54 protein-coding genes (2 of these 54 running past the window's edge) are annotated in these 55,812 nt (G+C 68.4%); 25 read left to right on the top strand and 29 right to left on the bottom strand.

Annotation, left to right across the window (positions count from 1 at the left end):
- On the top strand, positions 1-881 hold the 3' portion of the coding sequence (locus AU195_RS24260; protein WP_059161551.1) for an NAD(P)-dependent alcohol dehydrogenase. It extends 172 nt beyond the left edge of the window; only the last 881 of its 1,053 coding nucleotides appear in the window; its start codon lies off the left edge, out of view; its stop codon occupies positions 879-881.
- 57 nt (positions 882-938) lie between these two features.
- Here the strand turns inward: AU195_RS24260 and AU195_RS24255 are convergent, their stop codons facing one another.
- Positions 939-1,898 (bottom strand): esterase family protein, encoded by a 960-nt coding sequence (locus AU195_RS24255; protein WP_059161550.1) that lies wholly within the window; start codon positions 1,896-1,898, stop codon positions 939-941.
- 349 nt (positions 1,899-2,247) lie between these two features.
- Between AU195_RS24255 and AU195_RS24250 the strand changes: the two genes are divergently transcribed.
- On the top strand, positions 2,248-2,607 hold the full coding sequence (locus AU195_RS24250; RefSeq protein WP_059161549.1) for a hypothetical protein: 360 nt from the start codon (positions 2,248-2,250) through the stop codon (positions 2,605-2,607).
- A complete protein-coding gene (locus tag AU195_RS24245; protein WP_286149471.1) occupies positions 2,604-3,110 on the top strand; it encodes a hypothetical protein in 507 nt (168 codons plus the stop codon). The genes AU195_RS24250 and AU195_RS24245 overlap by 4 nt, the downstream gene beginning before the upstream one ends.
- On the opposite strand, the gene AU195_RS24240 is transcribed toward AU195_RS24245, so the two are convergent.
- From AU195_RS24240 to AU195_RS24225, 4 genes are all read right to left on the bottom strand, one after another.
- Entirely contained in the window at positions 3,094-4,023 is a 930-nt protein-coding gene (locus tag AU195_RS24240; RefSeq protein WP_059161548.1) for an SAM-dependent methyltransferase, read from the bottom strand. The genes AU195_RS24245 and AU195_RS24240 overlap by 17 nt on opposite strands.
- A 102-nt stretch (positions 4,024-4,125) precedes the next feature.
- On the bottom strand, positions 4,126-5,511 hold the full coding sequence (locus AU195_RS24235) for an MFS transporter (protein ID WP_059161547.1): 1,386 nt from the start codon (positions 5,509-5,511) through the stop codon (positions 4,126-4,128).
- A gap of 66 nt (positions 5,512-5,577) precedes the next feature.
- Positions 5,578-5,907 (bottom strand): hypothetical protein, encoded by a 330-nt coding sequence (locus AU195_RS24230; protein ID WP_059161571.1) that lies wholly within the window; start codon positions 5,905-5,907, stop codon positions 5,578-5,580.
- 97 nt (positions 5,908-6,004) lie between these two features.
- Positions 6,005-6,763: an IclR family transcriptional regulator gene (locus AU195_RS24225; RefSeq protein ID WP_059161546.1), complete on the bottom strand. Its 759-nt coding sequence runs from the start codon at positions 6,761-6,763 to the stop codon at positions 6,005-6,007.
- 189 nt (positions 6,764-6,952) lie between these two features.
- Here AU195_RS24225 and AU195_RS24220 point away from each other — a divergent pair, with 189 nt between their 5' ends.
- Both AU195_RS24220 and AU195_RS24215 read left to right on the top strand, forming a co-directional pair.
- A complete protein-coding gene (locus tag AU195_RS24220; RefSeq protein WP_286149470.1) occupies positions 6,953-8,320 on the top strand; it encodes an MFS transporter in 1,368 nt (455 codons plus the stop codon).
- Positions 8,317-9,093: a 1,6-dihydroxycyclohexa-2,4-diene-1-carboxylate dehydrogenase gene (locus tag AU195_RS24215; RefSeq protein WP_059161545.1), complete on the top strand. Its 777-nt coding sequence runs from the start codon at positions 8,317-8,319 to the stop codon at positions 9,091-9,093. Before AU195_RS24220 ends, AU195_RS24215 begins: the two co-directional genes overlap by 4 nt.
- Before the next feature lie 3 nt (positions 9,094-9,096).
- Here the strand turns inward: AU195_RS24215 and nrdF are convergent, their stop codons facing one another.
- The gene (nrdF, locus tag AU195_RS24210) at positions 9,097-10,059 is read right to left on the bottom strand and encodes a class 1b ribonucleoside-diphosphate reductase subunit beta (protein ID WP_059161544.1); all 963 of its coding nucleotides are present in this window, start codon (positions 10,057-10,059) and stop codon (positions 9,097-9,099) included.
- 138 nt (positions 10,060-10,197) lie between these two features.
- Positions 10,198-10,938: a TetR/AcrR family transcriptional regulator gene (locus AU195_RS24205; protein WP_059161543.1), complete on the bottom strand. Its 741-nt coding sequence runs from the start codon at positions 10,936-10,938 to the stop codon at positions 10,198-10,200.
- A gap of 152 nt (positions 10,939-11,090) precedes the next feature.
- Here AU195_RS24205 and AU195_RS24200 point away from each other — a divergent pair, with 152 nt between their 5' ends.
- Both AU195_RS24200 and AU195_RS24195 read left to right on the top strand, forming a co-directional pair.
- A complete protein-coding gene (locus AU195_RS24200; protein ID WP_059161542.1) occupies positions 11,091-12,272 on the top strand; it encodes an NAD(P)/FAD-dependent oxidoreductase in 1,182 nt (393 codons plus the stop codon).
- A gap of 123 nt (positions 12,273-12,395) precedes the next feature.
- Positions 12,396-12,941 carry a hypothetical protein gene (locus AU195_RS24195; RefSeq protein WP_059161541.1) on the top strand — a complete coding sequence of 182 codons (546 nt, stop codon included), beginning with the start codon at positions 12,396-12,398 and terminating at the stop codon, positions 12,939-12,941.
- A gap of 16 nt (positions 12,942-12,957) precedes the next feature.
- On the opposite strand, the gene AU195_RS24190 is transcribed toward AU195_RS24195, so the two are convergent.
- Complete coding sequence (locus AU195_RS24190) at positions 12,958-13,680, bottom strand: LysR family substrate-binding domain-containing protein (RefSeq protein ID WP_059161540.1); 723 nt, start codon at positions 13,678-13,680, stop codon at positions 12,958-12,960.
- 28 nt (positions 13,681-13,708) lie between these two features.
- Between AU195_RS24190 and AU195_RS24185 the strand changes: the two genes are divergently transcribed.
- On the top strand, positions 13,709-14,095 hold the full coding sequence (locus AU195_RS24185) for a DUF5997 family protein (RefSeq protein WP_059161539.1): 387 nt from the start codon (positions 13,709-13,711) through the stop codon (positions 14,093-14,095).
- A gap of 21 nt (positions 14,096-14,116) precedes the next feature.
- On the opposite strand, the gene nrdE is transcribed toward AU195_RS24185, so the two are convergent.
- From nrdE to AU195_RS24165, 4 genes are all read right to left on the bottom strand, one after another.
- Complete coding sequence (gene nrdE / locus AU195_RS24180; protein ID WP_082703192.1) at positions 14,117-16,285, bottom strand: class 1b ribonucleoside-diphosphate reductase subunit alpha; 2,169 nt, start codon at positions 16,283-16,285, stop codon at positions 14,117-14,119.
- Complete coding sequence (gene nrdI, locus AU195_RS24175; RefSeq protein WP_059161537.1) at positions 16,252-16,716, bottom strand: class Ib ribonucleoside-diphosphate reductase assembly flavoprotein NrdI; 465 nt, start codon at positions 16,714-16,716, stop codon at positions 16,252-16,254. Before nrdI ends, nrdE begins: the two co-directional genes overlap by 34 nt.
- 40 nt (positions 16,717-16,756) lie before the next feature.
- On the bottom strand, positions 16,757-16,999 hold the full coding sequence (locus AU195_RS24170) for a redoxin NrdH (RefSeq protein WP_059161536.1): 243 nt from the start codon (positions 16,997-16,999) through the stop codon (positions 16,757-16,759).
- 449 nt (positions 17,000-17,448) lie between these two features.
- Positions 17,449-17,991: an NAD(P)H-dependent oxidoreductase gene (locus AU195_RS24165; RefSeq protein WP_059161535.1), complete on the bottom strand. Its 543-nt coding sequence runs from the start codon at positions 17,989-17,991 to the stop codon at positions 17,449-17,451.
- Positions 17,992-18,074: 83 nt separating this feature from the next.
- Here AU195_RS24165 and AU195_RS24160 point away from each other — a divergent pair, with 83 nt between their 5' ends.
- The 3 genes from AU195_RS24160 to AU195_RS24150 are packed head-to-tail and all read left to right on the top strand — an operon-like array spanning position 18,075 to position 20,939.
- Positions 18,075-18,677, top strand: a complete 603-nt coding sequence (locus AU195_RS24160) for a TetR/AcrR family transcriptional regulator (RefSeq protein ID WP_082703191.1) — start codon at positions 18,075-18,077, stop codon at positions 18,675-18,677.
- Between the two features lie 3 nt (positions 18,678-18,680).
- Positions 18,681-19,757 carry a DNA polymerase IV gene (locus tag AU195_RS24155; RefSeq protein ID WP_059161533.1) on the top strand — a complete coding sequence of 359 codons (1,077 nt, stop codon included), beginning with the start codon at positions 18,681-18,683 and terminating at the stop codon, positions 19,755-19,757.
- Positions 19,758-19,766: 9 nt separating this feature from the next.
- Positions 19,767-20,939 (top strand): AAA family ATPase, encoded by a 1,173-nt coding sequence (locus AU195_RS24150; RefSeq protein ID WP_059161532.1) that lies wholly within the window; start codon positions 19,767-19,769, stop codon positions 20,937-20,939.
- Between the two features lie 4 nt (positions 20,940-20,943).
- On the opposite strand, the gene AU195_RS24145 is transcribed toward AU195_RS24150, so the two are convergent.
- Positions 20,944-21,798: an SDR family oxidoreductase gene (locus tag AU195_RS24145; protein WP_059161531.1), complete on the bottom strand. Its 855-nt coding sequence runs from the start codon at positions 21,796-21,798 to the stop codon at positions 20,944-20,946.
- A gap of 41 nt (positions 21,799-21,839) precedes the next feature.
- Entirely contained in the window at positions 21,840-22,475 is a 636-nt protein-coding gene (locus tag AU195_RS24140; RefSeq protein WP_059161530.1) for a TetR/AcrR family transcriptional regulator, read from the bottom strand.
- A 119-nt stretch (positions 22,476-22,594) separates the two neighbouring features.
- Between AU195_RS24140 and AU195_RS24135 the strand changes: the two genes are divergently transcribed.
- Positions 22,595-24,088 carry a cytochrome P450 gene (locus AU195_RS24135; protein WP_059161529.1) on the top strand — a complete coding sequence of 498 codons (1,494 nt, stop codon included), beginning with the start codon at positions 22,595-22,597 and terminating at the stop codon, positions 24,086-24,088.
- Positions 24,089-24,106: 18 nt separating this feature from the next.
- On the opposite strand, the gene AU195_RS24130 is transcribed toward AU195_RS24135, so the two are convergent.
- Positions 24,107-24,607, bottom strand: a complete 501-nt coding sequence (locus AU195_RS24130; RefSeq protein ID WP_059161528.1) for a 2-isopropylmalate synthase — start codon at positions 24,605-24,607, stop codon at positions 24,107-24,109.
- Positions 24,608-24,817: 210 nt separating this feature from the next.
- Here AU195_RS24130 and AU195_RS24125 point away from each other — a divergent pair, with 210 nt between their 5' ends.
- Complete coding sequence (locus AU195_RS24125) at positions 24,818-25,567, top strand: sulfite exporter TauE/SafE family protein (protein ID WP_059161527.1); 750 nt, start codon at positions 24,818-24,820, stop codon at positions 25,565-25,567.
- A 7-nt stretch (positions 25,568-25,574) separates the two neighbouring features.
- On the opposite strand, the gene AU195_RS24120 is transcribed toward AU195_RS24125, so the two are convergent.
- Both AU195_RS24120 and AU195_RS24115 read right to left on the bottom strand, forming a co-directional pair.
- On the bottom strand, positions 25,575-26,639 hold the full coding sequence (locus AU195_RS24120) for a phosphotransferase family protein (protein WP_059161526.1): 1,065 nt from the start codon (positions 26,637-26,639) through the stop codon (positions 25,575-25,577).
- A gap of 12 nt (positions 26,640-26,651) precedes the next feature.
- Positions 26,652-27,479: a class I SAM-dependent methyltransferase gene (locus tag AU195_RS24115; RefSeq protein WP_059161569.1), complete on the bottom strand. Its 828-nt coding sequence runs from the start codon at positions 27,477-27,479 to the stop codon at positions 26,652-26,654.
- Between the two features lie 126 nt (positions 27,480-27,605).
- On the opposite strand from AU195_RS24115, the gene AU195_RS24110 reads away from it, so the two are divergent.
- Positions 27,606-28,277 carry a winged helix-turn-helix transcriptional regulator gene (locus AU195_RS24110; protein ID WP_059161525.1) on the top strand — a complete coding sequence of 224 codons (672 nt, stop codon included), beginning with the start codon at positions 27,606-27,608 and terminating at the stop codon, positions 28,275-28,277.
- 54 nt (positions 28,278-28,331) lie between these two features.
- Here the strand turns inward: AU195_RS24110 and AU195_RS24105 are convergent, their stop codons facing one another.
- The gene (locus AU195_RS24105; RefSeq protein WP_059161524.1) at positions 28,332-29,090 is read right to left on the bottom strand and encodes an SDR family NAD(P)-dependent oxidoreductase; all 759 of its coding nucleotides are present in this window, start codon (positions 29,088-29,090) and stop codon (positions 28,332-28,334) included.
- Between the two features lie 100 nt (positions 29,091-29,190).
- Between AU195_RS24105 and AU195_RS24100 the strand changes: the two genes are divergently transcribed.
- The 4 genes from AU195_RS24100 (at position 29,191) to AU195_RS25530 (ending at position 34,880) form a co-directional block, all read left to right on the top strand.
- A complete protein-coding gene (locus tag AU195_RS24100) occupies positions 29,191-30,729 on the top strand; it encodes a molybdopterin-dependent oxidoreductase (RefSeq protein ID WP_059161523.1) in 1,539 nt (512 codons plus the stop codon).
- Between the two features lie 98 nt (positions 30,730-30,827).
- A complete protein-coding gene (locus AU195_RS24095; RefSeq protein WP_059161522.1) occupies positions 30,828-32,360 on the top strand; it encodes an ATP-dependent DNA ligase in 1,533 nt (510 codons plus the stop codon).
- An 88-nt stretch (positions 32,361-32,448) separates the two neighbouring features.
- Positions 32,449-34,743, top strand: coding sequence for a carbon starvation CstA family protein (locus AU195_RS24090; RefSeq protein WP_059161521.1), 2,295 nt, complete (start codon positions 32,449-32,451; stop codon positions 34,741-34,743).
- A complete protein-coding gene (locus tag AU195_RS25530) occupies positions 34,743-34,880 on the top strand; it encodes a YbdD/YjiX family protein (protein ID WP_502687379.1) in 138 nt (45 codons plus the stop codon). Before AU195_RS24090 ends, AU195_RS25530 begins: the two co-directional genes overlap by 1 nt.
- A gap of 1 nt (position 34,881) precedes the next feature.
- On the opposite strand, the gene AU195_RS24085 is transcribed toward AU195_RS25530, so the two are convergent.
- Positions 34,882-36,117, bottom strand: a complete 1,236-nt coding sequence (locus AU195_RS24085; protein WP_059161520.1) for a cytochrome P450 — start codon at positions 36,115-36,117, stop codon at positions 34,882-34,884.
- Positions 36,114-37,175: an LLM class F420-dependent oxidoreductase gene (locus AU195_RS24080; protein WP_059161519.1), complete on the bottom strand. Its 1,062-nt coding sequence runs from the start codon at positions 37,173-37,175 to the stop codon at positions 36,114-36,116. Before AU195_RS24080 ends, AU195_RS24085 begins: the two co-directional genes overlap by 4 nt.
- A gap of 61 nt (positions 37,176-37,236) precedes the next feature.
- On the opposite strand from AU195_RS24080, the gene AU195_RS24075 reads away from it, so the two are divergent.
- A complete protein-coding gene (locus tag AU195_RS24075; RefSeq protein ID WP_059161518.1) occupies positions 37,237-38,733 on the top strand; it encodes an acyl-CoA carboxylase subunit beta in 1,497 nt (498 codons plus the stop codon).
- Between the two features lie 52 nt (positions 38,734-38,785).
- On the opposite strand, the gene AU195_RS24070 is transcribed toward AU195_RS24075, so the two are convergent.
- Genes AU195_RS24070 through AU195_RS24055 form a run of 5 tightly spaced genes read right to left on the bottom strand, consistent with a single transcriptional unit; the run spans position 38,786 to position 43,787 of the window.
- Entirely contained in the window at positions 38,786-39,811 is a 1,026-nt protein-coding gene (locus AU195_RS24070) for a TIGR03857 family LLM class F420-dependent oxidoreductase (protein ID WP_059161517.1), read from the bottom strand.
- Between the two features lie 14 nt (positions 39,812-39,825).
- A complete protein-coding gene (locus AU195_RS25855) occupies positions 39,826-39,990 on the bottom strand; it encodes a hypothetical protein (protein ID WP_157531249.1) in 165 nt (54 codons plus the stop codon).
- A 4-nt stretch (positions 39,991-39,994) separates the two neighbouring features.
- The gene (locus tag AU195_RS24065; protein WP_059161516.1) at positions 39,995-41,134 is read right to left on the bottom strand and encodes an alpha/beta hydrolase family protein; all 1,140 of its coding nucleotides are present in this window, start codon (positions 41,132-41,134) and stop codon (positions 39,995-39,997) included.
- Complete coding sequence (locus AU195_RS24060) at positions 41,131-42,738, bottom strand: flavin-containing monooxygenase (protein ID WP_059161515.1); 1,608 nt, start codon at positions 42,736-42,738, stop codon at positions 41,131-41,133. The genes AU195_RS24065 and AU195_RS24060 overlap by 4 nt, the downstream gene beginning before the upstream one ends.
- Before the next feature lie 8 nt (positions 42,739-42,746).
- Entirely contained in the window at positions 42,747-43,787 is a 1,041-nt protein-coding gene (locus AU195_RS24055; RefSeq protein ID WP_059161514.1) for an NAD-dependent epimerase/dehydratase family protein, read from the bottom strand.
- 94 nt (positions 43,788-43,881) lie between these two features.
- Here AU195_RS24055 and AU195_RS24050 point away from each other — a divergent pair, with 94 nt between their 5' ends.
- The 3 genes from AU195_RS24050 to AU195_RS24040 are packed head-to-tail and all read left to right on the top strand — an operon-like array spanning position 43,882 to position 47,143.
- Positions 43,882-44,880 carry an aromatic ring-hydroxylating oxygenase subunit alpha gene (locus tag AU195_RS24050; RefSeq protein WP_059161513.1) on the top strand — a complete coding sequence of 333 codons (999 nt, stop codon included), beginning with the start codon at positions 43,882-43,884 and terminating at the stop codon, positions 44,878-44,880.
- The gene (locus tag AU195_RS24045; RefSeq protein ID WP_059161512.1) at positions 44,877-45,494 is read left to right on the top strand and encodes a cysteine hydrolase family protein; all 618 of its coding nucleotides are present in this window, start codon (positions 44,877-44,879) and stop codon (positions 45,492-45,494) included. The genes AU195_RS24050 and AU195_RS24045 overlap by 4 nt, the downstream gene beginning before the upstream one ends.
- The gene (locus tag AU195_RS24040; RefSeq protein WP_059161511.1) at positions 45,494-47,143 is read left to right on the top strand and encodes an acyl-CoA synthetase; all 1,650 of its coding nucleotides are present in this window, start codon (positions 45,494-45,496) and stop codon (positions 47,141-47,143) included. The genes AU195_RS24045 and AU195_RS24040 overlap by 1 nt, the downstream gene beginning before the upstream one ends.
- A gap of 2 nt (positions 47,144-47,145) precedes the next feature.
- Here the strand turns inward: AU195_RS24040 and AU195_RS24035 are convergent, their stop codons facing one another.
- Complete coding sequence (locus tag AU195_RS24035) at positions 47,146-48,348, bottom strand: cytochrome P450 (RefSeq protein ID WP_059161510.1); 1,203 nt, start codon at positions 48,346-48,348, stop codon at positions 47,146-47,148.
- 9 nt (positions 48,349-48,357) lie between these two features.
- A complete protein-coding gene (locus AU195_RS24030) occupies positions 48,358-49,848 on the bottom strand; it encodes an aldehyde dehydrogenase family protein (protein ID WP_059161509.1) in 1,491 nt (496 codons plus the stop codon).
- Between the two features lie 88 nt (positions 49,849-49,936).
- On the opposite strand from AU195_RS24030, the gene AU195_RS24025 reads away from it, so the two are divergent.
- Complete coding sequence (locus tag AU195_RS24025; protein ID WP_172800705.1) at positions 49,937-51,154, top strand: cytochrome P450; 1,218 nt, start codon at positions 49,937-49,939, stop codon at positions 51,152-51,154.
- On the opposite strand, the gene AU195_RS24020 is transcribed toward AU195_RS24025, so the two are convergent.
- On the bottom strand, positions 51,151-52,695 hold the full coding sequence (locus tag AU195_RS24020) for an aldehyde dehydrogenase family protein (protein WP_059161508.1): 1,545 nt from the start codon (positions 52,693-52,695) through the stop codon (positions 51,151-51,153). The two genes, AU195_RS24025 and AU195_RS24020, sit on opposite strands and share 4 nt — an antisense overlap.
- Positions 52,696-52,806: 111 nt before the next feature.
- On the opposite strand from AU195_RS24020, the gene AU195_RS24015 reads away from it, so the two are divergent.
- Both AU195_RS24015 and AU195_RS24010 read left to right on the top strand, forming a co-directional pair.
- Positions 52,807-54,018 carry a CaiB/BaiF CoA transferase family protein gene (locus tag AU195_RS24015; protein WP_059161567.1) on the top strand — a complete coding sequence of 404 codons (1,212 nt, stop codon included), beginning with the start codon at positions 52,807-52,809 and terminating at the stop codon, positions 54,016-54,018.
- A 130-nt stretch (positions 54,019-54,148) separates the two neighbouring features.
- Complete coding sequence (locus AU195_RS24010; protein ID WP_059161507.1) at positions 54,149-55,294, top strand: thiolase family protein; 1,146 nt, start codon at positions 54,149-54,151, stop codon at positions 55,292-55,294.
- Positions 55,295-55,303: 9 nt separating this feature from the next.
- Here the strand turns inward: AU195_RS24010 and AU195_RS24005 are convergent, their stop codons facing one another.
- Positions 55,304-55,812, bottom strand: the 3' end of a protein-coding gene (locus AU195_RS24005; RefSeq protein WP_059161506.1) for an acyl-CoA dehydrogenase family protein. Its footprint extends 673 nt past the window's final position; the window shows 509 of its 1,182 coding nt (coding positions 674-1,182); its start codon lies off the right edge, out of view — the gene reads right to left on this strand; the stop codon is at positions 55,304-55,306.

Raw genomic sequence — 55,812 nt, 5'->3', positions numbered from 1 at the left:
ATCCGATCGTGCCCGGTCACGAGATCGCCGGCGTGGTGACCGCCGTCGGCGCCGAGGTGACCGGGTTCAAGGTCGGCGACCGCGTGGGCGTCGGGTGTTTCGTCGACTCGTGCCGAGAATGCGACAACTGTCGCGCCGGGATCGAGCAGTACTGCACGGGCTCCGGGATGGTCGGCACCTACAACGCCGTCGGCCGGGACGGTGAGCGCACCCAGGGCGGCTACAGCGGCGCGATCGTCGTCGACGAGAACTACGTGCTGCACATTCCTGACGCTCTGCCTCTCGAGGCCGCCGCACCGCTGCTGTGCGCGGGCATCACCACCTACTCTCCGCTGCGGCACTGGAACGCCGGCCCGGGAAGCCGGGTTGCGGTGATCGGCCTCGGCGGGCTGGGTCACCTGGCCGTCAAGATCGCCAAGGCGATGGGCGCGGAGGTGACGGTGCTCAGCCAATCGCTGAAGAAGATGGAGGACGGTCTGCGGTTGGGCGCCGACGCGTACTACGCCACCTCCGACAAAGAGACCTTCGGCGCGTTGAAGGGGTCCTTCGACCTGATCCTCAACACCGTCTCGGCCAACATCGACCTCGGCGGCGTGCTGAGCCTGCTGCGCGTGGACGGCACGCTGGTCGAACTGGGGATGCCCGAGAACCCGATGTCGGTGGCTGCGGGCGCGCTGATCGGCGGCCGCCGCAGCATCGCGGGCTCGCTGATCGGCGGTATCGCCGAGACCCAGGAGATGCTGGACTTCTGCGCCGAGCACGGCGTGCGTCCGGAGATCGAGCTGATCGAGCCGGCCTACATCAACGAGGCCTACGAGCGCGTGATCGCCAGCGATGTGCGCTACCGGTTCGTCATCGACACGGCGGCACTGCGAAGCTGACCGACGACAGCGGCCGGATCGCGGGTCATCCCGCGATCCGGCCGCTGTCGTTTCGGCTCAGGCGCCCAGCGTGCGCTGGATGTCGCCCTTCATGGCGTTGAGCTGCGAACCCCAGTAGCCCCATCCGTGGGTGCCGTTGGGCGGGAAGTTGAAGGTCGCGTTGCTGCCTCCAGCACCCTGGTAGGCCTGCTTGAAGGCCTGGTTGCTGTCCTGGGTGATGTTCTCGAGCAGCTGGCCGGGGATGTCGCCACCGCCGCCGAGGTCACCCGGCCTGCCGTTGCCGGTGTACACCCAGAGGCGGGTGCCGTTGGCCGCCAGCCGGCCCGCCTGGAGCGTCGGGTCGTTGCGCTGCCACGCCGGACCGCCGCCGGGACCCCACATCGCGGTGGCGTCGAAGCCGCCGGAGTCGCGCATCGCGAAGCCGACCAGCGTCGGCCAGATGCCCTGCGACAGGTTGAGGAAGCCGGAGAGCGAGCCCGCGTAGCTGAATTGCCCGGGGTAGTACGCGGCCAGGATCAGCGCCGAGCTGCCCGACATCGACAGACCGACGACGGCGTTGCCGCTGGGCGAGATGCCCTTGTTGGCCGCCAGGTACGCCGGCAGCTCCGAGGTCAGGAACGTCTCCCACTGGTAGTTGTAGGTGGTTCCGTTGCCGACGGCCGGGCTCTGCCAGTTGGTGTAGAAGCTGGACATGCCGCCGACGGGCATGACGACCGACAGTCCGGATTCGAAGTAGTTCTCGAAGGCCGCGGTCTCGATGTCCCAGCCGCTGTTGTCGTCGCGTGCGCGCAATCCGTCGAGCAGGTAGACGGCCTTGGTGCCGCCCCCCTGGAACTTGACCGGGATGTCGCGGCCCATGGCGGCCGACGGCACCATCAGCGTCTCGACCGGCAGTCCCGGGCGGGAGTACGCGCCGGCCGTCGCCGTACCGCCGGCGACGGCGATCAGTCCCGGCAGCAGGACGGCTGCCAGGGCGCCGGCCATCAGCCGGCGCCGAAAAGTCTGTAGAAATCTCATCTCGTGTTCGCCATCCTCTTGAGGCTCGCCGTTGTGGCGGGCGTTCCGTAAAGGGTCAGCTGACCGTGCCGCTGGTTGGCACCCCGCATTCGCAAACGGTTCACCGCTGAACCGATGCCGCACCTCATACGTCGCCCGGTGATGCCCCGGCGTTACGTCGTCGAAACACGCCGCTGCGTCCTGGTTCTCCGTCGGTTCACCCGCCGCATGACACAGCACCGCACCTCAGGCGCGTCTTCGACAACGAGCAGCGAACTCGCTCCGACGCCTGAGCCCGCAGATCATCAAAGCCGTCCGGCGCGCCGCGCGGGCGTCCTACACTCGCATCGCGACCAGGAAGGAGAGGAAAATGCCTGGTAAGGCAAGGCTTTCCTTGATCACACTGACCATTGCCGTGGTGTTGTCGGCGGCGGGCTGCGGTGGTTCGACCACGACGGAGGACACCGGATCCGCAGGTCCAGCAACCAGCTCGGCGCAGCCGGGCCCGGTCGGCGAGAAGGTGTCCGCCAACACCGCATCGGTGGAGGACATCACGGCCCGGCTGGAGGCGGCCGGTGTCCCCAATGCGGAGCGGTGGGCGGACGAGGTCGTCGAGTATCGCCCCTATCCGCCGGATGATCCGGATCTGCAGAAACTGCGGGACAACCTCGCGAAATACAACCCTGGCGAGGACACCGTCAACAAGATCGTCTCGGCTCTGACGCCGTGACGATCACGCAGACGAGGCCGTCCGCCCCGGGGACGACGGTCGTACGGCGGGCGCTGCTGGCGCTGACGCTGGCCGGTATCTGCGCGACCGCATTCGAACTGGCCTCAGAACGCCACTGGAACGATGTCGAACAGTTCATCCCCTGGTTCGCGCTGGCCGTGCTCGCGGTCGCGCTCCTTCTCGTGTGTCTGCGCAGCGAGCCGGCGCATCTGGTGGCTCGGGCGCTGAGTGTCCTGGTGATCTGCGCGTCGCTCTACGGCGTGATCGACCACGCGGCGGTCAACCACGATTCCGGGCCCCTCGACCAGCGGTACGCCGAGACCTGGGACGCGATGCCGGCGACCGAGCAGTGGTGGCTGGCGATCACCAAGGCCGTCGGGCCGGCGCCGACGCTCGCGCCCGGGATCCTGGCGCAGACCGCGTTGATGCTCGTCCTCGCGAGCCTGCTGCGGGTGCGGCGGCCCGAGGACGTCGCGGCAGGCCGCGTCACCGCCGACCGCTGAGGAAGGCACTGCGGGGGACGACGTCGGCGACGTCGTCGTCGGCCTCCCGGCCGTATCCGGCCATGGCGTCACCGACGTCGACGGCGTCGACGGTCCATCCGCGTCTCGCCAGCCAGTCCGCGACGTCGTCACGCTCGTCCACCACCCAGAGGGCCGATGCGTCCGGGAAGTCGCCGCCGCTTCTGGCCGCGGCGTCCCGACCGTGGTCGAAGCGGTCCTTGATGCGGGCCAGATTCGTCGGCTCGAAGAACTCGGGGGTGAGCACGTCGACGGCGATCCAGCTGCCGGAAGCACTCAGTGCGTTCATCCGATTCATCAGCTGGTCTTGCTCGGCCCCCGAGAAGTAGACCAGGAGTCCCTCCGCCAGCCACATGGTCGCTCGACGGGGATCGAAACCGGCCTCACACAACGGGTCACACCATTCGTCGCGTAGGTCGACCGGTACGGGGACACACGGCTCGGCCGCGGCCACACCGCGTTCGTCCAGGACTGAGTTCTTGAAGGCGAGCACCGCGGGCTGATCGATCTCGAACACCACGCTTCCCGAGTGTCGCGGCAGGCGCCACGCGCGCGCGTCCAGACCGGCGCCGAGGACGACCACCTGCGGCACTCCCGACTCGCCGGCGGCGAGGAACTGTTCGTCGAACCACCTCGTGCGCGTCGCGATGTAGTCCCACAGCGCCTCGAACCTCCGCCAGGCCAGCGGATCATCGTCGCGCACCCCTGCGAGCACGGCGTCGAACTGTGACGCGGCACCTTGCTCCTTCGCCGCATCGAGGAACATCTGGGCGTACGGGTCGTCGAACAACGGTTCCGCGAAGCCGGCCTCTCGCGCCCGTGCGAGGGCGGTGCTGATCGCCGTGGCACCGACGCTCTCCGACACATCCCAGTCGTCATGGTCGGTTCTTGTCATCGATGCCTCCCCCGAAGGCGATCGCCAGCGCCGCCTCCTAGGCCATGGTCGCGGGATGTGCTCGCCGAGACATCATCCGAACGGGTGAAGCACGAACCGGCGCTAGTGGACCGGCTGACCCACCGAATCCAGCGGGGCGTCTTTCGTCTCGCGCATGATCAGGACCGCGACGAACGTGAGCGAACCGGCGATCAACAGGTACACCCCCACCCAGCCGACGCCGTAGGTCGTCGCGAGCCAGGTGGCGATGAACGGGGCCACCGCGGCGCCGAGAATGCTCGACACGTTGTACGCGATGCCGGATCCCGTATAGCGCACGTTGGTCGGGAACAGCTCGGGCAGCACGGCGCTCATCGGGCCGAAGGTGAAGCCCATCAACGTCATTCCGATGATCAGGAACAGCACCATCGTCGTCGGTGAGGTGTCCGCGGACCCGAGCAGCGGGGCGAACAGCAGACCGTAGGCCATGATGCCCGCGGTGACCAGGAGCAGAGTGCGGCGTCGCCCGAACCGGTCGGCGCACAGGCCCGACAGCGGCAGGACCGCCGCGAAGAACAGCACCGCGATCAGCTGCATCTCGAGGAAGTCGACGTACGGGAAGCCGCGGCCGGTGCCCTCCGGCGGCTTCTTGCCGGTGCCGAAGCTCAGCGCCCACGTCGTGACGATGTAGAACAGCGTGTACGTCGCGAGCATCACGAACGTGCCGATGATCAACTGCCGCCAGCTCGTCCGGAACACCTCGGCCAGCGGCGCCTTGACCTTCTCGCCGCGCGCGACCGCGCGGGTGAAGACCGGGGTCTCCATGATGCGCAGGCGCACATAGAGCCCGAGCGCGACCATCACGGCGCTCAGCAGGAACGGCACGCGCCAGCCCCACGTCAGGAACGCCCCGTCCATGTCCGGGTCGACGTTGCTGTGCCCGAGCCACAGGATCAGCGCGAGGAACAGGCCGTTGGCCAGCAGAAAACCCAGCGGGGCGCCGAGTTGGGGCCACATCGCGGCCCAGCCGCGCTTGCCGGGCTTCGCGGTTTCGGTGGCCAGCAGGGCCGCGCCGCTCCATTCCCCACCCAGTGCCAGACCCTGCGAGAAGCGCATGATCGCCAGCAGCGCCGGGGCGATGATGCCCACCTGCGAGTAGGTCGGCAGCAGGCCGATCGCGAACGTCGCGATGCCCATCACCAGCAGCGAGGCGACCAGCGTGGTCTTTCGGCCGGCGCGGTCGCCGAAATGGCCGAACAGCACGGACCCGAGTGGGCGCGCGACAAAGGCGAGACCGAACGTGGCCAGCGACGCCAGCAGTGCCGTCGTCGAGTCGCTCTTCGGGAAGAACAGGTGCGGGAACACCGACACGGCCGCGGTCGCGTAGATGTAGAAGTCGTAGAACTCGATGGTCGTGCCGACCATCGACGCGACCACGATGCGTCGGCGGGGTACACCGCCCACCAGGTCGCCGACTGCGCGGTCCGTGTCCACGGCGTCGCTTGTCATGCACCGCACCCCTCCCCTGCCACCGGGTGTGGCACCGGCACATCATGCCAGCGAGTGCGCTGGGAGTTATCCCTCGCCGCCGAGTTCGGTTTGGTCGCGCTCGTTCTCGGCAGTGTCCTGGGCCATCACCGACCCCTCGAGCCACTCCTGCACATCGCCGCCGAGGCGGTCCGCGCACAGCTGGGCGAAGTCGAGGGCCTGTACCGCCATTGCCGCCAACACCTTCATGGCGCGTCCGCTGTGGTGTATCTCCGCCATCAGCGCGATGAGCGCGTCGTTTTCCTCGGCGTTCAACGCCGACAGGTACCGGCGGGCATCGGCGAACTCCCGGTCGACATGGGCCAGCTTGCGCCGGAAATCGTCGGGTGACGGAAGGTTGGCGTGCGTGTCGGTCATCGGCATCTCTTCGGGTCGCGGGCCAACCCCATTCTTGGGGTCAACCCGTGCCGGTGGTGCCGTTCCGGGTTTTCGGCTGGGTAATTCGGCCGCTGGGTCAGGTCAGGGCGGCTGCCGCCTCGACCAAACCGGAGTGGGTCGCGAGCAGGCTCGCGTCGTCGCCTCGGTCGATCGGGACGGTGGCACACAGGGCGACGCGCTCGCGCCAGGTGCGGCCGCGCAGTGCCACGGCCGTACCGCACAACCCGGTCTGGGCTTCCTGCCTGCTGAAGGCGAGTCCGGTGCGCCGGATGGTGGCGAGTTCGTCGAGCAGTTCGGGCACCGAGCCGATGGTGTACGGCGTCACCTTCGCCAACTGCCGCCGCGGGTACAGCGCGCGGACGTGGTCGTCGGTGAGCTGCGAGAGCAGCAGCTTGCCCGCCGAGATGGCGTGCGCCGGGCGAAAATAGCCCTGCTGCAGGGTGGCTCGCACCGGCCGGTCCGGTTCGATGCCGTCGAAGAACAACACCTGGGTACCGACGACGGTGGCCACGTGCACGGTCTCACCAGTGAGTTCGACCGCGCGCCGGAGGATGGGCAGCAGGCGGGCACGGTCGTCGAGATCGACGCCGCGCGGTCGGGCCAGGTCCAGCAGGACCGGTCCGGGGAAGTAGCCGCGGCCCGTCGGACCCAGGATGACGATCCCGCGGTTGCGCAGCGTGTTGAGGATCCGGTAGGCGCTCGACCGCGAGCAGGCCAACTCCCGCGCCACCGATGTCACGTTGATGCTGTCGGAGTTGGTGAACATCATCATTACCCGCAGCCCCGAATCCAGCGACGACAGGTGTTCGCCGATCGGTTCGGATTCCCCGGCCATGACCCCCACTTGTCCCGCTATACGAGTCAAAACGCGACTTTAAGCGATATCAGATTCTTATTAGTCCCGTATGACGAGACTTCTCGGCCCGACGCTGGAGCGTACCGACCGGGCTGTGTCCTACTGGTCGTAATTCGTCAGGTGAGAGCCGCAACACACCTGGTTCCGAGTTTCGAGAAAGGCCCCGCCATGTCCCTGCCCGTGCCGATTCAGGTGCAGTCGGTGATCGACGACACGCCGATGAACGCCAAACGCTGGAGCGTGGTCGCGCTCTGCTTCACGATCGCCCTGCTCGACGGCTTCGACACGCAATCGATCGCGTTCATCAGCTCCTCGATCGCCGACGAATTCGCCATGTCGACCGCGGCGATGACCGCGGTGATCACCGCCAGCACCGTCGGCATGGCACTGGGCGCCGTCACCCTCGGCTCGATCGGTGACCGCATCGGTCGCAAGCGCGCGATCCTGTTGGCGCTGACCATCTTCGGCGTGTTCTCGTTCTTGGGCGCGTTCTCCCAGAACCCCTGGCAGATCGTCGCGCTGCGCTTCCTGATCGGAGTGGGCATGGGTGGCGCCACCCCGTCGCTGCTCGCGCTGGCCGCCGAGTACAGCCCGGCGGCGACGCGAAAGGTGTCCATGACGCTTGTGCTGCTGGGCCTGCCCGGAGGCGCCATGCTGGGCGGCGTCGTCGCCGCCGCGTGGTTGCCGGTCCTCGGCTGGCGCGGCATCTTCCTGCTGGGCGGTGTGCTGCCGCTGATCATGGTGGCGCTGGTGGTGTTCCGGCTGCCGGAGTCGCCGAGCTATCTGGTCACCCGCCCCGACGCCGCAAGCCAGGGCAGGGCCCGCGAGCTGCTGCGCCGGATCACCGGGGCGACGATCCCCGAGGACGCGGTGCTGCAGCCGGAGGAACGCGAGGAGGCCGCCGGGTCGGTGCGCGCGCTGTTCGCCGTCGAGTACCGCACCTCCACGATCACGATCTGCTCGATCTACCTGGCGAACTGGATCGCGTGGTTCCTGTTGCTGCAGTGGACACCGACCGCGCTGCACCAGGCCGGCTTGTCCAAGGAACAGGCCGCCACCGGCACCATCGTCGTCAACGGCGCGTTCATCGCGTTCTCGTTCCTGGTCACCGTGCTGCTGGCGCGGATGGCGGTCCGCCCGCTGCTGCTCGGCATGTTCGGCCTCGGCATCGCGGTGGCGCTCGGCCTGTCCGTCAGCGGCTCCAACTGGACGCTCACGTTCGGCCTGATCGCGTTGGCAGGCCTGGGTATCGGCGGCCAGCAGCTGGTGCTCAACTACCTGATCGCGGAGACCTACCCGACGCAGCTGCGTGGCACCGCCACCGGCTTCTCGATCGGCATCGGCCGGACCGGTGCGATCATCGGCTCGGCGCTGGGCGGTTGGATGCTGGGCAGCTTCGGCGTCGGCGGCTACTTCGGTCTGATCGCGGTCCCGCTCGCCATCGCCGCGCTGGCCACTCTGGCGCTGCGCCCGCGGCGGCGTCGCCCGTCGGTGGACGAGGCCGAGGAGCGCGTCGTGGCGGTCGAGGCACGATGATGCGGTTCACCGGCAAGGTCGCGGTGGTGACCGGGGCGGCACAGGGCATCGGCCGGGGCGTGGCCGTCGGTATCGCGGCCGAGGGCGGCGCCGTGGTGCTGGCGGACCGCTCCGAGCGCGTCCACGCCGTCGGCGAGGAGATCGCCGGCACCGGCGCCCACGCCAGCGCGTTCGTGTGTGATCTCGAAACCTACGACGGCGCAACAGATCTGATGGACTTCGCGGTGGCGCAGTTCGGACGCGTCGACGTGCTGGTCAACAACGTCGGGGGCACGATCTGGCGCAAGCCGTTCGAGCACTACGACGAGAAGCAGATCCTGGCGGAGTTAAACCGGTCGCTGCTGCCGACGCTGTGGTGTTCGCGGGCGGTGCTGCCGCACATGATCGACCGCGGGGCGGGCGTCATCGTCAACGTCTCGTCGAACGCGACGCGGAGCGTCAACCGGGTGCCCTACGCGGCCGCCAAGGGCGGCGTCAACGCGATGACCGCCTCGCTGGCGTTCGAGGCGGCCGGCAAGGGCATCCGGGTGGTGGCGACGGCGCCGGGCGGTACCGAGGTGCCGGCCGGCGGTATCCCGCGCAACCCCGAACCGCTCAGCGCCGACGAACAGCGCTGGCACGAGGAGACGGTGGTGCAGAGCACCGAGAGCACCTTCCTCAAGCGGTACAGCACGCTCGAGGAACAGGTGCGCCCGATCCTGTTCATGGCCTCCGACGACGCGAGTTACATCACCGGCACGGTGCTGGAGGTCAGCGGCGGCGACCGCGGCTGAGAGTCAGAAGTCCCAGTCCTCGTCTTCGGTCACCACGGCCTTGCCGATCACATAGCTGCTGCCCGAGCCGGAGAAGAAGTCGTGGTTCTCGTCGGCGTTGGGGCTCAGCGCGGACAGGATCGCCGGGTTGACGTCGGTCTCGTCCTTCGGGAACAGCGCCTCGTAGCCGAGGTTCATCAGCGCCTTGTTGGCGTTGTAGCGCAGGAACTTCTTGACGTCCTCGCTGAGGCCGACACCGTCGTACAGGTCCTGGGTGTACTCGACCTCGTTGTCGTAAAGCTCGAAGAGCAGCTCGTAGGTGTAGTCCTTGAGCTCCTGCTTGCGGGTCTCGGTCTCCAGGGCCAGCCCGCGTTGGAACTTGTAGCCGATGTAGTACCCGTGCACGGCCTCGTCGCGGATGATCAGCCGGATCATGTCGGCGGTGTTGGTGAGCTTGGCCCGGCTCGACCAGTACATCGGCAGGTAGAAGCCGGAGTAGAACAGGAAACTCTCCAGCAGCGTGGAGGCGACCTTGCGCTTGAGCGGGTCGTCACCCTTGTAGAAGTCCATGACGATCTGCGCCTTGCGCTGCAGGTTGGGGTTCTCCTCCGACCAGCGGAACGCCTCGTCGATCTCGGCGGTCGAGCACAGCGTGGAGAAGATGTTGCTGTAGCTCTTGGCGTGCACCGACTCCATGAACGCGATGTTGGTGTACACCGCCTCCTCGTGCGGGGTGAGCGCGTCGGGGATGAGGCTGACCGCGCCGACGGTGCCCTGGATGGTGTCGAGCAGCGTCAGGCCGGTGAACACCCGCATCGTGAGCTGCTTCTCGTGGTCGTTGAGGGTGCCCCAGGACGGGATGTCGTTGGACACGGGCACCTTCTCCGGCAACCAGAAGTTGCCCGTGAGCCGCTCCCACACCTCGGCGTCCTTGTCGTCCTGCAGGCGGTTCCAGTTGATCGCCGAGACGCGGTCAATCAGCTTCATGCCATCACTCACCAGAACCCCACTTCACCAGGTGTTTTCGCCAGTTCGCCGCAGGCCCCGCGGCTACTGCCGACACTACTCGTAGTAGCCGACACCACGAGCGAACCCCACATATTGGGTTTGCGGCGTGTCGCGCGCTCAGGCGACGTGTTCCTGTCGACGCACACCCTCGTGCAGCGGAAGGTCCGGGTCGATGGCGATGCCGAGCAGTTCGCACGTCCCGTTGATGGACCCGATCATGATGGTCGTGAGGTGGGCGACGAACTCCTCCGAAGGCATCCGCCGGGGACTGTCCTGTTCGGCGCCCAGCCACCAGTCGGTGGCCGAGGCGATCGACCCGAATGCGGCGTAGGCGGCGAGTTCGAGCGCGGCGGCGTCCAGCTCGATCTCCCGCAGCTCGTTGTCGAACAGCTCGGCCATCGCGATCGTGATCTCGCGGCTCTCGTTGAGTGCGCGCATGGTCGATTCGCTCTGCTCGGCGAAGCGGCCCTGGATCAGGAACCGGATGACGTTGGGGTGCTCGTCGACCAGCCGCACGTACTGTTCGACGCTGCGCCGGATGACCTCCCGACCGGAGTCCACGGACAGGTCTATCGACGGGAAGATGGCCGCCCACAACATGTCCCGCAGCCGCTGTCCGATGGCCTGGAAAAGGTCGGACTTGTCGGTGAAATGGCGGTAGATCTTGGGCTTGGCGGTGCCGGCCTCTTCGGCGATCTCCCGCAGGCTGACCTCGGGACCCTGCCGGTCGATGGCCCGGAACGCGGCGTCGACGATCTCCGAGCGCACCTTCTTGCGGTGCTCGCGCCAGCGTTCGCTGCGCGCGTCCACTTTGCCGCCCGGTTCACCCCCGGTGCGTGCTCTCGAACCTCGTCGCACCCGCTCACTGTACTCGCTTCGATGCCGCTGACCTGCTCAGAACCCCACCGCGGCGGTGTTGCGGGCGGGCCGGTGGGGCGCTCGCCCGCGCAGCCGCCACGACGTACCTTGGGTACTATCTGTCGCGACAGCCCACAGACGAGACGAGATTCATGACACAGCGATACGACCTGGTCATCGCAGGTGGCGGCCCTTCGGGCTCGGCCGCCGCGTGGCAGGCCGCGCAGACCGGCGCCAAGGTGGTCGTCCTGGACAAGGCCGTGTTCCCCCGCGACAAACCGTGCGGCGACGGCCTGACCGCCCGGGCGGTGAGCTACCTGCAGAAGATGGGCCTGGCCGACGAGGTCGCCACCTTCCACCGGGTCAACCGCGTGACGGTCTTCAGTCCCAGCGAGTGGGAGCTGTCTTTCCCCAAACGCCCCGGGATGCCCGACCACGGCCACACCGTCAGCCGCACCCACCTGGACACCGTGCTGCTCAAGCACGCCGAGTCCGCCGGTGCGGAAGTGCGCCAGGGCGCGGAGGTCACCGGCCCCGAACTCGACGCCAACGGCCGGGTGATCGGTGTGACGCTCAAGGGCGGCGAGAAGGTCTACGGCGATGCGGTGATCGCCGCCGACGGCGCCTACTCCCCCATCAAGCGCGCGCTGAAGATCGATTCGCAGTACAACGGCTACTCGGCCATCGCGATCCGGTCGGAGATGCACGCCAACCGGCCGGACTCCGACAGCCTCGACATCTATCTCAAGCTCGCGTTCCAGGGCGATCAGCTGCCCGGTTACGGCTGGGTGTTCCCGATGGGCGACGGCATCTTCAACATTGGCCTGGGCTACGTCAACAGCTACAAGAACTGGCAGTCGATCAACGCCACCCAGTTCCTCGGCGAATTCCTGCGCACGCTGCCGCGCGAGTGGGATCTGCCGCCGATCGAGGAACTGAAGAAGAACAAGAGCGTGCGGGCGTGGCGCTTGCCCATGGGCTTCACGGCGTGGCCGCCGTGGCGTCCGGGCGTGCTGTTCACCGGCGACTCGCTCGGCGCGGGGAAGCCGGCGTCGGGCGCGGGGATCTCCAAGGCCCTCGAGTCCGGGTTGGCCGCCGGTGAGTGTGCGATCGCAGCGCTGACCAACGGCGGACCGGACGACTTCACCAACTACGCGCAGCGGATGGAAGCCGCGTGGGGCCGGGAGTACAAGCGGGGCCGCTACTTCCACAAGCTGGCCGGCATCCCCGCTGTCGCGAACACCGGCATCAAGTTGATCGACAACGCCTTCTTCCGGGACCGGATGCTCAAGGCGCTGTACAAGAAAGAGCAAGGCCCGCAGCACAAGTACTGAGATTTCCGCCCCGCCGAGTCATCGGCGCGCGCCGGGTGCCGACCTTCGGGTCTGCACCCGGCGCTTCTTTTCCGCCCGACCGCGCGCTCGGCGAGGCGCCGGTCCTGGCCCTACCCTGGCGCCATGCCAGGACTCGGCGCCGACGCCGCACACCTCCTTATGGCAGACGGCACGGTGGCGATGGCGCCGGGCCTGTCCGACGACGAGGTCGCCCGCGTCGAGTCGTCGTTCGGGTTCACCTTCGCCGACGATCACCGGGAGTTCCTGACCACCGGGTTGCCGGTCGGCGAGGCGTGGCCTAACTGGCGCGCGGACGGACACCGAAACCTCGACAAGCAGCTGCGGCTACCGGCCGACGGCATCCTGTTCGCGGTGGAGTGGAAGCAGTTCTGGGACGCCCGGTGGGGCAAGCGTCCGGCCCGCATGAAGGACGCCCTGCGCAGCGCGGCGTACCAGTTGGTGCGGGTGCCGCGAATGGTGCCGGTGCACTCGCACTGCTACCTGCCCGCCGGACCGGATTCGTCGGGGCATCCGGTGCTGTCGATCTATCAGGACGACATCCGGGTCGTTGCCGCCGACCTACTCGACTACGTCGCAAGGCTGTCCGCGCCCGATGGTCCGCCGACCGCGGCGCCGACGGTCGCGTTCTGGTCTGACCACGTGCGCTGAGGCGCTCCGGAGCGCGTCAGCGCCGACCGCGCTGGGCCCGTCCGGGTTTGCGGGCGACCTTGCCCGCCGCGGCTCGGGCGGCCTGCTTGGCGAGGGTCTTCTCCCGTGCGGTGCGTTTCGGCGCCGGCTCGGCCTGTCCGCGCGACGATCCGGGCTTGCGACCCCGCACGATGCCGATGAACTCCTCGAGCAGCGGCGGCTGCGGGCCCTCCGGAAAGGCCAGCGACACCGTGCTGGTGGGGGCGTCGGTGATCGGGCGGTAGGTGAGGTCCTTGCGGTGATACAGCCGCGCCAGCGATTGCGGAACGATGAGCACACCGATCCCTGCGGCGACGAGTTCTATTGCCTCTGCAGTGGTTTCGGGCCGATGGTCGACCGGGGTGCCGGGCGCGCCCGCCCAGGCGAGCACGTCGTCGAGGGGCAGCAGCGTGGGCTCGCCGTCGAGGTCCGCGGTGGTGAGCTCATCGGCGGCCGTGAGTACGTGCTCGGTCGGCACCACGGCGACCGTCGTCTCCTCGTAGAGGGGAATCAGTGCCAGCCCGGTTGTGTCGGCCGGTAACCGGAGCACCGCCACGTCGACGGTGCCGGCCCGCACTTCGGCGGCCGCGTCCGCCGCGGGGACGGCGCGCACGTGCAGCGGAACGTCGGGGTGGCGCTCCGCCCATTTCCGCGCCCACTTCGCGGGTGTCCCGCCGGGGACGTACCCGAGGGTGAGCGAGGGCAGCGAGGACGAAGCCACCGCCTCAGGCTACCGATAAGCTCGTGCCATGAGCAGGCCGAACGCGCAGTCCATGAAGCCCGCCACGGCGGCCAAGAAACTGGACGTGTACTTGCCCGCGACGCCGGCCGAGTTCCAAGAGAACCCGATCACCCGCACCGAACTGGCCGCCCTGCAGGCGGATCCACCGCAATGGCTCAAGGACCTCCGCAAGAACGGGCCGCATCCGAAGAACCTCGTGGCGGCCAAGCTCGGTGTCTCGATCGCCGCTCTCGCGCGCAACGGCGTCGAGAGTGCGCTCACCACCGAGCAGATCGATCAGCTGCTCGAGGAGAAACCGGAGTGGCTGGTCGCCGAACGCGAGAACTACCAGGAGGTGCTGCGCGAACAGCGACGCCTCAAGGCGCAGCGGGCCGAACAGGCTCACGAGAGCTGATCGCGTCGGGCGGAGCTCAACTCACAGCATGCAGCTGACGCAACCCTCGACTTCTGTTCCCTCCAAAGCCATTTGACGCAGCCGGATGTAGTACAGCGTCTTGATGCCCTTGCGCCACGCGTAGATCTGCGCCTTGTTCACGTCGCGCGTGGTCGCGGTGTCCTTGAAGAACAGCGTCAGGCTCAGCCCCTGGTCGACGTGCTGGGTAGCCGCCGCATAGGTGTCGATGATCTTCTCGTAGCCGATCTCGTACGCGTCCTGGTAGTACTCCAGGTTGTCGTTCGTCAGGTACGGCGCCGGATAGTAGACGCGGCCGATCTTGCCTTCCTTGCGGATCTCGATCTTGCTCGCCACCGGGTGGATCGAGCTGGTCGAGTGGTTGATGTAGGAGATCGACCCCGTCGGCGGAACGGCCTGCAGGTTCTGGTTGTAGATGCCGTGCGCCTGCACCGAGTCCTTCAACCGCTTCCAGTCGTCCTGGTTCGGGATCCGGATGCCCGCGTCGGCGAACAGCTGCCGGACCCGTTCGGTCTTGGGCTCCCACGGCTGCTCGGTGTACTTGTCGAAGAACTCACCCGAGGCGTACTTCGAGCGCTCGAACCCCTTGAAGCGCGTACCGCGTTCGATCGCAATGCGATTCGACGCCCGCAGTGCGTGGTAGAGCACCGTGTAGAAGTAGATGTTCGTGAAGTCGACGCCCTCGTCGGACCCGTAGAGGATCCGCTCGCGGGCCAGGTAGCCGTGCAGGTTCATCTGCCCGAGCCCAATTGCGTGGGAGTCGTTGTTGCCCTGCTCGATCGACGGCACCGAGGTGATCGACGTCTGGTCGCTCACCGCGGTCAGCGCGCGGATGGCCACCTCGATGGTCTGCGCGAAGTCCGGGGAGTCCATCGCCTTGGCGATGTTCAGCGAGCCGAGGTTGCACGAGATGTCCTTGCCGATCTTCTTGTAGGACAGATCGTCGTTGAACTCCGACGGCGTCGAGACCTGGAGGATCTCCGAGCACAGATTCGAGTGCGTGATCTTCCCGTCGATCGGGTTCGACCGGTTCACCGTGTCCTCGTACATGATGTACGGGTAACCCGACTCGAATTGCAGCTCGGCCAGGGTCTGGAAGAACTCGCGCGCCTTGATCTTCGTCTTGCGGATCCGGCTGTCGTCGACCATCTCGTAGTACTTCTCGGTCACCGAGATGTCGGCGAACGGCAGGCCGTACACGCGCTCGACGTCGTACGGCGAGAACAGGTACATGTCCTCGTTCTTCTTCGCCAGCTCGAACGTGATGTCCGGGATCACCACACCGAGCGACAGCGTCTTGATGCGGATCTTCTCGTCGGCGTTCTCGCGCTTTGTGTCGAGGAACCGGTAGATGTCCGGGTGATGGGCGTGCAGGTACACCGCGCCGGCACCCTGCCGCGCGCCCAGCTGGTTGGCGTAGGAGAACGAATCCTCGAGCAGCTTCATGATCGGGATGACACCCGAGGACTGGTTCTCGATGTTCTTGATCGGGGCGCCGTGTTCGCGGATGTTGCTCAGCAGCAGCGCAACTCCGCCACCGCGCTTCGACAGCTGCAACGCCGAGTTGATGGAGCGGCCGATCGACTCCATGTTGTCCTCGATCCGCAGCAGGAAGCAGCTGACCGGCTCACCGCGCTGCTTCTTGCCGGAGTTGAGGAACGTCGGCGTGGCCGGCTGGAACCGGCCGTCGATGATCTCGTCGACGAGCTTCTCGGCCAACGTGGTGTCACCGGCGGCAAGTGTCAGCGCCACCATCACGACGCGGTCCTCGAAGCGCTCGAGGTAGCGCTTCCCGTCGAATGTCTTGAGCGTGTAAGAGGTGTAGTACTTGAACGCCCCGAGGAAGGTCGGGAATCGGAACTTCTTGGCGTAGGCGCGATCGAGCAGCGTCTTGACGAAGTTGCGTGAGTACTGGTCGAGGACCTCGCGCTCGTAGTACTCCTTCTGGATCAGGTAGTCGAGCTTCTCGTCCTGATTGTGGAAGAAGACGGTGTTCTGGTTGACGTGCTGCAGGAAGTACTCGCGGGCGGCGAGCACGTCCTTGTCGAACTGAATCCGGCCGTCCTTGTCGTACAGATTCAGCATCGCGTTCAGCGCGTGGTAGTCGGTCTCCCCGGGGAGCGCGTGCGCGCCGGTGGTTACAGGCTCTGCAGCTGTGACGGTTGGTGGCACGTCGGTTGGTCCTTCCGGGAAGATTCAGCCCAAAAATCAGTCAGTCCCGCTCGAACGGCGTGCACGTCCTCCTGTGTGCCCATCAGCTCGAAGCGGTAGAGATAGGGAACGCCGCACTTGCGGGACACCACGTCGCCCGCGTAGCCGAACTCGGCGCCGAAATTGGTGTTGCCCGCGGCGATGACGCCGCGGATCAACGACCGGTTGTGTTCGTTGTTGAGGAATGCGATGACTTGTTTGGGGACGTAACCCCCGGCGTCGGGATCGGGACCGTTCGCGTGGCCGCCGCCGTAGGTGGGCAGCACCAGTACGTAGGGTTCGTCGACCTCGATGCGGCCGTGCAGGGGAATCCTGGTCGCGGGCAACCCCAACTTCTCGATGAAGCGGTGGGTGTTCTCCGAGACGCTGGAGAAATACACCAGGTTGCCCATCACAGTCCTTCCCGCCGGATCCGCAGTACCCGCGTACCCGTCAGGCGGTCGTCGCCACCGCTCCGGACAGCGCCTTGATCCGGTCCGGGCGGAAGCCCGACCAGTGGTCCTTGCCGGCCACCACCACGGGAGCCTGCAGGTAACCCAGCGCCATGACGTAGTCGCGGGCCTCGCTGTCGAGCGAGATGTCCACGACCTCGTAGTCGATGCCCTGCTTGTCCAGCGCCTTGTAGGTGGCGTTGCACTGCACGCATGCGGGCTTGGTGTACACGGTGACGGTCATCTGCGGTACGGCTCCTTACGCGAACGGCGATAGTGAGATCAAATCGGACTGGCAACTGCATCGGTACTTCGTGCCGCTACGTTGTTCAGCGGTCCGCAGGCTCCGGAAATTCCTGGTCGGCCGGGTGCGTCTCCGGCGGACCGGATAGCCGACTGCACTGGTTCCTGCGCTCCGGCCGGCCCCCGAACCCTGGTGGCCTGTCGGTAGGCAAGACACTACACCTAGTGGCCGACATCGCGGACAGATACAAGATGTTCTGAACAACATTCATGGAATTCCCAGGTCGTAAGCTCCGGCGGACCGATGCGTACGGCGTGTCGCCACGCCGGACGCGAGGTGTGTCGCTATATATGGGTAGGTCTACCACCGGGCACCGACAACCGGCCCGCGGTCGGAGCCGTCCCGATGCGCCCAGCAAACGCATCGGGGTCACCGGGCCGTCCGATCACTCACCCGATGGAGGCCACGAGCTTTCCGATCACGTCGCCGACGGCCGCGACGACAGCGGTGTTCTCGCGGGGGTGCGCACCGTCGAACGACGACGCCGGTACCGACAGCTCGAGATCCTCGATCACCCGCGCACCCGCGATGCCGAAGGACTTGCGGGTCTCGTCGTGCGCCCACTTCCCGCCGTAGCGGCCGAGCGCGGCGCCCACCACCGCCAGCGGCTTGTCCTTGAGCGCGCCGTCGCCCCACGGCCGCGACAGCCAGTCGATCGCGTTCTTGAGCACGGCCGGGATGCTGCCGTTGTATTCGGGCGTGATCACCAACGCCGCGTCGGCGCCCGCGGCCGCGGCGCGGAGCGCGCGCACCGGCTCGGGCACCGAGTCGGTGTCGAGGTCCTCGTTGTAGAACGGCACCTCGGCGAGGCCGTCGAAGACGCGCAGCGTGACGCCGTCGGGAGCGGAGTCGACCGCCACCTCGGCGAGCTGCCGGTTGATCGACGCCTTCCGCAGGCTGCCGACGAGGACCAGGACGTTCACATCCGACATGTCAGTTCCTTTCGCGTCTCACTGTTGCCCTCCATCTAACCGGACTGCAGTCCGATTCATTCCGGCGGGTTACAGTCGACAAGGTGAGCGCCCCCGACCGGATGGCCCCGCTGCCGCTGACCGATGCGCCGCAGGAGCGCGGGGACGCCGCGCGCAACCGCCTGCTGCTGCTCGAGGCTGCACGCCGGCTGATCGCCGAACGGGGTGCCGGTGCGGTCAGCACCGACGCCATCGCCGCGGCCGCGGGCGTCGGCAAGGGCACGCTGTTCCGCCGCTTCGGCAGCCGGGCCGGTCTGATGATGGTTCTGCTCGACGAGGACGAGAAGGCGCTGCAGCAGGCCTTCCTGTTCGGGCCGCCGCCGCTCGGACCCGGCGCCCCGCCGCTGGACCGGTTACTGGCGTACGGACGCGCCCGGCACGCGTTCGTCCACGGCCACCACGCCCTGCTCTCCGATGCCGGACGTGACCCGCAGACCCGATTCACCGGACCGTTCCGCTTGCATCACGCCCACGTCCGGATGCTGCTGCAGTCGGCGGACACCACCGGCGACCTCGACGCGCAGACCTCCGCCCTCACCGGCCTCCTCGAGGCCGACTACATCGAGCACCGCCTCGCCGACGGCGCCACGCTCGACGAGGTGGCCGACGCCTGGGAGGACGTCGCCGTCAAGCTGTGTGGGCGGTGAGGCGTGCCGCGCTGGATCCTGCACGTCGACCTCGACCAGTTCCTCGCCTCGGTCGAGTTGCGCAGGCACCCCGAACTTGAAGGGCTCCCCGTCATCGTCGGCGGCAGCGGTGACCCGACCGAACCGCGCAAGGTGGTCACCTGCGCGTCGTACCGGGCGCGCGAGTTCGGGGTGTACGCCGGGATGCCGCTGCGCGCGGCGGCGCGGCGATGCCCGGACGCGACGTTCCTGCCGTCGGACACCGCGGCCTACGACGAGGCCTCCGAACAGGTGATGGGGCTGTTGCGGGATCTGGGCCACCCGGTCGAGGTGTGGGGCTGGGACGAGGCCTATCTCGGCGCGGACGTCGACGATCCGTTCGCGTTGGCCGAGCGCATCCGCGAGGTGGTCGCAGGCACCGGCCTGTCGTGCTCGGTCGGCATCAGCGACAACAAACAGCGCGCGAAGGTGGCCACCGGGTTCGGGAAACCGGCCGGGGTCTTCATGCTCACCGACGCCAACTGGATGTCCGTGATGGGCGACCGCCCGGTCGACGCGCTGTGGGGGGTCGGGCCCAAAACGGCGAAGAAGCTTGCCGCCATGGGGATCGCCACCGTGGCCGACCTCGCCGCCACCGACGCCCCGGCGCTCACGTCGGCGTTCGGGCCGACGACCGGGTTGTGGATCCTGTTGCTGGCCAAGGGCGGCGGCGACGACGGTGTCAGCGCTCAGCCATGGGTGCCCCGGTCGCGCAGCCATGCGGTCACCTTCCCGCGGGATCTCACCGACCGTGCCGAGATGGCCGCCGCGGTGAGGCGCCTGGCCGAGCAGACGCTGACCGAGGTCGTCGAGGCAGGCCGCGTGGTCACCCGCGTCGCGGTGACCGTGCGCACCAGCAGCTTCTACACCCGCACGAAGATCCGTAAGCTGAGCGCCCCGACCACCGACACCGGCGTCGTCGCCGCGACCGCCCTCGACGTTCTCGCGCTGTTCGACCTCGACCGGCCGATCCGGCTCCTCGGGGTGCGCCTCGAGTTGGCGATGCCGGAAAACGTCGCGGTGCCGGATCCCCCTGGAACGGTTGTCACCGCGGACCCATAGCCTCGCCTCATGCTCCAGACTGTGGCGATCCGCGGCTACCGCTCCCTGCGCGACGTGGTGCTGCCGCTGCGCCGGCTGACCGTGGTGACCGGCGCCAACGGAAGCGGTAAATCGTCGCTGTACCGCGCACTGGGGCTGTTGGCCGACTGCGGTCGCGGTGAGGTGATCGGGTCGCTGGCCCAGGAGGGCGGGCTGGAGTCGGTGCTGTGGGCCGGCCCCGAACAGCTCGCGGGCGCCCGCCGCACGGGCACCACCGAGGGCACCGTGCGGACCCGCCCCGTTTCCCTCGAACTCGGTTACGCCGCAGACGATGTCGGCTATCTCGTCGATCTCGGACTGCCCCAGCACGCCGGTCCGGGGTCATTGTTCGCCCGCGACCCGCAGATCAAGCGTGAAGCGGTGTTCGCCGGTCCGGTGCTGCGCCCCGCGTCCGCACTGGTGCGTCGCGGCGGTCAGTACGCCGAGGCCAGTGCCGAATCGGGGCGCGGCTTAGACGAACTGACGCGGGCGCTGCCGTCGTACCGCAGCGTGCTCGCCGAATACACCGGTGCACTGCCCGAACTCACCGCCGTGTACGACCGGTTGCGGAACTGGCGGTTCTACGACGGGTTCCGGGTGGACGCGGCGGCGCCCGCACGCCGTCCGCAGGTGGGTACCCGGACACCGGTGCTGTCGGCGGACGGCAGCGACCTGGCGGCCGCCGTGCAGACCATCATCGAGGCGGGTTTCGACGACCTCGCCCGCGCGGTCGCCGACGCGTTCGACGGTGCGACGGTCGAGATCGCCGTCCACGACGGGCTCTTCGACCTGCGGCTGCGCCAGCGCGGGATGCTACGTCCGCTGCGGTGTGCCGAATTGTCCGACGGCACACTGCGTTTCCTGCTGTGGGCGGCGGCGCTGCTCAGCCCGGAGCCGCCGACGTTGATGGTGCTCAACGAACCGGAGACCTCGCTGCACCCGGACCTCGTCCGGCCGTTGGCCGCACTGGTGACCGCGGCCGCCGCGCGGACACAGGTCGTGGTCGTCACCCACTCCCCCGCGATGGTCGAACTGCTGGGCGCCGCACCTCTCGACGAGGACGGCGACGCCGTCCGGCTCGCGCTGTACAAGGAGTTCGGCGAGACCCGGGTCGACGGACAGGGACTGTTGAGCACCCCGCCGTGGGACTGGGGTAAGCGCTGAACCCCTACCGGCGGGGCCGCAGGGCGCGGGAGAACAGCACGTTGACCTGCCGCATCGCCACGCTGTACGGCCACCACATGGTGCGCTTGAACAGATAGAGCGCCCGGATGTCGGGCGAGGTGTAGATCAGGTACCGGTTGCGGCGAACCCCGGCCAGGATGCGTTCCGCGACCCGTTCCGGAGATACGGCGTGGCCGCTGAACCGGTCCGTCCACTTCTTGACGTTCGGATCCTCGCGGTCGACGCCGGCGATCTGAACCGTCTGCACCAGTGGGGTTTTCACCGCGCCGGGTACCACCACCGACACCCCGATCCGATGCCGCGCGAGGTCGAAGCGCAGCACTTCGGACAGCCCGCGCAGACCGTACTTGCTCGCACTGTAGGCAGCATGCCACGGCAGCGCGACGAGGCCGGCCGCCGAGGACACGTTGACCAGGTGACCGCCCCTGCGCGCCTGGATCATCGGCGGGACGAAGGTCTCGATGACGTGGATGGGCCCCATCAGGTTGACGTCGATCATCGACTTCCAGTGCTGATGGGTGAGCCGGTCGACGGTGCCCCATGCCGAGACGCCGGCGATGTTCATCACGACGTCCATCGCGGGATGGCTGCGGTGGATGTCGGCGGCGAACTGCACGACGGCGTCGTGGTCGGAGATGTCGAGCGCCCGGTGCATCGCGACCTTCCCTCCGAGCGCACGCGCGTCGGCCACCGTGGTCTCGAGCCCGTCGGCGTCGCGGTCGGTGAGGAAGAGTTCGGCGCCGTCGCGGGCCAGTCGCAGGGCCGTCGCGCGCCCGATGCCGCTGGCCGCACCGGTGAGGAGACAACGCTTACCGGTGAATCCGCTGCCCTGCGTCATGGCGGTGACCCTACCTGTCCATCCCCGCCGGCCCCCGCCGCTCAGCCGTCGCGCAGGTCGGACCCGCCCCATAGTCCGTACAGCCACAGGCGTTCGACGACCTCGACCGCGCGTGCCGGGTCCGCGTCGCGGCCGATGAACCCGCTGTCGTGGGAGAGGGTCAGCGCCGTCGTCGCGACCAGCGTCCGGACCAGCGCGGGCAGGTCGTCGGAGATCGGCCGGGCGCCGTCGTCCTGGCGCACCAGGCCGACGATCTTGTCGATCACGGTGTCCTCGAAGTCGTTCATGATGTCGCGGATCTGCCCGTCGGTGTTCCGAGCCAGCGTGGTGGCCCTCATGATCGGGTTGTTGCTGGCGAACACCGCCGCGGCGTATCCGACCATGCGACGCGCGAAGGTGGCGGGTGACTCGTCGGCGTCGCGGGGCGCGAAATCGTGGGTGAGCTGGTCGAGTTCGGCCATCGCCTCGGCGACGATCACGGCCAGGACGGCGTATTTCGAGTCGAAGTAGAAGTAGAACCCCGACCGGGCGACGCCGGCACGCTCGCTGATCGTGCTGACCGACAGATCGACGAACGACTGCTCCTGCAGCAGCTCACGGACCGCGCCGACGATCGCGTCGCGTTGCCGGTCGCCGCGGCTGCGGCGGATCTCGGGCGTCTCGGATTCGGCGGTCATGGCAGTCAACCTTTGCACCGCGACCCGCCAGAACAAAACTTGACATGCGTCAAGACGGCCCGTCAGGATGTGGAGGAGGTGACGTCCACCACAGCGTTGTGATTACCAGGAGCGTTCAGATGGCGACCATCAGCACCCCGGAGTACCTGCTCGACCAGGCCAGGCGGCGGTTCACCCCGACGCTGAACACCATCCCCGGTATGGGCATCGTGGAGAAGCGCCTGCGCGACAAGCTGCAGAACCAGGAGTGGAAGCAGTTCGTGCTGGCAGAACCGCCCGCGGGAAGCGGGCTCAAGCCCGTGATGGGTGATTCCGGGCTGCCGGTGCTCGGCCACATGATCGAGACCTTCCGCGGCGGTCCCGACTACCTGCTGCAGGTGTACAAGACCTACGGCCCGCTGCACTACGCGTACTCCCCCGCGTTGCCTGCGGTGGTCGCACTCGGACCCGACGCCACCCAGGCCGTGTTCTCCAACAAGAACAAGGACTACTCGCAGAAGGGCTGGCATCCGGTCATCGGGCCGTTCTTCAATCGCGGCCTGATGCTGCTCGACTTCGACGAGCACATGTACCACCGCCGCATCATGCAGGAGGCGTTCACCCGCACCCGGCTGACCGGTTACGTCGAGCACATCGACCGGGTGGCCTCGCAGGTGATCGCGAACGACTGGGTCGAGAACGACCCGCGTTTCCTGTTCTACCCGGCCGTCAAGGAACTGACCCTCGACATCGCGTCGGTGGTGTTCATGGGCCACGAGCCGGGCACCGACAAGGAGCTGGTCACCAAGGTCAACGACGCGTTCACCATGACGACCCGCGCAGGCGGCGCGATCATCCGCACCGGTCTGCCGCCGTTCAAGTGGTGGCGGGGTCTGCAGGCCCGCAAGGTGCTCGACAACTACTTCGAGCAGCGGGTGAAGGAGAAGCGCGGCTCCGACGGCACCGACATGCTCACGGTCCTGTGCCATACCGCGGACGAGGACGGCAACACGTTCTCCGACCAGGACATCGTCAACCACATGATCTTCCTCATGATGGCGGCCCACGACACCTCGACCTCGACGCTCACCACGATGGCCTACCACCTGTCGCGCAACCCGGAGTGGCAGGAACGCTGCCGTGAGGAGTCCGACCGCCTGGGCGACGGCCCGCTCGACATCGAAGCGCTCGAGAAGCTCGAGACCCTCGACCTGGTGATCAACGAATCGCTGCGCATGGTGACGCCGCTGCCGTTCAACGTGCGCCAGGCGGTCCGCGACACCGAACTGCTGGGCCACTTCATCCCGGCGGGCACCGATGTGGTGCTCTGGCCGTCGGTGAACCATCACCTTCCGGAGCTGTGGACCGATCCGGAGAAGTTCGATCCGGCCCGCTTCACCGAGCCGCGCAACGAGCACAAACAGCACCGGTACGCGTTCGCACCCTTCGGTGGCGGCGCCCACAAGTGCATCGGGATGGTGTTCGGCCAGCTGGAGATCAAGACGGTGATGCACCGGCTGCTGCGCCGCTACCGGCTGGAGCCGCCGCGCCCCGGCTACGTCGCGAAGCTGGACTACGCGGGCATGCCGGTGCCGATGGACGGTATGCCGATCGTGCTGCGCCCGCTGCGCTGACGGGTCCCTACGCGCGGGTCAGGCGGCGATCAGCCGGTTGGCGCAGGCTATGACGGCCCGCAGCGCGGACTGAGTGGCGTCGCGGGACCATCCCATCGCCCACTCGGTGCGCGTGCCGTCGGAGCCGCGGATGAACGTCGCGGTGTGTGACCCGGCGGGCACCTGGTGAAAGGCGACCGTCTCGACGGCGATCCCCTCGTCGTGCAGCATCGCGGTCAGCGCCGCGATCGGTCCGCATGCGGCCGCCGTCGCGGTGCTGATCCGGTCGCCGAGCGCCAGCGTCGCCTGGTAGTTGCGGGCCTGCGGGCCCAGCCGGCCCGCCGGGCGTTCGGCGTCGGTGCAGGTCCACTGACCGAGTCGTAGCGGACCGGTCGTCGGGGCGTATTCGTCGAGAAACGCGTCCCAGGTCATCTCGCCGGCCTCCTCGCGCAGTCCACGTGGCAGCGGAGCGGCCACGACGGACGCGAATGTGGGCGTCAGGGCGGGTGATGGCGATTCGAGAATCGATGTGGTGATCATGTGCCGGTCTTCTCGTGATGGAGGTGACCGACGGTGTAGCAACGACCCACAGCGAGGGGTCGGTCCGGATCAGACCCCGCTGCGGGTTGCTACTACGAGTCGCCTTGGCACGTGGGCGATGCTAGACCTCTCCGCCGCCACGGTGCAAACACTTTCTGGCCGCACTCTCACGGCGAGAGGCCGCCGGGCCCCGGCACTAAGGTCTGCGCAATGGATTGGCCCGAGTTCGGTCTGTTGCTGGCCGCAGGCGTCCTGGGCGGCCTCACCGGCAGCATCGCCGGGTTGGCGTCGGTGGCCACCTATCCCGCGCTGTTGCTCGCCGGTCTGCCGCCGGTGGCGGCCAACGTGACGAACACGGTGTCGCTGGTCTTCAACGGCATCGGTTCGGTGCTGGGATCGAAGCCCGAGCTGCGGGGGCAGAGCGGGTGGCTCAAGCGCATCGTGCCCGCCGCGGCCCTCGGTGGTGTGGCGGGTGCGGCGCTGCTCCTGTCGACCCCGGCCGAGGGTTTCGAGAAGGTGGTGCCGATCCTGCTGGGCGGCTCGGCGATCGTCATCCTGCTGCCCCGCCGCTCCACCCCGGCGCACCCGGAGCGCCGCCCGCACGCCGGGGTCTGGGAGTCCGCCGTGATCTTCGCCATCTGCGTCTACGGCGGCTACTTCGGTGCGGCGGCCGGTGTGCTGCTGCTGGCCCTGCTGTTGACCACCGGCAGCGATACGCTCGCCCACGCCAACGCGGGCAAGAACGTCGTGCTCGGGGTCGCCAACACGACCGCGGCGCTGGTCTTCGCGGTGTTCGCGCCGGTGCATTGGGTGGCCGTCCTACCCCTGGGCGCGGGCTGCCTGCTGGGCTCCCGGCTGGGCCCGGTCGTGGTGCGCCGCGCGCCGGCCGGCCCGATGCGGCTGCTCATCGGTCTCGCGGGGGTGGCCCTGGCGGTCAAGCTCGGAGTCGACGCCTACTGAACAGGGCTCACAGGAACGGGTCGTCGCCCTTGGCGACGCGCATCCCGAGGTCGATCAGGTTCGTCGCCGAGGTGTGCAACCGCTCCCCGGCCTCCCGTGTCGCCCGGCCGGCCAGGAACCGCGACCACGTCCCCTCGATCACGACGCCGAGTTTGAAGCACGCCATCGCCAGATACCAGGGCAGCGCGTCGGTCCGCCGGCCGCCCGCCGACAGGTAGGCGTCCAGCAGGTCACTCCGGCTCGCCAGCCCGCCGAGGGCGGCCAGTTCCGATCCGGCGTTGATCGGGTTCGGTTCGTGCGGCCAGCAGATCAGCATCCAGCCGAGGTCGAGCAGCGGGTCGCCGACGGTGCACATCTCCCAGTCGATGAACGCCGCCAGCTCGGGCGTCTCCCGGCGCAGCAGCACGTTGTTGAGGTGGGCGTCGCCGTGCATGATGCCCGGCACACCGTCGGCGGGCCGATTCGTCTCCAGCCACTCGGCCAGATCCCCCACGGCGGGCAGGGAATCCGGGGAGTACCGCTCGTGGCGATAACTCTCGAGCAACCGCAGGAACTGCGGGACCTGGCGCGCCAGAAAGGAACCCGGCCGTCTGAGGGCGGCGAGTTCACTGCCCTCCCAGGGCACGTTGCCCAGGCGGGCCAGGCTGGCGGCGTAGGACAACCCCACCCGGTGGCGCATGTCGGGATCGTGGCGGTAGGCCTCGGCCACCTCGTTGCCGGGATTGAACCCGTCGACCTCCTCCATGAGGTAGAACACGACACCGAGCACGTCGAGGTCTTCGCACCCGGCGATGAAACCCGGGTGCGGGACGGGGCTTCCGGCCAGCGTGCGCAGCACGGCGATCTCGCGCTGCATCGTCTTGTCACTCGTCGGGCGCGGATGCACCGGCGGACGGCGCAGCACCATCGGCCGCCCGTCGAGGCGCAACCGGACGACGACGTTCTGGCTGCCACCGGCCAGCGGTTCCACGTCGGTGACCGTCGAGCCGAGGCCCTCCCTGCGGGCCCACTGCGTCAGGGCGGTCACGTCGGCGTCGGTCAGGGTGGGTAGTTGCTGCGCGGCGTCGGGCATGCCGACATCGTCTCAGGCCTTCCGCGCGGTCAGCAGCAGATACTCCCACTCCGTGCGCGAGGATTTGCCCATCAGCTCGTCACCCAGTCGAGCGATGTCGGCGTCGAGCTGTGCGGCCCGGTCCGCGTCGTCGCCGACGTTGCGGTACGCCGCGATGGTCGGGCCGTAGACGGCCTTGAAGTAGTCACGGAACTCGGCACCGTCGGCGAAGTGCGTCACCGGCAGCGTTCGGCGTTGCGCGACGACGTCGGTGACCCGGTCCCCGAAGAGCTCCCGCACGTGCTCCTCGCGACCCCACAGCGGCGGCGGCGAGGCACCCGGCGGCGGGGTCGGCATATAGGGCTTCATGGTGGCGAACAGCTGACCGATGTGACCCTCGGGCGTCCAGTTGATCAACCCGATCGTCCCACCCGGCCTGCACACCCGGAGCAGCTCGTCGGCGGCGCGTTGGTGGTACGGCGCGAACATCACCCCGATGCAGGACATGACGACGTCGAAGTCGTTGTCCGCGAACGGAAGAGCGTGCGCGTCGGCCTCCTGCCACTCGAGTTCGACACCGGCCTGCGCGGCGACCGCGCGGCCCGCTTCGAGCAGTTCGGGGGTCAGGTCACTCGCCGTCACCGAGGCGCCCTTCTGGGCGGCCGGGATGGCGGCGTTGCCGGTGCCCGCCGCGACGTCGAGCACCCGGTCTCCGGAGCCGATCCCGGCGGCCTCGACCAGCACCGGCCCCAACGGGGCGACGAGTTCGGCCGCCAGTTTGGGATAGTCGCCGGACGCCCACATCGACCGGTGCTTGGCGGCCAGTTGCCGGTCGTCGACCGTGGCGGTGTCACTGCTCATGGCTGTGTCCTCCTTGTTCGGGTGCACTCATCGTGGCCCCGTGTCCGCGGCGATTCCAGTTCTGTATCTGTACTGGCGGCGCCTTGTGCGCGACGATGTCTGTGCGGTCGTCGAGGAGGTGTGCCCATGTCGGGTTACGGCCAGTTCTGTCCGGTGGCCAAAGCCATGGAACTGCTCGACGAACGGTGGACGTTGCTCGTCGTGCGCGAATTGTTGCTCGGTAGTACACATTTCAACGATCTACGGCGGGGTGTGCCGAAGATGTCGCCGGCGCTGCTGTCGAAACGGCTCAAGGCGCTGACCCGAGCCGGAGTCGTCGAGCGTACCGAGATCGACGGGCGCACCAGCTATTCGCTCACCCGCTGCGGTGAGGAGTTGGCCGCGGTGGTCGACGCGTTGGGCGCCTGGGGTGCGCGCTGGATCGGGGAACTCGGCGATGAGGACCTCGATCCCCATCTGCTCATGTGGGACATCCGCAGAAGCGTTCCCGTGGAGCAATGGCCCACGGGCCGTACCACACTGGCGTTTCGACTCGACGATGTCGGTGCGCGGGCCTCACGGTGGTGGCTGGTGGTCACCGAGGGGCGCGCCGATGTCTGCGATGTCGACCCCGGCTACGAGGTCGCGGCCACCGTGCAGACCAGTCTGCGCGCGCTCACCAGGATCTGGCGCGGCGACTGCAGTTGGCAACACGCCCTTCTCGACGGCGACGTCGCGGTGTCCGGTCCGGCCGACGCGCGCCGCGCGGTGCCGTCCTGGATCGGCCAGGGGTCACTGGCCGCCGTCCCCCGGCCCTGAGGGGATTTCGGTGTAGTTGGTCGCGGCGAGCACGACCAACTACACCGACATCGCTTACTTGGGGGCGAACCGCTGCCCGGCGTCGAGCCGGATGCACTGCCCGTTGAGCATCGCGTTCTCGACGATGGCGACGGCCAGTTTGGCGTACTCCTCGGGACGGCCGAGCCGCTTGGGGAACGCGGCGTCCTTAGTGAGCTGGGCGGCGAACTCGTCGGGGATCCCCTCGGTCAGTCCGGTCGCGAACAGGCTCGGGGCGATGGCGAGCACCCGGATACCCAGGCTGCCCAGGTCGCGCGCCATCGTCAGGCACATGCCGGCGATGGCGGCCTTGGAGGCGGTGTAGGCGACCTGTCCGATCTGCCCCTCGAACGCCGCGATCGACGAGGTGTTGATGATGACCCCGCGCTCGTCGTCCTCGGGTTCGTTCTTGCTCATGTGCTCGGCGGCGAGCCTGCTGATGTTGAAGGTGCCGACGGTGTTGAGGTCCTGCACCTGGCGGAAGACGTCCAGGTCGTGCGGGCCGTTCTTCGACAGGGTCCGCATGGCCGAACCACCACCGGCCGTGGTCACCGCGATGTGCAGACCGCCGAGGGCCTCGACGGCCTGAGCGAGGACCTGCTCGGTGCCGGCGAAGTCCATGACGTCGACGGGATAGAACGTCGCGCCGAGCTCATCGGCCACCTCCTGACCCTTCGACTGCGGCCGGTCCAGCACCGCGACGGTCGCGCCGCGCTTGGTCAGCGCCTCGACGGTGGCGCGGCCGAAGCCGGACGCACCCCCGACGACGACGGCCTTCTTGCCCTCGATCTCCATCTAGCTCCCTTTCCACTTTGAGGTCGGACTGTAAAGGAACCTAGCCGACGTCACGGTTCGTTAAGGCCTTCGGGTGCGCGGACTGACTACGTTGGCGAACATGGCCGGCCCCCCACGCAGCACACGCGCCTGGTGCGGGATCGCCGCGGCGGCCGTTGCGCTCGGTGTCACGGAGTTGACGGCCGCGCTGTTCGGTCCGCAGGCCGACGCCCGCACCGCGGTGGGTTCCGCGGTCATCGACGTGACCCCCGGCCCCGTCAAGGAGTGGGCGATCTCGACGTTCGGCATGGCCGACAAACTGGTGCTGTCCGTTCTCGTGCTGGTGGTGATCGCGATACTCGCCGCGGCGGGCGCCGCGCTGCAGACGCGGCGCGTGCCGGTCGGCAGCGCCGTGATCGTCGCCGGCGGCGTGCTCGGGGGCGCGGCGGTGCTGTCCCGGTCCGGCGCCGGCGCGGTGGACCTGATCCCGACGGTGGCCGGGGTGCTGTGCGGGGTGGCGGTCCTTCACCTGCTGCTGTCCGGCCGCGTCACCGACGGCGGCGAGGTCGCCGCCGTCGACCGCGGCCGCCGGCTCTCGCTGATGGCGCTCGGGTTCCTCGCCGCCGGCGGTGTCGCGGGCGTCGCCGGGGCCGTCCTCTCCCGGCGCGCCGCCTCGGTCAGCGGTGACCGCGCCGCGTTCGCGCTGCCGCGCGTCGATGTGCCTGCGCGGTCGATACCTGCGGCGGTGCAGCCCTCCGGTGTGACGCTGCCGCCGTTCGTCACGCCCACCGCCGACTTCTACCGCATCGACACCGCGCTCAGTGTGCCGCAGTTGAGCCGCGACGAGTGGCGCCTACGGGTGCACGGGATGGTCGACCGCGAGGTCACCTACCGCTTCACCGACCTCGAGCGGTTCGAGGTGGTCGAGAAGGTCGTGACGTTGACGTGCGTATCGAACCTGGTGGGCGGCGACCTCGTCTCGAATGCCACGTGGACCGGATACCGTGTGCGAGACCTGTTGGCGGACGCGGAGATCCACGCCGACGCCGATATGGTCCTGTCCACCTCGACGGACGGTTTCACCGCGGGCACGCCGGTGGAGGCACTCACCGACTCGCGCGATGCGCTGCTGGCGATCGGCATGAACGGCGAACCGCTGCCGACCGAGCACGGGTACCCCGCGCGTCTCGTGGTGCCCGGCCTGTACGGGTATGTGTCGGCCACCAAGTGGGTCGTCGACCTGGAGCTCACGCGCTTCGACCGGGCACAGGCGTACTGGACGAGGCTGGGGTGGTCGGAGCGCGGACCCATCAAGACCCAGTCCCGAATCGACGTGCCCCGCAGCGGAACCGAGGTCGCGACCGGTCCGGTGACCTTCGGCGGTGTGGCGTGGGCGCAGAACCGCGGGGTGCGCGCCGTCGAGGTCCGCATCGACCCGCCCGGCGGTCGGGGCGAGTGGCGGCGGGCCCGGCTCGGCGAGAGCTACTCCGACGACACGTGGCGGCTGTGGAGCTACCCGTGGGAGGCGAAGGAGCCGGGCCGGTACACCATGACCGTCCGCGCCACGGACGACACCGGCGCGGTGCAGACCGAGGATCGCGCCGACCCGGTGCCCGACGGCGCGACGGGCTGGCACACGGTCACCTTCCGCGTCACCTGACCTTTCTGCGCGAGCGTGCGTGCCTGTACCCGACACGCCGCGATATCGGCGGCAGTTTGCGCACGTTCGCGAAGCTTCGGGCGTGCCATCCTCGAGGAGTGCTTCTCGTCGACGTCGCCACCGCCTCGACCGACGTCGGCTCGATGTCGTCGCGGCTGGCCAAGACCGCCAGGATCGCCGACCTGCTGGGCCGCGCGGGCGCCGAACACGATCCCCGACTGGTCGCTGTGACGGTGGCGTGGCTGTCCGGTGAACTGCCCCAGCGCCAGATCGGCGTGGGATGGGCGTCATTGCGGTCACTGCCCGCCCCGGCCGACGCAGCGGCGCTGACGGTGACGGCAGTCGACGCCGCGTTCACCGAGATCGGCGCCGTCTCCGGCAAGGGGTCGCAGGCCCGCCGCGCCGCCCTGATCGCCGAACTGTTCGCCGCGGCCACCACCGTCGAACAGACCTTCCTGCGCCGCCTGCTCACCGGAGAACTGCGGCAGGGCGCCCTGATCGGGGTGATGGCCGACGCGGTCGCGAAGGCGGCCGACATCCCCGCCGCAGAGGTCCGCCGCGCGGCGATGCTCGCCGGTGACCTGCCCGCGGTGGCCGCCGCGGCGCTCACTGGGGGCGATGCGGCACTGGCGGAATTCACCCTGCGGGTGGGCCGTCCGGTCGGGCCGATGCTCGCGCAGACCGCGACGGGAGTCGCCGAAGCACTGGACCGGCTGGGCGGAACCGCGGTGTTCGAGGCGAAACTCGACGGTGCCCGTGTGCAGATCCACCGCCGCGGACCGGAGGTCTCGGTCTACACCCGCTCCCTCGACGACGTCACCGCCCGCCTGCCGGAGGTCGTCGAGGCGGCGCTGGCGCTGCCGGTCACCGATCTGATCGCCGACGCCGAGGCGATCGCACTGCGCCCCGACGGTCGCCCGCACCGGTTCCAGGTGACCGCGTCGCGGTTCGGCCGGGCCGCCTCGCGCGCCACCCAGCCGCTGTCGGTGTTCGTCTTCGACCTGCTGCACGTCGACGGCACCGACCTGCTCGACCGCCCGACCGTCGACCGCGTGAGCGTCCTCGACGAGCTGGTGCCCGCGGCGCACCGCGTGGACCGGCTCATCACCGACGACGGTGCCGCCGCGCAGCGCTTCCTCGAGGCGACACTCGCCGCCGGGCACGAGGGGGTGATGGCCAAGGCCCCCGCCGCGCCGTACGAAGCCGGCCGCCGCGGAGCGGGCTGGTTGAAGGTCAAACCCGTCCACACCCTCGACCTGGTGGTCCTCGCCGTGGAATGGGGCAGCGGCAGACGCACCGGCAAGTTGTCCAACATCCACCTCGGCGCCCGCGACCCGGCGACGGGTGGTTTCGTGATGCTGGGCAAGACGTTCAAGGGCATGACCGACGCCGTGCTCGACTGGCAGACCACCCGGTTCCTCGAGTTGGCCGACGGCCCGACGGACGGTTACACCGTCAAGCTGCGGCCCGAGCAGGTGGTCGAGATCGCGTTCGACGGCGTCCAGCGTTCGACGCGGTATCCGGGCGGGATGGCGCTGAGATTCGCGCGCGTCCTGCGCTACCGAGACGACAAATCGCCGGCGGAGGCGGATACCGTCGACACCGTCCGCGCGTTCTACGAGCGCGGCTGAAAGCCCGGAATCGACTCACGGCCGATTTCGTCGGTGCGAGGATCGACCACAGGCACCTGACACTGTCGCGCCATCGTAGGGAGGGATCGTGGCCACACCCACCGCCGCACCATCGGAGCGCTTCGAGGAGACCGTCGGCGACGTCACCTACATCCGCACGGACCGGGATCTGCCGCCGGTGGCGATCATCGACCGGTCCCCGATCACCACCAGACACCGGATCGTGTTCGGGCTCATCGCGCTCGCGGGGGCGATCGCGTGGGCGGTTATCGCGTTCTTCCGCGGCGAGACCGTCAACGCCGTCTGGTTCGTGATCGCCGCCATCTGCACCTACGTGGTGGCGTTCCGGTTCTACGCGCGCCTGATCGAGATGAACATCGTCAAACCGCGCGACGACAACGCCACGCCTGCCGAGCTTTTCGAGAACGCCACCGACTACGTGCCGACCGACCGCCGGGTGCTGTTCGGTCACCACTTCGCCGCCATCGCCGGTGCGGGCCCACTCGTCGGACCGGTCCTGGCGATGCAGATGGGCTTCCTGCCGGGCACCATCTGGATCATCATCGGCGCGGTGTTCGCCGGATGTGTGCAGGACTACCTGGTGCTGTCCATCTCGACACGGCGCCGGGGCCGCTCGCTGGGCCAGATGGCCCGCGACGAACTGGGAGCCGTCGGCGGGGCCGCCGCGATCGTCGGTGTGCTGGTCATCATGGTGATCCTGCTGGCGGTGCTGGCGCTGGTCGTGGTCCAGGCGCTGGCCCAGAGCCCGTGGGGGGTGTTCTCCATCGCGATGACGATCCCGATCGCGCTGTTCATGGGTGTCTACCTGAGGTTCCTGCGGCCCGGCCGGGTGTCCGAGGTGTCGGCGATCGGCGTGGTGCTGCTCCTGCTGGCCGTCGCCTCCGGTCGGTGGGTGGCCGAAACCTCGTGGGGCGCATCTTTGTTCGACCTGTCGCCGGTCGCGCTGAGCTGGGCCGTCATCCTCTACGGGCTGGCCGCTTCGGTCTTGCCGGTCTGGTTGCTGCTCGCCCCGCGCGACTATCTGTCGACGTTCATGAAGGTCGGCACCATCGCGCTGCTCGCGGTCGGCATCCTCATCGCCCGCCCCGTCATGGAGGCGCCGGCGATCTCGAACTTCGCCGCCAGCGGCACCGGTCCGGTGTTCGCCGGATCCCTGTTCCCGTTCCTGTTCATCACGATCGCCTGTGGCGCGCTGTCGGGCTTCCATTCGCTGATCTCCTCGGGCACCACTCCGAAGCTGCTCGAGAAGGAAAGCCAGATGCGGCTGATCGGCTACGGCGGCATGCTGACCGAATCGTTCGTCGCGATCATGGCGCTGATCACCGCCGCGATTCTCAACCAGCACCTGTACTTCACGCTCAACGCTCCCGCCGCCCAGACGGGCGGTACGGCCGAGACCGCGGCGGAGTACGTCAACGGCCTCGGACTGTCCGGCGCGCCGATCACCCCGGAGCAGATCGACGAGGCCGCCAGGAGCGTGGGCGAGAGCTCGATCGTCTCGCGCACCGGTGGTGCGCCCACGCTGGCGTTCGGCATGTCCGAGGTGCTCAGCAGCGTGTTCGGTGGCAGTGCGCTCAAGGCCTTCTGGTACCACTTCGCGATCATGTTCGAGGCCCTGTTCATCCTCACGACCGTCGACGCCGGCACCCGGGTGGCGCGGTTCATGCTGTCCGACGGCCTGTCGAATCTCGGTGGGCCGCTGCGCAAACTGAAGGATCCGAGTTGGCGCGTCGGCGCCTGGATCTGCAGCGTGATCGTCGTGGCCGCGTGGGGCAGCATCCTGTTGATGGGGGTCACCGATCCGCTCGGCGGCATCAACACGCTGTTCCCGCTGTTCGGTATCGCCAACCAGTTGCTCGCGGCGATCGCGCTGACCGTCGTCACGGTCGTCGTCCTCAAGAAGGGTCACCGCAAGTGGGCGCTGGTGCCCGGCATTCCGCTGCTGTGGGATCTGGTCATCACACTGACCGCGTCGTGGCAGAAGATCTTCTCCGGCGATCCCAAGGTCGGCTACTGGACCCAGCACTTCCAGTACAAGTCGGCGCTGGCGCAGGGCAAGGAGTCCTTCGGCGCGGCCAAGAATACCGACCAGATGAACGACGTCATCCGCAACACCTTCATCCAGGGCACTCTGTCGATCGTGTTCGCCGTGCTCGTCGTGATCGTCTTCGCCGCCGGCGTCATCATGGCGGTCCGCGCGCTACGGGGCACCGCGCCGCCGACCACCGAGGAGGAGGCGCTGCCGTCGCGGATCTTCGGCCCCTCCGGCCTGCACACCACCGCACGGGAGAAGGAGGTGCAGAAGCAGTGGGACGCGTTGTCGGCATCACACGCCAAATCCGTTGGTACGTCGCTTCATTGATGGGCGACAACCATTACCGCCGATACCTCGAGCACCGGCGGCGCACCCATCCGGGCGAGCCGGTGCTCACCGAGCGCGAGTACTGGCACATGCGGCATGCCGCCGCCGACGCCGATCCCGGGGCGCGGTGCTGCTGACTCAGGTCAGGGCGTACCGGAGCGGCAGGTGCTTCAGCCCGCCGACGAACGTCGTCGCGACGTGTTCGGGACGGCCGGCCAGTTCGACCGACCGCAGTCGCGGCAGCAACTCGGAGAAGAAGCTGCTGACCTCCATCCGCGCCAGCGCCGCGCCGAGACAGAAGTGCACCCCGTAACCGAAGGCGATGTGCCGGTTGGGATCCCGGCCGACGTCGAAGGTGAACGGCGCGTCGAACACGTCTTCGTCGCGGTTGCCCGAAACATAGGACAGCAGAAGCGATTCACCCGCCCTGATCGGCACGCCGCGCACGTCGGTGTCCTCGGCCGCCGTACGCATGAACGCCTTGACCGGCGTCACCCAGCGGATCATCTCCTCGGCCGCGAGTCCCATCAGGCCCGGGTCAGCCTGCAACCGGTGCAGTTGGTCGGGGTGTTCGATGAGCGCGAGCATGCCGCCGGAGATGGTGGCGCTGGTGGTGTCGTGGCCTGCGGCCGCCACGATCGCGTAGTAGGACACCGTGTCGATATCGGACAGCGGTTCGCCACCCAACCGGGCGTTGGCGATGGCCGAGGCGAGATCGTCGGTGGGGTGCTCCCGTCGGGATGCGGTCAACGCGGTGAAGTACTGGAACATCTCCAGCAACGCGGCCATCTGGTCCTCGGACGACTCACCGCGCTGGAACTCCTCGTCGTCGCTGCCGAACAGTTCCTGGGTGAGCCGCAGCATCAGCGGGAAGTCGGCCTCGGGCACTCCGAGCAGCGACATGATGACGTAGAGCGGATAGTTGACCGCGACCTCTTGGACGAAGTCGCACTCCGGACCCGCGGCGAGCATCTTGTCGACATAGATCCTGGCCAGCTCGTCGACGCGAACCTTCAACGCCCGCATCGCCTTCGGCCTGAACCAGTCGGCGCCGATGGCCCTCAGGTCGCGGTGTTCGGGGTCGTCGAGGTGGATCAGCGTGCGGATGCCCACACCCGCCTGCAGCTCGTCGGCGGCCGCGGTCATCAGCACCGAACGCGGCGAGTTGGTGAACAGGGTGTTCGCCCGTTCGACCGCCAAGATGTCGGCGTGTCTGGTGATCGCCCAGAACGGTCGGTAGCCGTCGACCTCCACCCACGACACCGGCGCGTGTGCCCGCAGGTGCGTCAGGGCCGCGTGCAGTGCCGGCTCGTCGGTGTAGGCCTTGGGGGTGGCGAACACCCTGGCGGCCTCGTCGATGATCGGGGCGCTCATGCGTTGCTCCTCCCTGCGGCGGCCGTGAGGCCGCGCAACTCGTGCAGTACAGCGGTGACGGTGGCGTCGGGCACGCCGGCCGGAAACGCGGGCAGCACACGGTCGATCACCCCGTCGCAGCGGTCACGCAGCCTGGCGGCGACGGTGTCCAGCGGCGCGACGACGGCGAACGCGTCCAACACGTCGTCGTCGATCAGCGCCCCCATGGCGTCCCATTCGCCCTGTCGGGACAGCCGGTGCAGTTCGGTGTGCAGATCGCCCCACCCGTGCAGGTCGAGCACCCTGCGATAGGCGGGTGTAGACCCGTAGAACGCCAACTGTTTGCGGGTCCCGACGCTCGCCGCGCGGACGTCCTCGGCGGTCTTCCCCGTCACGACGAACACCGGACACGACACCTGGAAGTCGCTGCGCCGCCGGCCCGCGCGCGCCATCCCCTCCGACAACGCCGGGGTGGTGACCTCGTCGAGGTAGCGCTTGGTGGTGAAGGCGTGCGCCAGCAGACCGTCGGCGACCTCACCGCACATCCGCGTCATCGCCTCGCCGACGGCGGCGATGAAGATCTTCGGGACGCCGTACGGATGCGGTTCGGGCACGAACATCGGCGTCATGATCTTGTGGGTGTAGAACTCGCCGTCGAACCGCAACGGGGTGCCGTCGTGCCAACACGACCAGATCTCCCGCAGCGCGGCGACGAATTCGCGCATCCGACGCACCGGATGGCTCCACGGCATCGAGAACCGCTTCTCGATGTGCGGCTGGATCTGGGTGCCCAGACCGAGGATGAAACGCCCGCTCGAATAGGCCTGCAGATCCCACCCGATGTTAGCCACCGTCATCGGGTTTCGGGCGAACGCCACCGCGATGCTGGTGCCGATCTCGAGCCTGGTGGTGTGCTCGGCCGCGAGCAGCAGCGGAAGGAACGGGTCGTGATTGATCTCGCCGGTCCAGCAGCCGTCGTAGCCCTGGTCTTCCAGCGCGGTGGCCACCTCGGTGACGCGGTCGAGTCGGCTGGGGATGCCTCGGTCCACCTTGAGGCCGGGCACTGCACCGTCACCCATGGGAGAGGACGCTACAGTAAGCAATTCAGTAAGGTCAACGATCGTGAATGAGGGCCGACGGATGACGGACGCGCAGGACTGGCGGGAGACGCTCGAGGACCTCGACCGTCGCCGGGCGCACACCTACGGGATGGGCGGGCCGGAGCGGGTCGCCAAGCACCACGGCAAAGGCAAACTCGACGCGAGGGCACGCATTGCACGGCTACTGGACCCGGATACCTTCTGCGAGTTCGGCACACTCGTCGGTGGCGACATCGCGGCCGACGGTCTGGTCGCCGGCTCCGGCCGGGTCGGCGGTGTCCCGGTCATGGTGGGCGCCGAGGACTTCACGACACTCGCGGGCAGCATCGGGCCGGGCGGCAACGCCAAACGGTACCGGCTCGCGGAGTTGGCGCTGCGCAACAAGATTCCGCTGGTGATGTTGTTGGAGGGCGCGGGTTTCCGCCCCAGCGGCGAGCACTACGGGCGCACACCGACCGACCTGATCATCCAGGCGCAGTGCTCTGGCAAGGTGCCCACGGTCGCGGCGGTGCTGGGACCGTCCGCCGGCCACGGCGCGCTGGTGGCCCCGGTGTGCGACTTCACGATCATGAGCGCGGGCGGCGCGATCTTCACCGCCGGTCCCCCGGTGGTCAAAGAGTCCACCGGAGAGGACATCTCGAAGGAGGACCTGGGTGGCCCGGAGGTCGCGCTGACCAGCGGGGTCATCCACAACTACGGCGAGGACGACGAGACAGTGCTCGACGACATCCGTCGGTACCTGTCCTACTTCCCGTCCAGCGCGTGGTCCTATCCCCCGACCCGACTCGCCGACGACACCGCCGATCCGCGCCCTACTCCGGAACTGCTCGACATCGTCTCCCGCGACAATCGCCACATCTACGACATGCGCACCGTGCTCGACGTGGTCTTCGACCGGCCCGACTGGTTGGAGGTCCAGCCACGGTTCGGGCGCGCGATCATCTGCGCGCTGGCGCATCTGGGCGGCTTCCCCGTCGCGGTGGTGGCTAACCAGCCAGAGGTGATGGCCGGTTCCATCGACGCCGACGCTGCCGACAAGGCCGCGCATTTCATCACCGTCGCCGATTCGTTCCACCTGCCGATCGTGTTCCTCGCCGACAATCCGGGGATGCTGCCGGGCAGCCGCTCCGAACGCAGCGGCGTGTTGCGCAGCGGCGCGCGGATGTTCGCCGCGCAGACCGCCGCGACGACGCTCAAATTGCATGTCACACTGCGCAAGGCGTTCGGTTTCGGCTCGATGGTCATGTCGCTGTTGGGCTTCGACGACCAGGTGGCGACCTTCGCGTACCCGGGCGCCACCATGGGCGCGATGAGCGCCGCGGCGATGAGCCGGGCGACGCACGCCGGCGAGGACTACACCGAGGTGCTCAAGCGGATGGAGCTGGAGGCCAGTTACCGCTCGGCCGGCCACCTCGGGTTCGACGAGCTGATCTCACCGGTCGAGACCCGTGAGCGGCTGTTGACGGCGCTGCAGCACGGGATCTTCAGCCGTCAGCAGGTCGCCGAACCGGTGAGCCGCACGGTCATCATGCCCTAGCGATTTCGGCGCGCAAACGTACGCTCATCGTACGTAAGCGCGCCGAAATCACTCAGGTGGCGCGGTAGGCCTCGACGATCGGCGCCAGTTCGTCCGGGGTGGCGCCGTGCATGATCAGCGCGTCGGCGCCGTAGTCGAACTCCTTGCGGATGCGGTCCACGCACTGCTGCGCCGAACCCGTGGCGGCGGGCGCCAGCCACTCGTCGGGGATCAGCGTCGCGATGTGCTCGATCTGCTCGGGTGTCGCCTTGTGATCGATCCCGCCGGGCACCGATTTCACCACCTCGTCGTCACGGAATCGCTGCAGCACAGCGGGATCCCAGTTGTTGGTCTTCACCAGCAGATCACCGTAGCCCTGAAGGTAGGTGGCGAGCCGGGCGACGGTCTTCTTCAGACGCAGTTCCTCGGGCAGGTGGTCGCCGACTGTGGCGAAACACGACCAGACCCGCACGCCGGCGGGGTCGCGGCCGGCCTGCTCGGCGGCCTCCTTGACCGTCCTCACGCACCGCTGCAGGGTCTCCGGCGTGAAGTAGGTGTGCAGGATGACGTCGTCGAACGCGCGCCCACCCAGCGCCAGCGTCTGCGGCCCGAACGCGACGATCGCCAGCCTGATGTCCTCCTTGAAGTCGGGGTCGAGGAACAGCACCGGGTACTTGCCCAGCGGGCCGTCGTGGTTGAAGATCAGCTCACCCTGCCAAAGGCGCCGCATCACCTGCGCGAAATCCTCCATCTGTGCGGTGGTGACCGCCGGGATACCGAACGCGCCGTAGATGGCGCCGATCCCGCGGCCGATGCCGAGGGTGAACCGGCCGCCGGACAGCCGGTGCATGGTGGTCGCCCACGATCCGGTGATGAGCGGGTGACGGGTGTTGTGATTCGTTGCCGCAGTGGCGATCTGCATCCGCCTGGTCACCGCGCAGGCCGCACCCACCAGCGATGACGCCTCCTTGACGTTCCACCGCTCGGAGATGAACGCCGTCCCGAAGCCGAGCTCCTCGCCGCGGCGCGCCTCGTCCATCAACGTGGCGGGGCCCTCACCGCCGGCGCCGGCCAGCAGATAGTAGCCGAGTTCGTCCATCACGCCGTCTTCGCTCAATGCCAGACCCCTTGTTCGTAGCCGCAGTTCCAGACCTCGGTGATCCTGCCATCCACGGTTGGGGCGTCCGGCAGAGTGGGGTCCGCCCGCAGCGCCCCGGTGAGCCACTGCGGTGTGAGCTCGGCGATGCCCGAAGGCACCTCCACGGTCGTCGGGGCCATCGATTCACCTCCCCGTCGAGGGCTCGTCCGAAGTGCCCCCGCCGGCGACCCGGCGCAGGAACCGTTCAGACGCCTTCTGGACGCCCCTGGAGAAGATGTGCCCGACGTGACTTCCCCTGTGCCAGTACAGCTCCCCGCCCCAACGCTCATGCAGGGCGATCGCCGGATCACGCATCGCCATCCGGTCGTGCCACGCGCCGACGATGAGCCGGTGCTCCGGTGGCGGTGACGGTTCGGCGGCGAGCAGGTCCACGACGGAGGTGAGCGTGGACACGGCGTCGGACCGCAGCAGTTCGACGGTGTCGCGCGCGGCCGGACCCCACCGGTCGAGGTGATGCGCGATCATCGCGTTGAGGCCGAAGATCGGGGTGTAGAGCGCCACGGCGTCGACGGACTCCTCGAGATGCGAGACCAGCGCGGCCACCGGTGATCCCATCGAGACACCCGACACCACCAGGGTCGTCGACTGCGGCAGCAACCACCGGACCAGGGCGCGCACCTCCGACACCGACCGCATCATGCCCGCGACGTTGGCCAGGGGGTCCATGTTCGGGTACGGCGGCCACGCGGTGCGGCGCGACCCGTGACCCGGCTGCACCGGCAGGGCGACGTTGACCCCCAGTTCCTCCTGCAGTCGCCGGGCGCGGGAGAACGCCAGGTCGAGCGGCTGACCCTGGCCTGCGCCGTGCACCCACACCAGCCACGGACGCCGCTCGTCGCCGGCGCGGCACAGGTGCGCGACGGCCGTCGCCGGCCCGCCGAACCCCTCGGCGGCCAACGAACCGGGAAGGGTCGGATCGTGCTCGAAGGTCACCCGCTCATACCTGATCGGGCCGAATCGCCGCCGCGTGGTCGTGCGGACACGCAGGGGTGCGGGGTCCGCATGCGCCCGGTCCATGCCCAGGGCCGACAGCTCCTCGGCCGCCGCCGCGCACGACTGCGTGGAGCGGGGCAGCGCCGGGCCCGGTCCGGTGAGCGTCATCCCGGTGAGCGCCACCTCGTCGAGCACCACCTCGCCGAGCCGGCCGATCCCGCCGATCGACAACGGCGACCAGTCATCCGATTCTCTCAGCGCCGCATGGGCTCTGGGCACCACGCCCGCGACGTCGGCCGCCACCCGCCGGGCATGATCGAGAGCGTTCATGCCAGTGTGAACCCTTGGTAGCCGGCGGCGGCGATCTCGTCGCAGCGCCTGCGGTACTCCGGGAGTCCCGCGGTGTAGCCCATGTACATCCGCTTCTTGCCGGGCACGTTGCCGCCGTTGTACCAGGAGTTGCACGACGGGTGCACCAGCACGGTCGGCGCCACGAGGGCGGTGGTGTGGTCGATCCACTCCGTCTGCGCGCCGGCCAGGGCCTCGATGGTGCGATGGCCGCGCGCACGCAGATACTGCAGGCAGTCCGCGATCCAGTCGACGTGCTGTTCGAGGGCGGCCACGAAGTTGGTTGCCGCACTGGGACTCCCGGGACCCTGAACGGTGAACAGGTTGGGAAACCCGGCCACCTGCAGTCCGAGGTAGGACACCGGCCCGTCCGTGGCCCACACGTCGCGCAGCGACATCCCGTCGCGGCCACGGACGTCGATACGGCTCAGCGCCCCGGTCATGGCGTCGAAACCGGTGGCGTAGACGATCACGTCGAGCTCGTGGTGCCCCTGCTCGGTGTCGATGCCCGTCGGCGTGACGGCTCGGATGCCGCCGCGGCGCAGGTCGACCAGGGCCACGTTGTCGCGGTTGAACGTCTCGTAGTACCCCTGGTCGATGATCGGGCGCTTACAGGCGAACGGATGCGTGGGGACCAGCGCGGCCGCTGTCTGCGGGTCACGGACGATCCGGGCCACCGCCTGGCCGTACAGTTCGGCGGCCATCCGGTTGGCCTCGATGTCGAAGAAGATGTCGCCCCAGTTGAGCGCGCCCATGATGCCGTGTTCGTCGACGGCGCGCCGGCGCTCCTCGGGATCGGCCGTCTTCAGCGCCGGCCGGACCAGCATGTCGAGCAGAACGGAGAACGCACTGAGGCGGGCCGCGCCCACGGGGTGTTCCCGCTGCGCGGCGCGGATCTCCCCGTAGCGCGCCTTGAGATCATCGAGCTCGCCCGGTTCGAACGGTCGCACCCGCCACGGCAGTGTGTACGCCGGGGAGCGTTGGAAGACGACGAGCTGCGCGGCTTCGCGGGCGACCACCGGGATCAGCTGCACACCTGTCGAACCGGTGCCGATCACCCCGACCCTCGCACCCGCCAGGTCGGCGCCCTCGCGGGGCCAGCGGCTGGTGTACAGCGACGTGCCGGTGAAGCTGTCGATACCGGGGATGTCGGGTTCGAGCGGGACCGACAGGATGCCGGTGGCGGCGATGACGTACGGCGCCACATACCGGCCACCGTCCGCCGTCTCGAGCGACCACTCGGCCGCCTCCTCGTCGAACGTCATGGCCACGATCTCGGTGCCGAAGTCGATGTCGCGGCGCAGGTCCAGTCGATCGGCGACGAAGTTCAGATACGCCTCGATCTCCGGCTGGGCGGGCATGGTCTCGGTCCAGACCCACTCCTGCTGGATGTCCTCGGAGAAGCTGTAGGAGTATTCGATGCTCTCGATGTCGCAGCGCGCCCCGGGATACCGGTTGAACAGCCACGTGCCGCCGACGCCGTCGGCCTTCTCCACGACTCGGGTGTGCACGCCGAGTTCCCGGAGCCGGTGCAGGGCGTAGAGGCCGGAGAACCCGGCGCCCACGACGAGCGCCTCGTACCGCATCGGCCCTCTCACAGCGCGATCACCTTCTCGTCGCGGTCCCGGCGTTCGACGTAGAACCGGGCCGCGCGGCGGATCGCGTCGGCGGTGGGCCCGGGATGCCATCCGAGGTCACGGGTCGCCTTGCCGTGGTCGGCCGGCGAGGTGAGGGCGATCAGCCGCGCGGAGGCCGGATTGATGGGGAAGTCGGTGCCGAACAACCGGTTCGACATTCCGGCGAGTGCGGCGAGGACGTGGACCAGCGCCATCGGGATGCCGAACCGCGGCGGGACCGACCCCGTCGCCTCCGCGGCGATGGTGAGCATCTCACGCTGGGACATGTAGCGCTCCGAGACGATGTACCGGTCACCGACCCGGCCGTGTTGGGCGGCAGACACCAACGCGCGTGCGGCGTCGTCGATGTCGACGACCTCCGCGCCGACCCCGCGGATGTAGCAGGGCATCTTGCCGAAGGCGGCCAGCGCGACCAGTGCACCCTGTCTGGGCTGCCAGTCCGGCGGGCCGTACGGATTGGACACGCACATCACCACCGCGGGCAGACCCCGGTCACGGGCGTAGCGCAGCACCAGGTCCTCGGCCTGGCGGCGGGATTCGATATACGGTCCGCCCTTGCCGCTCCAGTTGAACGGCGTGTCCTCGTCGACCGTCTCCCCGTTGGGGCCGACGGCGATGGTCCCGATGGTGCTGAGGAACACGAAGCGTTTCAGATCCGCCCGCGCGGCGATGTCGAGTACCCCGCGCAGACCCTCCACATTGGTGTGGAACAGCGGCGCGGGATCGGCCAGGTGCGCCCTGGTGTCCACCACGCAGTAGAAGACGACGTCGCGGTCGGCCATCGCCGCGGTCACCGCCTCGGTGTCGAAGATGTCGCCGTACCGTCGGTCGACCTCGAGACCGTCGATTCCTCGGGTGGAACTGCTGCGCCGCAACAGGACTCGCACATCATCGCCGTCGGCCACCAGATGCCGGACCACCGCGGCGCCCACGTTCCCGCTGGCGCCGAGCACCAGTGCCCTCCTGCGCGCCGGTGCGCCGTCCATCGCCGATCCCATCCGTCGAATGGCGTTCTGCCTGATCCGCGAGGATGTTACTGTAACTCTTACAGTAGTTGACCGGAATGAGGAAGATCCGATTGATGGATGCGGTATGAAGGTTCCGTTCACCTGGAAGGTCACCGGCTGGTTCATGGTCGGGTGGTCGGCGGAATTCAGCACCGGCGAGACCAGGGCGCTGCACTACTTCGGTGACGACCTGGTCGCGTATCGCGACGAGTCGCACACCCTTCACGTCCTCGAGGCACACTGCAAACACCTCGGCGCCCACCTCGGCCACGGTGGGAAGGTGGTCGGCGACTGCGTGGAGTGTCCGTTCCACGGGTGGCGCTGGGGTCCGCAGGGGGACAACACCTACATCCCCTACCAACCGGATCGGCCGAACCGGGCGCTGAAGCTGCGGGTGTACCCGGTCGTCGAGCAGTTCGGCTGCGTGTTCGTCTGGCACCATCCCGACGGTGCGCCGCCGCAGTGGCCGCTGCCCGACCTGTTCCAGAAGTTCCCCCAGTTCCCGACCGACCCGGATGCCTACTACCGGCCGTATCCCGAGTTCTCCAGCCGCGCCGAGAACGAACCGGTGCACCCGCAGATCGTCGCCGAGAACGGCCCGGACAGTTCGCATTTCCGGTATGTCCACGGCGCATCGGTGACGCCGGTCTGCCTGAACTGGGAGATGGTCGGCGAGGAGTGGCGTTTCCTCACCGGCTGGCCGGACGCGCGCAGCGACGACCCGGATAAGATGGCGCTGCTCATCCACAGCCATTTCTCCGGGCTCGGCTTCGCGGTGAGCGCCTTCGAGGGCTCGTCGAACCACCGGCTGATCTTCGCGTGCACCCCGGTCGACGACGGGCTGTCCGACATGTTCTATTCGATCTGGTGGCCCAAGGTCGACGGCGAAACCTCCGACGTCCCGCCGGATGACGTCCGCGCGCATGTGGAGAGGCAGTTCCTGCGCACGGTCTGGGAGGATCTCGACATCTGGCGTTACCAGCGCTACGTCGAGCGGCCCCCGCTGGCCAAGATCGACGCGAAACCCTATATGGCGATGCGGGAGTGGGCCAAGCAGTTCTACCACGTGCCCGCGTCGGTATGACGCCGCGCCTGGCGGACCTGGTGGCGCCCGGGCACACCGCGCTGGTCACCCAGGAATTGCAGGGCGCGGTGGTCGGACCCGACGCGGGGCTGGCCGCACTCGCCGAACAGGCCCGCCGGACTGCGCTGCCGAACATCGCCCGCCTGTTGCCGGTGGCACGTGCGGCAGGCGTCGCGGTGGTGCACTGCCTTGTCCAGCGACGGGCCGACGGTCGCGGCGCGAATCACAACGCCAAGTTGTTCGCGGTCGGCCGCAGCGGGGTGGCGATCGAACCGGGCAGCCCCGGTGCCGCACTGCTTCCCGAATTCGGGCCCGAACCGGACGATCTCGTGCTGGCGCGGTGGCACGGGCTGGGCCCGATGGGCGGCACCGACCTCGACGCGATCCTGCGCAACCTCGGTGTCACCACGATCGTGGCCGTCGGCGTCTCGCTCAACGTCGCGATCCCGAACCTGGTGATGGACGCGGTGAACGCGGCCTATCGCGTCGTCCTGCCGCGCGACGCGGTCGCCGGGATCCCCGCCGAATACGGCGAGGCCGTCATCGACAACACGCTGTCGCTGCTGGCGACGGTCACCACGACCGAGGGTCTGCTGCAGGCCTGGGAGGTTTGATGCAGTTCACCATGCCGCAGGTCGCCGACGCGGTCGCCGCGGTGCTCCCCGACCGCGAATTCGTGGTGCAGGGCGAGCAGCGCTTCACCTACGCCGACATCGTCGCGCGGTCGAATCGGCTCGCCTCGTACCTGCACAGCGCAGGGCTGGGATGCCACACCGAACGCCGCGAGCTCGGCGGCCACGAAACCGGCCAGGATCTGCTCGGCATCTACGCCCACAACGGCAGCGCCTACGTCGAGGGCCTGCTCGGGGCCTTCCGGTCGCGGGTCGCGCCGTTCAACGTCAACTACCGCTACGTCCGCGACGAACTGCGCTACCTGCTCGACGACAGCGGCGCCACCGCACTGCTGTACCACGCATCCTTCGCGCCGAGGGTCGCCGAGGTCCTGCCGGACCTGCCCCGACTGCGCATTCTGATCCAGATCGCCGATGACTCCGGCAACGAGTTACTGCCCGGCGCAGTGGATCACGAGTCGATCGTCGCCTCCGGGCCGTCCGCCCCGCCACCGGTGAAGCCCTCCCCCGACGACCTCTACGTCCTCTACACCGGCGGCACGACCGGGATGCCGAAGGGCGTGCTGTGGCGTCAGCACGACATCTTCATGACCGCGTTCGGCGGCCGCTCCCTGTACGGCGGCGACACGGTGACCTCACTCGAGGAGGTCGCGCAGCGGGCGGCGGCCAACCCGGGGACCACGCTGTTGATCCTGCCCCCGTTGATGCACGGCGCGGCGCAGTGGGCGGTGATGACCGCGCTCACGACCGGTCAGACGGTGGCGTTCACCTCGGTGGTCGACCGCCTCGACGCCCGGGACGCGCTGCGCACGCTCGCCCGGGAGAAGGCCTCGGTGGTGACGGTCGTCGGCGATGCGATGGCCCGCCCGCTCGCCGATGCCATCGAAAGAGCCCGGCAGACAGGGGAACCCGACATCTCCACACTGGCGGTCGTCGCGAACGGCGGCGCGTTCCTGACCCCGGCCACCAAACAACGGCTGATCGACCTGCTGCCCAACGCGATGGTGGTCGACGGGGTCGGATCGTCGGAGACCGGCGCCCAGATGACCCATCTGTCGATGAACGGCGCCGTGGCCACCGGGACGTTCAACGCCGGGCCGGACACCTGCGTGATCGCCGAGGATCTCGGCTCGGTGCTGGCGCCCGGGCACGACGGTCTCGGCTGGCTCGGGCAACGCGGCTATGTCCCGCTGGGCTACAAGGGGGATGCGGCCAAGACCGCCGGGACGTTCCCGGTCGTCGACGGCGTGCGGTATGCGATCCCCGGCGATCGGGCCCGCCTGCTCGACGGCGGCGTGATCGAACTGCTGGGCCGCGATTCGGCGACCATCAACTCCGGAGGCGAGAAGATCTTCGCCGAGGAGGTCGAGGCCGCCCTGGCCTCACATCCCGCAGTGGAGGACGTGCTGGTGGCCGGACGGCCGAGCGAAAGATGGGGTCAGGAGGTGGTGGCGGTGGTCGCGCTCGCCGAGGGCGCCACGGCCGATGCCGACGGACTGATCAGCCACGCCGCCAACCACATTGCGCGCTACAAGCTGCCCAAGGCGGTGCTGTTCCGGCCGGCGATCCAGCGCAGCCCGGCGGGCAAGGCCGACTACCGCTGGGCGCGCGAGCAGGTGCAGAACGGCTGAACTCAGCGCAGCACCCGGACCGGCACGTTCTGCCAGCCCGCGACGTTCTGCATGTTCACCCGTCGGCAGCCGTTCCAGCCCACCTCGTAGTCGGGCATGAAGTCGAGCATGCGCTCGAGCGCGATGGTGCTCTCCATCCGGGCGAGTGCCGCGCCGAGGCAACTGTGGATGCCGTAGCCGAAGCCGAGATTCTGGGCCTCGGTGCGGTCACGGTCGATGTCGAAGGTGTCGGGATCCGTCCACGCGTCGGGGTCGCGGTTGGCCGACCCGCCGATCAGGAACACCGGTTTCCCCGCCGGGATCGTCACTCCGTGCAACTCCACGTCGGCCAGTGAACAGCGCACGTTGTACTGTGCGGGCGCTTCGTAGCGCAGCAGCTCCTCGACGGCGGCGGGAACCTTGTCGCGGTCGTCGAGCAGTGCGCGCCACTGGTCCGGATTTCGCGCGAAGACCACGGCGGCGTTCCCGATCAGCTTGGTGACGGTCTCGGCGCCCGCACCGGCGAGAAGCATCGCGAACTGGGTGATCTCGATGTTGTCGAGCGGACCGTGTTCGCCACTGTCGCGCTCGATCTCGGCGGTGATCAACCTGCTCAGCAGGTCGTCGCCCAGATCGTGGCGGCGGTCCTTGGTCAGCCGGTAGAGGTAGACGGCCATCTCGGTGCCGGCCTGGATTCCGCGCTCGCCCATCTCGACCTCGCCGGGTTCGCGGTGCAGGAAGTCGTCGACCCACAGCCGCATCTGCTGGCGGTGCTCGGCGGGCACACCGATCATCCGGCTGATGATCTCGATCGGGAACAGCGCCGAGAAGTCTTGAACCAGGTCGAATTCAGCGTCCACGGTGCGCAGGCACTCGTCGATCACCTCCTCGACCATGGGCCGCAGCGACTGGATCGCCCTGGGCGTGAACACCTCGTTGAGCAGGCTGCGCATGTGGCGGTGTTCGGGCGGGTCCATCATGATGATCGACTTGTGCGGCGGTGGATCCTCGTTGCGCACCATGGCCAGGTCCACCCCGCGCGCCGACGAGTACGTCGCGAAGTTCTTGAAGGCCGCGGCCACATCCGTATGCCGGCTCAGCGCGTAGAAGTCGTACTGGTCGCTGTGATAGACCGGCGCTTCCTGCCGCAGCCGGCGATACGTGTCGTACGGACCATTGAAGAAATCCTCGGAGAACGGGTCGAACACGAGCTTGGTCTGGGTCATCGTCTCCCTTTACGCCTGGCTGCGCCGGAGCCGGCGACGGGTGCGGTTGCGGGCCATCCGCAGCCGGAACTCGGTGCTGCGCCGCATGGCGGCCCCGAACGGCGGTGCGGCACTCCCGGTGATGGAGAACGGCAGGTCACTACCGACGACGGACCGGTGGTGGCTGAACGTGTCGAACCCGGCCTTACCGTGGTAGGCGCCCATCCCGCTGCGCCCCACCCCGCCGAACGGTGCACCCGACGGGATCATCTGTGCGGCGAAGTCGTTGCGGGCGACACCGCCGCTGCGGGTCCGGCGCACGAAGGTGCGGAAATCCCGGTCGTCGGGGCCGAACCAGTACGCCACCAGCGGAGCGGGGCCGCTGGTGATGTGGTCGACGGCCTCGTCGGTGGTGGAGTATCCGAGCACCGACAACACCGGGCCGAACACCTCCTCGGAGGCGATGCGCATGGTCGGCGCCACGTTCCGGATCACCGTGGGGGCGATCTTGCGGGATGCGCGGTCCGGCAGCGATTCCCCCGGTGGGACAACGCTGTCCACGCGCGCGCCGCCGTCGCGCGCATCGTCGACCAGCCCGACGACACGGGCGAAATTGGCGTCGTTGACCGACGAGCAGTAGTCGTCGTTGGTGACGATCGACGGGAACATCCGCCGCCACGTGTCGAGAACCAGCTCGCTGAACGCGTCGACCAGGTGATCGGCCACCAGGACGTAGTCGGGGCAGACACACACCTGTCCGCCGTTGACCATGCGGCCCTGCGCGATTCGCACGGCGGAGCGCCGAAGGTCGGCCCGCGGCCCGACCACAACCGGGTTCTTACCCCCGAGTTCGAGCGTGACCGGGACGAGGTTGGCCGCGGCGGCGCGCTGCACGGACGCGCCGACGGTCGGTGAGCCGGTGAAGAACAGGTGGTCGAACGGCAGCGCCGCGAACGCCGCCGCGGTGTCCGGCCCGCCTGTGACCACGGTGAGTTCGGCGTCGTCGAAATACCTCGGCGCCAGAACCTTCAGCAGTTCGGCGGTGTGTGCGGTGATCTCGGACATCTTGATCATCACCCGGTTTCCCGCCGCGAACGCCGCGACGGCGGGCAGGACGACGAGGTTGACGGGAAAGTTCCACGGTCCGACGATCCCGACCACCCCGACCGGGACGGGTTCGACCTCGGCCCTCAGTCCCGCCCACCGCGCGGGGCGCAGCAAGGTGGTGCTCCGCATCCATGTCGCCACATGGGACCTGGTGTGCTCGATGACCGGCAGCGCCCCCATGATCTCGGTGAACAGGGCACCCGGTCTCGGTCGCGTCCCGTAGTCAGCCGCCATCGCCTCGACGATGGCGTCGGCGTTGTCGAGCATCAGCGCGGTCAACCGGTCGATGCGGTCACGCCGCAGGGCGACCGTCGGCGGCCCCTCCGTGAAGAAGGCGCTGCGCTGGCGGTGCAGTGCGCTGAGCAACCGTTCGTGATCCCCGGCATTGTCGACCCGTGCGGCGACTGTGGTCATCCCGTGCTCCAGTCGATTCTCGTTGACCGTGCGGTAAGGGTAACGGTAAACGCACCACTACTGTAATGGTTACAGTAAAGTCGGCGTCGTGGGACCTCCGATTCGGGACGACGGCATCACCGCCGCGAAGCCTGACGGCTACCTGCGTGACCCCTATCCCCACTTCGCCGAGAAGCGCTGTGCGGGCGGCGTGTTCCGCGGCACCGTGATCGACTACTCCAAAACGCCGGAGTCGCTGCGCCCCGCAGACGGGTATGCCGCCATGTCCTTCGACGCGGTCAATCGGGTCTTCCGCGAGGCCAAGGTGTTCAGTTCCGCCCTCTACGACACGACGATCGGGCTGTTCACCGGTCCCACCATCCTCGCGATGGAGGGCCGAACACACCGCGACCACCGCAACCTCGTCTCGGCGGCGTTCAAGCCGAGATCGCTGGCGCAGTGGGAGCCGACGATCGTGCGGCCCGTGGTCAACGCGCTCATCGACGAATTCGTCGAGGCCGGTACCGCTGACCTGGCGCGCCAGTTCACCCTCGAATTCCCGACCCGGGTCATCGCACGGTTGCTCGGGCTGCCCGAGGAAGACCTGCCGATGTTCCGGCGGCGTGCCGTCGAGTTGATCAGCTACACGGTGAACTACCAACGGGCGTTCGACGCCTCGGCGGCGCTCGAGATCTACTTCGCCGAGCAGATCGACCGGCGACGGTCGCAGCCGACCGACGACATCATCGGCGACCTCGTCACCGCCGAGATCGACGGCGAGAGGCTCAGCGACGACGCGATCTACTCGTTTCTGCGCCTGCTGCTGCCCGCGGGCCTGGAGACGACGTTCCGGTCCTCGGGCAACCTGCTGTTTCTCCTGCTCACCCATCCCGACCAGTTCGCCGCGGTGCAGGCCGATCGTGGGCTGATCCCCCAGGCCATCGAGGAAGGCCTGCGCTACGAGACACCGCTGACCACGGTGCAGCGGTTCACCACCGTCGACACCGAACTCGCCGGCGTGGCCGTTCCGAAGAACACCGTGGTCGACGCGTGCATCGGTTCGGCGAACCGCGACGAGACGCGCTGGGACCGCGCCGGGCAGTTCGACATCTTCCGCGACCGCACGCCCCACATCTCGTTCGCCGCCGGCGCGCACACCTGTCTCGGGCTCCACCTGGCACGCATGGAGACCCGGGTCGCCCTGGAATGCCTGCTCGAGCGGGTAACCGATCTGCGGCTGGTCACCGATGACGACCCGCACATCTTCGGCCAGCCATTCCGCTCACCGACCGCGATACCGGTGACGTTCCGGCCCGCCGAACCCTAGCCGCGCGCCCGCGGCAGCCGATGGGCGATGGTCTTCGTCTCCAGGTACTGCTCGAAACCCTCGATCCCGCACTGCCTTCCGATACCGCTGTTCTTGTATCCGCCGAACGGCGCGTCAGCGCCGTAGAACATGCCGCCGTTGACGCCGATCGATCCGGTGCGCACCCGGTGGGCGATGCTCATACCCCGCTCCATCGAGGACGACACCACCGCGCCGGCCAGACCGTAGGGGCTGTCGTTAGCGATCTGGACCGCCTCGTCGTCGTCACCGAACGGGATGACCACCAGCACCGGACCGAAGATCTCCTCCCGGGCGATCGGCGCGCTGTTGTCCACGCCGGTGATCAGCGTCGGTGCGACGAAGTGGCCGCCGGCGAGGTGGTCGGGCAGGTTGCCGACGAGTCCGCCGCCGGTGACGATCTGTGCACCGTCGGCGCGCGCCCGGGCGCACGCGTCGAGCACCTTGCGCTGCTGGCGGGCGCTGATGAGCGGGCCGACGAAGGTCGACGGCGACGCCGGGTCGCCGACCGGTACCGCCTCGAACGCCGCGGCGATCTCACCGACCGCCTGCTCGAGCAGCGATTCGTGGATGATCAGCCGCGTCGTCATCGCACACGCCTGACCCGCGTGCGCGAGCACGCCGATGGCGCCGGGCAGGATTCGCGCGGGTTCGGCGTCGTCGAGCACGATCAGCGCCGACTTCCCGCCCAGTTCGAGGAACGTCCGCTTCAGGGTTTCCGCGCCCTGACGCATCAACTGCTTGCCCACGGCCGTGGAGCCGGTGAAGGACACCATGTCGACGCGCGGGTCCCCGCCGAGGACGGCGGCCACCTCGTTGGACGGCGTCGGCACGACGTTGACCACCCCGGGCGGGATGTCGGTGCGCTCGGCGATCAGCCGGCCGAGGCGGGTGGCGTTCCACGGCGTGTGCGGATCCGGTTTCAGGACAACGGTGTTGCCGGTGGCCAGCGCGGGGCCGAGTTTGTTGAGGATCACCTCGATCGGATAGTTCGACGGGGTGATCGCGGCGACCACCCCGACCGGCTCCTTCACGACGGTGCGCACGTTGCGCTCGCCGAACAGTCCACCTCCGGACAACGTTCGCGCCCAGTCGAAGTCGTCGACCAACGCAGCGGGATAGCGCAGGGCTTCGGCCAGCGGCCAGTCGAGTTGGGCGTCCCTGGTCGACATCACCGGGCAGCCGACCTCGGCGACCAGTTCCTCGCGCAGTTCCTCGCGTTCGGATTCGATGGCCTCCTGCAGTTGATGCAGGCAGCGCGCGCGCAGCGCACCATTGGCCGACCAGTCGGAGCCGTCGAAGGCACGCCGCGCGGCGGCGATCGCCGCCTCCATGTCCTCGGCCGTACCGGCCGCGGTGGCCCCCAGCAACCGCCCCGTCGCGGGGCTGTGGTTGTCGAACCGCGCGCCGGAGAACGACTCGACCAGTTCACCGTCGATCAGCATCCGCGGTTCGGCCCTGCGGGCGGCCCGCTGACCCACGTCGACGCTCGTCTCGGTGCGGTCCTCGACGACGTCGCTCACCGGTCCTCCTATAGGATCGTGTTGGTGGCGTAACTGTAACCATTACGGTAACCCAGCACCGCGGCGCCTGTCTGCCCCGTCGAGACGTCAGGAGATCCAGTGATCAAGGTGATGGAGGGCGTACGTGTCCTCGAGGTCGCGCAGTTCACGTTCGTGCCTGCGGCGGGTGCGATCCTCGCCGACTGGGGTGCCGACGTCATCAAGGTCGAACACCCGGTGCGCGGGGACACCCAGCGCGGGTTCATCAACATGGGCGGGTTCCAGCTCGATCCGAACCGGCACCCGCTGATCGAGCACCCCAACCGCGGTAAGCGCAGTGTCGGCATCGACGTGTCGACGCCGGAGGGTCAGGAGGTGCTCTACGAGATCGCGAGGACCGCCGACGTGTTCCTGACCAATTACCTACCGGCACAGCGGCAGAAGAACAAGTTCGACGTCGAACACATCCGCGCGGTCAACCCGGACATCATCTACGCCCGCGGGAGCGCCTACGGGGACAAGGGTCCCGAACGGGACGTCGGCGGTTTCGACGGCACCGCGTTCTGGACCCGCAGCGGGGTCGGGCACGCGCTGACCCCCGAGGAGATCGGCGGTGCGCTGCCCCAGGGCATTCCCGCCTTCGGCGATTCGATCGGCGGGATGAACATCGCCGGCGGCATCTCCGCGGCGCTGTTCCACCGCGAACGCACCGGCGAGGCGGTCGAACTCGACGTATCCCTGCTCAGCACCGCCTGGTGGGCGGCGGGCGCCAGCGTCACCCAGGGGATGGAGACCGGCGAGACGATGCGTTCGCTGATGCCGGGCACCACCACGTCGGTCAACCCCTTCATGGCGAACTACCTGACCTCCGACGGCGGCACCATCAACTTGTGCATCGTCAGCCCGACCGGCTACATCCGCGATGCCTTCGAACATCTGGGCCTGGCCGAACTGGCCGACGATCCGCGCTTCAACGACGTCATGCCGCTCATCCAGAATGCCGAGGCGGCAGTCGAACTCATCACCGAGTCGATCCGGAGCAAGCCGTTCGACTATTGGCGTGAACACCTCAAGACCATGAAGGGTCAGTGGGCGCCGTTCCAGAGCCTGGTCGACCTCGGCACCGACGAGCAGGCCATCGCCAACGACATGGTCGTCGAGGTTGAGGCAACCGACGGCGGTGACCCGTTCAAGGTGGTGCGCGGGCCGGTTCAGTTCAACCACGAACCGCTGGTCACCACACGCGCGCCGCAGGCCTCCGAACACACCGAGATCGTGTTGATGGAGCTGGGTCTGGACTGGGACCGCATCGAGGCGCTCAAGGACTCGGGCGCAATCGCCTGAACCGCCGCCCACGTTCTCCGCGAACGTTCGTGTCTGCTCATCGACACGCCGTAGCCGGGCAGCACTTTGCGCACGCTCGCACGGCTCCGGCGCTTACCGTAAGCGTTACAGTTGATATAACATCACCGGCATGAACGACGTCGCGATCATTGGTGTCGGCCTGCACCCGTTCGGCCGGTTCGAAGGCAAGACGGCGATGCAGATGGGTGTCGACGCCATCTTCGCCGCCGTCGACGACGCCGGAGTGGCGTGGTCCGACGTCCAGTTCGCCACCGGAGGCAGCTGGACGGTCGCCAACCCCGACGCCATCGTCGGCATGGTCGGGCTCTCCGGCATCCCGTTCACCAACGTGTTCAACGCCTGCGCCACCGCGGCGAGCGCGTTGAAGGCCTGCGCAGACGGAATTCGTGTCGGCGACTACGACATCGGCATCGCGATCGGCCTGGACAAGCATCCGCGGGGTGCGTTCACCGAGGATCCGGCGCTGGTCGGAATGCCGTCGTGGTACGCCGAGAACGGCCAGTACCTGACCACGCAGTTCTTCGGCATGAAGGCCAACCGCTACCTCTACGAGCATCAGATCTCCCACGCCACGCTGGCGAAGGTGGCCGCCAAGAACTTCCGCAACGGCGCACTGAATCCGAATGCGTTCCGGCGCAAGCCGATTCCGGAGGAGCAGATTCTCAATTCGACGATGCTGAACTATCCGCTCACGCAGTACATGTTCTGCGCGCCCGACGAGGGCGCCGCCGCGGTGGTGATGTGCCGCGCCGACCTCGCCCACCGCTACACGGCGAAACCGGTCTATCTGCGCGCGGTGGAGGTTCGCACCCGGCGCTACGGCGCGTACGAGGTGAACACGACGTTCGCTCCCGTCGAGGAGGACGTCGCGCCGACCGTCTACGCCGCCAGGGCGGCGTTCGAGAAGGCCGGTATCGCCCCGGGCGACGTCGACGTCGTCCAGTTGCAGGACACCGATGCCGGGGCGGAGATCATCCACATGGCCGAGTGTGGTTTCTGCGCCGACGGGGAGCAGGAGAAGCTGCTCGCCGACGGGGCCACCGAGATCGGCGGCCGGCTGCCGATCAACACCGATGGCGGTCTGATCGCCAACGGTGAGCCGATCGGCGCGTCCGGTCTGCGTCAGATCCACGAGTTGGTGCGGCAATTGCGGGGCGAAGCCGGTGACCGTCAGGTACCCGGTGAGCCGCGGGTCGGTTTCGCCCAGCTCTACGGGGCTCCCGGCACGGCGGCGGCCACGATCGTGTCGACGTGACTCCGCGCGTCAGGACGCGTATCTCGGCTTCCCGAGACCGAGCGCGTACTGCGCGATCATGTTTCGGAACACCTCCAGCGTGCCGCCGTAGATCCCCACCAACGGGGCGAACCGGTACACGTACTCGGCGCCGCCGTCGTCGGCCGCGCCGTCGGTCCCGATGGGCAGCGACGACGCGGCGCCGAGGATGTCCATCAGGTCCGGTGAGACGTCGCGCATCGTCTGCGCGATGGCGACCCGGCCGAAGATGCTGGGGGCGCTCAGTGCGGCCTCCACCCGAGCCGCGCTGCGCCCCAGTCGGAAAGCCACCGACTGGTCGTCGATGAGCCGGCGCCCACCTGGGTCGGGGAGGCAGACCTTCCCGGCGATCCGGTCGAGGGCGTCGGCCATGAACCCGGCCTGGTGCATCATGATCGACACGTCGGCCAGACCGTCCTCGGCCGCGGCCACCGCACCGTGCTCGGCGTTGAGCGGTTCCCGCAGCACGGTCCACCCGCCGTTGACCTCGCCGAGGCGGT

Source organism: Mycobacterium sp. IS-1496, assembly GCF_001499995.1.
Taxonomy (GTDB): domain Bacteria; phylum Actinomycetota; class Actinomycetes; order Mycobacteriales; family Mycobacteriaceae; genus Mycobacterium.
This window is presented reverse-complemented; position numbering and strand designations above follow the sequence as displayed.

Coding starts and splice junctions, on each gene's coding strand:
- AU195_RS24255 (WP_059161550.1), bottom strand. CDS start 1,898: ATGAGATTTCTACAGACTTTTCGGCGCCGGCTGATGGCCGGCGCCCTG.
- AU195_RS24250 (WP_059161549.1), top strand. CDS start 2,248: ATGCCTGGTAAGGCAAGGCTTTCCTTGATCACACTGACCATTGCCGTG.
- AU195_RS24240 (WP_059161548.1), bottom strand. CDS start 4,023: ATGACAAGAACCGACCATGACGACTGGGATGTGTCGGAGAGCGTCGGT.
- AU195_RS24235 (WP_059161547.1), bottom strand. CDS start 5,511: ATGACAAGCGACGCCGTGGACACGGACCGCGCAGTCGGCGACCTGGTG.
- AU195_RS24230 (WP_059161571.1), bottom strand. CDS start 5,907: ATGACCGACACGCACGCCAACCTTCCGTCACCCGACGATTTCCGGCGC.
- AU195_RS24225 (WP_059161546.1), bottom strand. CDS start 6,763: ATGGCCGGGGAATCCGAACCGATCGGCGAACACCTGTCGTCGCTGGAT.
- AU195_RS24220 (WP_286149470.1), top strand. CDS start 6,953: ATGTCCCTGCCCGTGCCGATTCAGGTGCAGTCGGTGATCGACGACACG.
- AU195_RS24215 (WP_059161545.1), top strand. CDS start 8,317: ATGATGCGGTTCACCGGCAAGGTCGCGGTGGTGACCGGGGCGGCACAG.
- nrdF (WP_059161544.1), bottom strand. CDS start 10,059: ATGAAGCTGATTGACCGCGTCTCGGCGATCAACTGGAACCGCCTGCAG.
- AU195_RS24200 (WP_059161542.1), top strand. CDS start 11,091: ATGACACAGCGATACGACCTGGTCATCGCAGGTGGCGGCCCTTCGGGC.
- AU195_RS24195 (WP_059161541.1), top strand. CDS start 12,396: ATGCCAGGACTCGGCGCCGACGCCGCACACCTCCTTATGGCAGACGGC.
- AU195_RS24185 (WP_059161539.1), top strand. CDS start 13,709: ATGAGCAGGCCGAACGCGCAGTCCATGAAGCCCGCCACGGCGGCCAAG.
- nrdI (WP_059161537.1), bottom strand. CDS start 16,716: ATGGGCAACCTGGTGTATTTCTCCAGCGTCTCGGAGAACACCCACCGC.
- AU195_RS24170 (WP_059161536.1), bottom strand. CDS start 16,999: ATGACCGTCACCGTGTACACCAAGCCCGCATGCGTGCAGTGCAACGCC.
- AU195_RS24165 (WP_059161535.1), bottom strand. CDS start 17,991: ATGTCGGATGTGAACGTCCTGGTCCTCGTCGGCAGCCTGCGGAAGGCG.
- AU195_RS24150 (WP_059161532.1), top strand. CDS start 19,767: ATGCTCCAGACTGTGGCGATCCGCGGCTACCGCTCCCTGCGCGACGTG.
- AU195_RS24145 (WP_059161531.1), bottom strand. CDS start 21,798: ATGACGCAGGGCAGCGGATTCACCGGTAAGCGTTGTCTCCTCACCGGT.
- AU195_RS24140 (WP_059161530.1), bottom strand. CDS start 22,475: ATGACCGCCGAATCCGAGACGCCCGAGATCCGCCGCAGCCGCGGCGAC.
- AU195_RS24135 (WP_059161529.1), top strand. CDS start 22,595: ATGGCGACCATCAGCACCCCGGAGTACCTGCTCGACCAGGCCAGGCGG.
- AU195_RS24130 (WP_059161528.1), bottom strand. CDS start 24,607: ATGATCACCACATCGATTCTCGAATCGCCATCACCCGCCCTGACGCCC.
- AU195_RS24125 (WP_059161527.1), top strand. CDS start 24,818: ATGGATTGGCCCGAGTTCGGTCTGTTGCTGGCCGCAGGCGTCCTGGGC.
- AU195_RS24120 (WP_059161526.1), bottom strand. CDS start 26,639: ATGCCCGACGCCGCGCAGCAACTACCCACCCTGACCGACGCCGACGTG.
- AU195_RS24115 (WP_059161569.1), bottom strand. CDS start 27,479: ATGAGCAGTGACACCGCCACGGTCGACGACCGGCAACTGGCCGCCAAG.
- AU195_RS24110 (WP_059161525.1), top strand. CDS start 27,606: ATGTCGGGTTACGGCCAGTTCTGTCCGGTGGCCAAAGCCATGGAACTG.
- AU195_RS24105 (WP_059161524.1), bottom strand. CDS start 29,090: ATGGAGATCGAGGGCAAGAAGGCCGTCGTCGTCGGGGGTGCGTCCGGC.
- AU195_RS24100 (WP_059161523.1), top strand. CDS start 29,191: ATGGCCGGCCCCCCACGCAGCACACGCGCCTGGTGCGGGATCGCCGCG.
- AU195_RS25530 (WP_502687379.1), top strand. CDS start 34,743: ATGGGCGACAACCATTACCGCCGATACCTCGAGCACCGGCGGCGCACC.
- AU195_RS24085 (WP_059161520.1), bottom strand. CDS start 36,117: ATGAGCGCCCCGATCATCGACGAGGCCGCCAGGGTGTTCGCCACCCCC.
- AU195_RS24080 (WP_059161519.1), bottom strand. CDS start 37,175: ATGGGTGACGGTGCAGTGCCCGGCCTCAAGGTGGACCGAGGCATCCCC.
- AU195_RS24075 (WP_059161518.1), top strand. CDS start 37,237: ATGACGGACGCGCAGGACTGGCGGGAGACGCTCGAGGACCTCGACCGT.
- AU195_RS24070 (WP_059161517.1), bottom strand. CDS start 39,811: ATGGACGAACTCGGCTACTATCTGCTGGCCGGCGCCGGCGGTGAGGGC.
- AU195_RS25855 (WP_157531249.1), bottom strand. CDS start 39,990: ATGGCCCCGACGACCGTGGAGGTGCCTTCGGGCATCGCCGAGCTCACA.
- AU195_RS24065 (WP_059161516.1), bottom strand. CDS start 41,134: ATGAACGCTCTCGATCATGCCCGGCGGGTGGCGGCCGACGTCGCGGGC.
- AU195_RS24060 (WP_059161515.1), bottom strand. CDS start 42,738: ATGCGGTACGAGGCGCTCGTCGTGGGCGCCGGGTTCTCCGGCCTCTAC.
- AU195_RS24055 (WP_059161514.1), bottom strand. CDS start 43,787: ATGGGATCGGCGATGGACGGCGCACCGGCGCGCAGGAGGGCACTGGTG.
- AU195_RS24050 (WP_059161513.1), top strand. CDS start 43,882: ATGAAGGTTCCGTTCACCTGGAAGGTCACCGGCTGGTTCATGGTCGGG.
- AU195_RS24045 (WP_059161512.1), top strand. CDS start 44,877: ATGACGCCGCGCCTGGCGGACCTGGTGGCGCCCGGGCACACCGCGCTG.
- AU195_RS24040 (WP_059161511.1), top strand. CDS start 45,494: ATGCAGTTCACCATGCCGCAGGTCGCCGACGCGGTCGCCGCGGTGCTC.
- AU195_RS24035 (WP_059161510.1), bottom strand. CDS start 48,348: ATGACCCAGACCAAGCTCGTGTTCGACCCGTTCTCCGAGGATTTCTTC.
- AU195_RS24030 (WP_059161509.1), bottom strand. CDS start 49,848: ATGACCACAGTCGCCGCACGGGTCGACAATGCCGGGGATCACGAACGG.
- AU195_RS24015 (WP_059161567.1), top strand. CDS start 52,807: ATGGAGGGCGTACGTGTCCTCGAGGTCGCGCAGTTCACGTTCGTGCCT.
- AU195_RS24010 (WP_059161507.1), top strand. CDS start 54,149: ATGAACGACGTCGCGATCATTGGTGTCGGCCTGCACCCGTTCGGCCGG.